Below are 57671 nucleotides of genomic sequence, written 5' to 3' on the forward strand. Positions count from 1 at the left end.
TNTGTATAAGAGACAGCCCCATGCCCCATGCCCAATGCCCCATGCCCAATGCCCATTGATTCATAAATAATACTGCCGCGATCGCTCATTTTATTTGGCGCGTTAACAACAGGTAACGCACCAAATCACACCAGAATTAAGCTGTAGCGCACCTAAATTGAACATCTTTTAGTTTAAATAGTCACGCATTCCAGAGTCCAGAGTCCAGATTAGCCTTGACACTTGACACTTGACACTTGACACTCTTCATGAGTGACTATGCAAATTTATTTGCGTAACAGCTTAATTAGGTAAAACCTGCCGCAATGCAGCTAAAAGTTGGTCAACACTTTCTTTGCGACTGTTAAAACCCATCAGTCCAACCCGCCAGACTTTACCAGCTAACTCACCAAGACCACCACCGATTTCAATACCATATTCATTCAGTAATTGCCGTGCAATTGCTTTACCATCTACTCCGGGTGGAATGCACACAGTAGTAAGCGTTGGTAGCCGGAACTCTTGCTCGACGTGCAAACTTAGTCCTAAATCTTCCAAACCTTCCCAAAGATAGTCTACATTCTTTTGATGACGCTGCCAGCAGTTTGCCAGCCCCTCCTCTGCAACCAAACGCAGTGCTTCCCGTAATGCATAATAAAGGTTAATAGGTGCTGTATGGTGATAGGTGCGTTCAGTACCCCAATATTTGCCCAGCAACGACATATCTAAATACCAATTCGCAACCTTTGTGCGGCGCTGCTGCAATTTCTCAACTGCACGCTGACTCATAGTAAAAGGCGAAGCACCGGGTGGACAACCCAAACCTTTTTGGCTACAGCTATAGGCCAAGTCAACTCCCCAAGCATCTAAAAACAAGGGGACACCACCCAAACTCGTCACCGTATCCACCAGTAGCAGAGTGCCAAATTCAGCACACACCTCAGCTACTCCTTCCAAGGGTTGACGTGCGCCAGTAGAGGTTTCAGCATGAACTAGAGCCAGAATAACCGGACGATGAGTTTCTACAGCAGTTCGGAGTTCTTCCAAGGTGAAGACTTGTCCCCAAGCTTTTGTAATAGTTCGTACATCGGCACCATATCGCCCAGCCATATCAACCAGGCGATTTCCAAAGTAACCAGCTACACCAATTAAAACCACATCACCAGGTTCTGTGACATTAGCAATTGTCGCCTCCATAGCAGCCGTTCCCGTCCCGCTGACTGCAATAGTCAATGGGTTTTCTGTCTGCCATACATAGCGTAGCAAGGATTGAATCTCATCCATCAGTGCCAGAAAAGCTGGATCAAGATGCCCAACAGGGGAAGTATTCATCGCCTGGAGAACTGTGGGATGGGCATTTGAGGGCCCTGGCCCCAGTAGCAGGCGGGATGGTATTTCTAAAGGCGCAAGTTGCAAGCGCTGACTGTCGTTAATTGCAATTGTTTGCGTCATAATTTATCCTTGTTAGATCATACTTACCGGATCATAGAGCGATCGCAGACTTGGTTGTGAAACTAACAGTCAATTGATTTGGTGTTAGTCCACCTCTGTGGACTTTGGTTGTGTAGTAGCAAATTATATTCGCTGAGGACTTTTCAAACAACCTATAAACCTATAATATGATGTACGATCGCTTCTGCTGTTGGAACATTAGTTGCAAGTAGAACTTGATTAATGTTACATATTCTCAGCAGCGCTTCTTCACTTTCTTGATTAGGCTGAGGTTGCAGAAAATCTCTCAAGAAAATAACTGCTAAAACATCTCCTGAGCTAACTAATGAAGCAATTGTTAGATATCCTCCAGATGTTGCTGCTGAAATTTCTTGACTGATAGTTATACCTGTCTGTTGATGTAAAACTTCACTAACAGATGGCCAAGTGATTGTGAAGCTCTGCGAGAAAAATTCTTGATACTGAGCAACAAATTCGGCAAGTTGTGATTTTTTACTTTCGTGAGCTATGAGCACTATATTTCTGTGAGTGACCATTTGAGGATAGTCACCAACATTTGCTGCTTCTGCAATCTCATCAGACAAAGCTTCCTCTGTTGTCTCTAAATGCAAATCAGTATATTCAAAGACTTTGCTTCCCTTTGCAGGAACAAAATTGACAGCTACCTCACCAAAGCCTACACTAACTTCTTCTCTGGGTGTAGTACTAAAATCAATATATTGATTGCTGAATACTTCCAAAACTTCTGGCTGAGCTTTAATTGTGTCATTGTGTGCAGTAAATACCTCAAAAACTTCGCTCACTTTCTTAGATATATCTAAATCTGTAGCTTCAGAGCTAATAACTTCTAGGACTGTACTTTCCTCTTCAGATGCTCGGCTCATCTCACGTGGTTGCACAAAGTCAGCTTCTGCTGCAAGTGCTGTCTCAAAAACCATAAGTTCATTGTTGATAGCTTCCAGAACTTCTAACTCGTCAACATCTATGGTGATTTCTTCTGCAACAGATGTACCTAAATCCCCAACTTCATCACCAACAGCTTCTGGAACTTTGCTTACCATCTCTGGTGGTTGAATTAGATCTTCAGGGGTAGTTATTGTCTCAGAAACTGGAATGACATCATCAGGCTGAGTAAAAGTAACTTTTGAGCTTTCGCTAATTTCTGAGGAAGCAGTATTGACTATTTCCGAAGTTTCTAATTCACCTATAGTTTGATTAAATACTTCAGCAGAATCATCATTAACTCCTGCTGTTGCTGGATTGGCAATATTGGAACTTTTGAAATTTTCAGTCGTTCCTGATGTAGAAAATAGAGAAGTATCTATAATTTCAGATACTGTTTCTGGCAATTGCTCAGACAAGGGATTGAGTGCTTCCACTACCAGAACATAATCTCCGATCTCGATAATATCCCCATTTTTCAAAATGTATGATTGATCTTCTTCTGCCTGTTTTCCGTTAACTATTGAGCCATTTCTACTGCCAAGATCACAAAAGTAGTAATTTCCACCTTCAATTAAGAATTTTCCATGTAACCGACTGACATCAGGGCTGTCTAGCACTACATCAGAATCAGGAGCGCGACCTATCACCCATTCTCCCTTTATTGTAGTTTCTAAAACCAGGTCAACTTCATTTACTTCATTTACAGTTGGTGAATAGCTAACTTTTATTTTCATATTAATTTGTGGTTAATTTTACTGATTTTATTCACCCAACACTGACGGTTACTGTATTCTAAATTCAAAATATCGTCTTGCGACCAGTAGAAATAATTAGCAATCAAGACTTGCACCACTCTCAGCCAATGCAGTCCGCAGATTTGTAAATACTTACTTAAACTGAGCTATAAAATCATCAATAGCGAGTTTACCACAACCCTGTTATATTGATAAATTTAATTCCTGCATTCATAAGCAAAATTCATCTGTTTAATCACTTACAACTGTCAGCACAATCTTATGCTGCATCTTACCAAAAATGTGACAGGCTATTTCTTTGCAATGTGAAAAGCAGAGATATATGAGAGATGAAGACTACCTTCAAAGTCATCTTCGATTCGATTCTTCAATTCCGAGAACAGGACTTCTTTACTATGTGGTTCTAACTTTATGTACGGCGAATAAGTGTTTAAAAGCATTAAATATTCATCGACAGTGTAGCTAACTTCTGACGTAACTTGACCGGATATTAAGTCTTTAAATTGCCCTGAATCGATGACCATTTTTCCTAAACCTCTCAAGATATTTTCTTGAGTTTTTTGGTCTTCATATCTGTTGAGAGTTGGAGCATATACTTGATATACTTCAGATAAGGATTGATACACTTCGTAGCAAGGTTGTAGTTCCTTGTTCCACAATAAAATCAAGTAACCATTCTCTTTTAGGGCATTTGCCGCTTTTGGATATCCAACTTCTGGTGATATCCAATGAAAAGAAGTTGCTGCTAAGACAATATCAAATTTTTCAACCTCTAGTGTCCACTCTTCAAAAGATGTGTTCTGAATTTCTACATTCGGATACAATTGACAATTTTGTTGAGCTAACTGAAAAAAATTTGGGTTGGGTTCTAAGCAGACCATTGAGCAACCCAATTGAGCAAAGGCTACCGTTGCAGTTGCAGGGCCACATCCAACTTCCAGAATTTTTGAGTCAGTGGAGAGTTGAGCAATCTCTACAACTTGGTGAATCAAATCTTCAGGATAGCGTGGTCTTGCTTTGTTGTAAGCTTCCGCAGCTGGAGAATACCAATTTTTGCGTTGTTCGAGGTCTCTGCTAGAGTAGCTGATTATTGTTTGTTTTAGATCTTCCATAATCTACTTACGAGTAGTGCATCATCAAGCAAGCATAAAACGCCTTTTTGAAGATTGGCAAATTAGAGAAAGATTTTTATTGGTGAACAACTAGCTTAATTCTTGGTTTTCTGAAATATCCGCCGCCTGCGCCCATTTTCAAACGAGGGTTTTCGTAACGGTACTACATCAGCTTCACTACTCTCGCGTGCAACCCTAATCAGTAATCCAGTAGCCACCAAGCTAGCAATCATAGAATTACCACCGTAACTAAACATAGGCAAAGGTAAGCCGGTGGTTGGTAGAGAACCTGTGGCAACACCAATATGCAGCAACGATTGCCCAACCATCAAAATTGTTACACCGATCGCCACTAGTTGATGCACTGGATTTTTAGCCTTCAGTGCCACAATTAATCCGAGTGTGGCGAATAAAGCTAAGAGTGTTAACAACACCATACTGCCAACAAAGCCAAACTCTTCGGCAAACACAGCAAAAATAAAATCAGTATCCTGAATTGGTAGATAAAACAGCTTTTGTTGAGAAAGACCATATCCAGCACCCCATGTTCTCCCAGAACCTACCGCTAGCAGACTTTGCACTAACTGGTAGCCATCCCCTGTAGCATCCGCCCAAGGATCGAGGAATGACATTACCCGCTTACGCTGATATTCTTTAACACTAATACTAAGTATTGCCAACATCACTCCACCGATTGCTGTTCCTCCTAAGTACTTGTAAGGCAATCCAGCTGCTAAGGCAATTAACCAAATAGTCATGCCGCAAAGTGCTGTTGTACTCAAGTTAGGCTGGGCAATAATTCCTAAAAGTACAAAACCAAAAATACCCAGCCAGGTAAAGCGAACCCGCCAACTTATTCGTTCCCATTGGCCAAAAAGCCGTGCGCTTTGCAGCACCAAAAAGGGTTTAATTAATTCCGAGGGTTGAATGGGAACTGGCCCGATGGCTATCCACCGGGCTGCATCAAAAGCTTTCTTTCCTAATCCTGGTATCAATGTGACGAAAATTAATGCCAAAAATAGCATCAAAAACCAATGGGATGACCCCAAAATTTTCTGCAAGGGGAGATTAACAATAATGTTGAATCCAACTAAGGACACTAAGACCCAAATGACTTGACGCTTGAAATAATACAATCCATCATCATGACGGGCGTCAGCGACAGGATAGGATGCTGAGAATAGCATGATTAAGCCGACAAACAGCCAAATCAATGTTAGCCAGCGCAACAACCGTGCTTCTAATGCCCAGGCGGAGACGGAATTACCAAAAATTGGAATTAGGCTACGTAGATTCACGAACAGTACAGGTAAAAAGTTAGGAATTATGAGTTAAGAGTTAGAAATAAAACTGATAAGTCATAACTTATAATACGATGCACCGCTGACATTGAAAAAGGATGCTATGGAGTTTGCTCGCGCGAACTCCGTTTGTGTAATCACGACGTACTGCTTTTTCTACCAGAGCTTTGGCTACTATCGTCTAGGGCTTCAGTTAGAAGGTATCCTGTAGATGTTATATTCTGGTGACTAAACTTGATCTCAAGATATTTATTTAACAAAACTCAATGATGTAACGCGATTCACTGCTTGGCCATCTATAGGTGAGGGAATTTCAACCCAGAACTCAGTTCCCTGTCCAGGTTTTGATACACATCTCAGTGTTCCCCCGTGTTTTTCAACTACAATTTGATAGCTAATTGATAAACCCAATCCTGTACCCTTACCTACAGGCTTAGTTGTGAAAAATGGATCAAACAGTCGTTCCTTAACGGCTTCTGTCATTCCTGAACCGTTATCAGCAATTCGGATAACAACACACTTTTTTTCTATGACTTCTGTAGTAATTGTAATTGTATTAGGATTAGCATGAATTTCTGCGATCGCGCGTTGAGTGTTATAGTTTTCGAGCGCATCAATAGCATTACTAATAATATTCATAAATACTTGATTTAATTGACCAGCATAGCAATCTACTAAAGGCAAATTTCCATAATTTTTAACTATTTTGATGCCTGGATGATCAACGCTATTCTTGAACCTATTTTGTAGAATCAGCAAAGTACTATCGAGTCCTTGGTGGATATCAACCTTTTTCATTTCCGCTTCATCAAGACGAGAGAAGTTCCGAAGGGATAACACAATTTCCGCGATACGTTCGGCTCCTACTTGCATTGAATGTAGGATTTTTGGTAAATCTTCTAGTAAAAAACCTAAATCAATCGCCTCGATGTAATCTTGAATTTCTGACACAGGATTGACATAAAACTGTTGGTAAAGATGCATAAGCTTCAACAGACATTGCGTATAATCTTTTGCATATTTTAAATTCCCGTAAATAAAGTTAACAGGGTTGTTAATTTCGTGAGCTACTCCCGCAACTAATTGCCCCAGACTGGACATTTTCTCGGCTTGAACTAATTGGGCTTGAGTTTGCTGTAGCTCCCTGAGGGATTTTTCCAATTTTTTAGCCTGTGCCTCAGCAATTTCTGCTAAATTCTCCTTGATTTGCAGAGCACTTTGTAATTGTGACCTTTGCTGTTTCAGTTCTTTCGTTAACTTTTTGGCATCAGTCAAAGCAGTATTCTGAGCTTGCAGTAGAAAAAGGAAATCAACAATTGGGTCGTGAATCGCAAAGTCCTTGAGTTTGATACCTAAGGGAGCGAGGCTATTCGTATCTGTAATCCAGGGAGAACCTAAAAAAAATGTTACGTCCTGCTCTGGTACATACATCATCTGACCCTTTAACTGCATTCCATTGTTTAGAAACTCCAATATAAACAGAGCACGGGACTGTTTATTAATTACATCAAAATCGATCGGAATTTTTGGACGATTTATTTGAAAATGCTGCTCAATCAGTCTACCAACTAATGGTTCAGGACTAATGCGTCCTAAAACATCACCAGCTTGTAAAATTTCCCGATTACGGCTAAATGCAAAGTGGAACGGAAAAGCTTTCGCCAGCAACTCTGGCGAAAGAGTAAGGTGAGGAAGAGCCATGCTACTGCGCTCAATTTGATTTATAAAGCACTAAAAATTCATCATGTTCAGCACCCTCATCCCGACTCTGGATTTGGGTAACATGGACTTCAGTATTAAACCTTGTTCCCAATCCCTTAACTAACCCAAGAATCATTGGTGTCAGTCCTTCTCTACTAGAGCGATAGTGTAAATTCAGAGAATCTTCCTCCATCTCAGTACACTCAAATGATGGAGGTTCGAGTTTAGGAAAGCTAACTCCCACACGAGCATGAAGATTGTCAAGATTTTCTAAAAACTCAGGTAGTGTATCCCCACTCATATCCATCATTTCGCCATAGCCTTCTTGGGCTGTGTATTGAACCCAAAATTCTCCAAAGGCTTGCATAATTTCTGAAGGAGATAAACTCAGCACCACACTAGCAGCTTTTACCAGCCTGTGGGTGATGTTATCAGGATAGCCTTCCATACTCAGGAAGACATCTACGTTTACTTCTGCTTTGTGCTTAATTTCTTTCCAAATCTCTTCGCCAAAGTGACTGCACACCATGTCTTGAATCGCCTTGTTCACTAGTCCGTACATGGAAACCTCCTTTTATTGCACCTAACTTTTTTGTCCAAAGAATTTGAATTTAATAACCAATATCCTAAAAAGGTTATTTAAATTACAAGTGTTTCTGTAATCGAGCCTTAATACGTCTTATTTAGAGCTTTAAAAACTGGAAAAAATAGAGTAACATCCCTGGATTCTAGTGCTACAAGCTAGCCTAAATGCATCCGTATTTATACTAAGTATGAACAAGAAGCGATGAATTAGGAGACAAGCTAGATTTAGAGATTTGACGCTGAATTCCATTAAAGAATTGGACACGAGCATCCATTGCTTCAACAATGGCCAACTTCACCTTGATATCCTCCTCGCTCATGCTGATACGAGGTTCAATTACGGCTGCTAGCTTTGCTGCATGACTATCATCCACATTAATATGGACTTCAAAAAAGATTAAGGATTCTTTGGGCAAGGGAGTAGCACCTACAATTCCTTTGTATAGTTGCGTATACAAGGAGCTAACAATTCCTTCGGAAGCATAACAGACAGCACCCAGTGCAGCTAAATACCCGTACTGATGTGGAATCCTTAAGTAAGTCTCAATTAGAGCAAGAGTTTCAGGTGCAGTGGACAGTGCTGTTAAAGTTTTATCGTCAATACCAAGTGCGCGGGTAAACCGACGAAATAACTCTGGATGGGACTGATTTACATCTCCCTGTCCCATTTCGTCAAATAGGTTCTCCAAAATGACTAATTGAGTAGTTTCATCTTGGCAGCACGACAAGATACTAGCTAGGATACGATTAAATTCTTTGGAGAATTTATACATCTGAACAGCTAATAGTTGTACGTCTGGTAGAAATAAATTTCCAGTACGACAGCGGGTTAGGAACTCATGATTCCATAGAGGATGATTATCTGTTATTTCACGGAAAGAATTTTTAACAAGAGAAGATATCTGTGTCATCGTGATACTTGTATGGCTAAATGAAGAGGTTGGTCAAGTAAAGAGCTAAAGAATGATTCATCTATAGCGATATGTTCTGGTGTCACACGCAGTTCCTGTAGAATTGGCATCGTATTAAAGCCAGCATTCTTAAGGGCATTAAAGTAATCCTCAAGAGTTTTGTGAATCAATTGAACATTTAGCCAAGAACCGTCTCGTTTCCAAATACGACCAGGAAACTGTTGGTCTCGCTTGCTGAAGTAGCCTGTACCCTCAACTTGAAAATAAAACGGATATGCAGCTTCTCGCATATATGGAAAAGATGGGTGGGGAACGCTGAATACAAATCGACCGCCGGGACGAAGAATGCGCGCAACTTCCGCCATGCATTCTTCGGTCTGAGCAATTGTCAAATAGTTAAATAGAAAAACTGCAACAACTATGTCAATTTCGCCATCATCAAACTGCTTGAGGTCGGTAGCACATCCTACTTCGTAGCTAATACCTAGGGTATCTTCTGCTTCTTGTAAGCTTGCTGCTGCAATCATGCTTTGGGAAAGGTCTACTCCATGCACTCGTGCAGCGCCTCGTCGGCGTAATTCTCGACTGCAATAACCTTCACCACAACCTATATCTAGTACTTGCAATCCAGCAACAGGCTCACAAAGCTCTAGTACAAAAGGGCGTGCCGTAAAGTCTGAAAGGGAACTAGGCTCTCCTCTAATCCACTCTGATGCCGTACGATTATATAGATTTCTAGTTGAGTTTTTATGGTTCAAAATTGACATTTTTAATTATTTTTTTGACATTTTGCTTGTAATTATCTGAGCACCTATAGGATTCCTATTTAATTTTTGAAAAAACTGCATACACCTCTAACTCCTTTTTTCCTATTCCCTATTCCCTATTCCCTATCCCCCATTCCCTGTCTCTACGAGTCAGTTCACGAATCAAATCGGATTACTATAGATGTACTGTAATCCTATTGAAGTTGTGGATAAAGATTACCTGCTATAAAAAATCATCGAGACTAAATTTGTTTGTGTTCTATTTAGTAACACTGTACAAAGAGTCAATACAATATCAAAGTTGATTAATTGAACTATTTAGGTTTTAACATCTGCTGGTTTTGTTGCTAATGTTAAATTTACCGATTTTTGTCTAACTGCTAACTTTGCAGCTAGAAAGCAGTCTTTTAAAAGAAATGATTAACCTGTATATGATGATGCTGTTAATTTCTTAAAGTAAAAACGATTAAATATAATTTTTCTTCATAAATTCTTGTTTTATAAAAAATCATTTACTTCACATTTTGTTTGTTTAATTTCAGAAATTAAATTACACTTTATCTTAATTTTACTTAAATTAAAAATGCTCACTTTATTTTCAAAAAAAGAAGAGTACAAAGCAGTATATTTTACGATTTATATAGATAAAAAAGTTGTTAACTTGTAATAACATAATTCGTTTTTAAAACGAACTATTTTGAATGCATAAGTTACTTCGCTAATTTAGAAAAACTTTTAAAAGAGATGATGTTAGAAAAAAGGTTACTAGAATATCCAGTGTGCGATCGCTTACAATATGAGCGCGCGATCGCATTCTCTCAGCTTGGCGATCAACTCTTTGATGAGCTTGCTAATAGGGTCGCCACAAGGCAGCAGTATCGACTGCTGTTTGAACACACATTAAGGCCTGAGTTATTCCAGCAAATTCGCGTTGCTGCTGCGGGTTATATATGTGCTTGTCTGAATAGTCCGATCATTCTATCAGAAGCTCAAATGCTTCAACGACTACTAGAAGCAAGAAATTCTTTGCCCAACTATACTGGTACTGGTCTTTTGATGCCCAAGCGAGAACACGCTTTGGCATTTAACCTCTTTCAAAAGAGTGTTGCCGAAGCTTTCTACCAACTAGGAGCAAATGACCTAATCGATGCAGTGGATTTACCAGTAAATCTCCGCATGGTTTATGGTAAGACTGACGCAACTAGGTTGCGTTTACCCTTTGCTAGTTCCAAATGCCATAGCGATGTGTGGGCAGGTGTTGCTGCTGACGCTACTGTGGTGGTTCTACCACTGTTTGGCGACATCGATAATATAACCATCGAAGCGGGTGAAATGCCACGAGAAATGGAACTACAGGCTATGCGGGTAATGTCTGACTTCGATGAAGGTCGAGATATTCCAATGGTTGTCTCTTACACCGATGCACAACTACAACACGGTACGATGTACTTTAATGATGCTCGTGGATTACATCAAACAGTGAGACGGAAGACTGAGGGTTTGAGAATTTCACTAGATTTCCGGTTTCGTAGGAAATTCAATGAAGCCTACCGGGCAATGGTAGCGCCTAGTATTGGTGGTGTTGAAGAAGATATGAGTGTGCCCTATGAAGACTGGCTAAAAGTTGGTAAAGAAACGCTAATTGTCTTTGATGAAACTGTTGAACAGAGTAAGAATAAGCAGAATACGGGCGCTCCAGTTCCGCTTTATACTCGCGGGTATCGCCTTGTAAAGTTGTTTGACTTTTGACTTTCAAAAACACGCCCAACAAAAAAGAGGTCTTTCTCGACCTCTTAATAATTCCTTATAATTTCGATATAAAACTATTACAGCAATCCAGCATTAGCGCCTTGCTTGCCAGTTGCCAATTCCACCTTGATTATTTTGCCGCCTGCTTTTTGAATACGTTGTTGTTCACGAAACCAGTTTTCATAAGGAACCAGTTTGGTAAAGTAGGTATTTTGTAGTTCGCGTTGGGTACGAATTCGGCTTTGGCTAGGAACAAGAGCAGTAATTTTAAACAAACGGGACATGATCTAAGAATCTCCTGTGGTGTTTATGGAAACTTTTTTTATCTCAAAATCTTGAGTGCAAATCTTTAATTAATTATTCCAAGGCTGGAAATCAAGCATCAATACTAGACCGCTAACACTCATCACTGATAATTTAACAAGATAAGCAATAAAACGCTCTAGCACTCACGATTGATTTCCAGACCTTAATAAAGCCGCACCTAAATTCTTAAGCGCAAACTAACTAGCTCTTAGCTCAAGCCAGAGGAGATATAGTCTAAGTAAACGCCCATTTCTTTACCGGCATCAGAACCTACTAAGCTGGCAGTTACTTCTTTGATTGCTTGGATAGCTTGTACGGTAGCACCGACAGGAACACCCAAGGAGTTGTAAGTTTCCTTCAAGCCATTTAGCACGCGCTCGTCCAAGATGGAAGGATCGCCAGCTAACATGGCATAGGTAGCATAGCGGAGGTAGTAGTCCAAATCGCGAATGCAAGCAGCATAGCGACGAGTGGTGTACATATTGCCGCCTGGACGGGTGATATCAGAGTATAGCAAAGACTTTGCTACAGCTTCTTTGACGATCGCCGCAGCGTTAGCGCTGATGGTGCTAGCAGCACGTACCCGCAGTTCGCCAGTGGAGAAGTAGCCTTTCAGCTTCTCTAAAGCTGATGTATCAAGATATTTACCTTGAACGTCCGAAGAGTTAATGACAGCGGTAATTGCGTCTTGCATGTTGTTAATTCCTTATTTCCAACCGTATTGCAATTCTTCTGTTTCTTGCCGAGGAAACAGCTTCACCCTACAGTAGGGCGCCAACTAGGTAATCGAAGTAGTTCCCAGCTTCAGCAGCGTCTTCACCAGACAGCAGTGTAGCGGATACATTCTTCAGACCACGGATACCTTCAGCAACACCTTCAATAGGAGTTCCCAAGGATTTGTACATTTCGCGGACACCCACAACACCGATTTCTTCGATGGGGGTAACGTCACCAGAAACAATACCGTAGGTGACAAGGCGGAGGTAGTAATCGAGGTCACGCAGACAAGTAGCGGTCAATTCTTGACCGTAGGCGTTACCACCAGGAGAAACAACATCAGGACGCTTTTGAAACAGTTGGTCGCCAGCTTGCTTAACCAGCCGCTCGCGATTTTCTGTCAAAACTTGAGCAATCCGCAGACGGCGCTCACCACCTGCAACAAAGGACTTGATCCGATCCAGTTCACCAGGGCTGAGATAGCGGGCTTCTGCATCAGCATTCACGATGGACTTCGTGACGATACTCATTAATGGATTCCTCCAATACTAATGAAACCAGGATTTGATTAAACTGGTACGACTTTAAATTTGGTAGACAGAGGTTCTGTTGTCTCGTTTTTTTAGATACAACAGTTAAATAACTGCTATTGCTAATACATTACGAGTTTGCTTGAGTTAATACAAGTACACAACCTTCTAAACTCAGCTACCTTCCGCAAAATATTTTCCGGCATTCTGTTGAGCATTTATGACTGCTCTTAACAGTTTGTAATATTAATTTTCAGATTTACTGTCCTCGCTGCAATCTGAAAGCGTTATTACGAAAGGTTGCAAAGGGAAGACTAGGTACTTAGGGATTGGGGATTGGGAAAAGTTTTCCCCAGTCTCCAATCCTGGCACGTAGTGCTTTAGCGATCGCCTTGACGACCCGATTGTTTCACCAGGTCAGCAGCCGCTTGTACGCTACCGAGGTAGTTTGCTGGCAAGGATGGGAAGCGGTTATAAGGCACCACGTCTTCGCCAAAGAAGCAAGAATATTCTGGGCTATCCACTATTGCTTCTACAGTAGCTTGCAAACCGCTATCAGCTAGCAGCTTGTTATACTGGCTAATTTCTTCTTGAGTTGCGGGTGTACGCCCCAACAGGTGGCGCAATAGAAACTCAATCACCTTGGTGTGGGGATAAGGCATGTAAAAGCGCTGGCGATAAATTTCCGAACTTGCGAGTTCACGCACAAACTCCCGCACGGAAATTTCGCCATTCTGGAGCTTGCTGTCTAGGTGAGCCAGGCGGAAATCATTAGGTACTTGAGAGCTAAATACATCCAACACCTGACAGTAAATAGCATTAATTACCTGTTGCATTTCTGCTTGGTTTATGCATTCACTCAGACGGTAAATACGTGCTTTACCATAGCTTGTACTTACACCCACTTTTGCAGACTGTCCAGGACTATCGTTGTAGGAACGACCTAGTTCAGTAAACGAGGGCTTGCCATTTTCGGTAGCCTTTGTTTGCGCTGCTATGTGTGCGATCGCTCGCGTCAAAAGCGGTGTGTTAGCAGATTCTTTGCTGGGTTGCACTGGCTCAAAGCTAGGCACAACCACGTCATCATTTTGCTTGGTTAGCTGGTTGTAAAGCTTCTCGGTATTCGGGAAGTTTGCAGCTGGTAGGGTCGGGAAGCGACGGTAAGGCACCGTATCTTCACCAAACACCTGATTATATTCCACACTATCCAGTAGGGCACTGATGAAGGCACGAATACCTTGAGTAGCCAAAATCTGGTTATACTTGCGGATTTCTGCCTGGTTTAGTGGTGCGCGTCCTAGGAAATGCTTGGTTCCTAACTCAATCACCTTAGTGTTGGGGTAGGGTGTGTAAAATTCTTTGAGATAGAGGTTGGAGTAACCCAAACCTTCAATAAATTCTTTCACACTGATTTCGCCATTCCCTAGCTTGCTTTCCCACGCTGTGAATTCGTTTTTGGCGATGTAGGGTGCAATATCGCGCTCAAAAATCTGGCGGTACGCAGCGCTGATCAAAGTTTTTACTGCAACTTTATCACTGGTATTCGCTACCAACTTAAAGATTTTTGTTTGTTCTCGCTGCTTGCTGACACCTTGGTTAATGCGGAACTGAATATCTGGTTCTGTCCGATTTTCTGTGACTGTACCCAGTTTCACAAAGTTTTGCGTTTCTTCCTTCTTAACTCTTGTGCCGACATCTTCACGAATGCTACCAACCCGCAGCTGTCGTAGTGCCACACCACCAGGAGTCAGATACCGTTCGTAGGGAACTGTATCTTCACCAAATGCCTCAGTGTACTCTAGGCTATCAATGATGGCGTCAACCACCGCATAAAAGCCCTTTTTCGAGGCAATGTCAAAGTACTTGTTGAGTTCTTGACGACCGTAGGTCGGACGACCCAATAAGCGACGATGGATGTACTCTATCGCCTTACAAACATACAGCGATGTCCAGTAAAGGTTACGGAATATATCTGACTTAGCCAAAGCACGGACAAACTCCCGCACGGAAATGTTGCCGTTTTCCAGCTTGATTTCCAATACCTTCTGGCGCTGACCTTCGTAGACATCACGTCCGAAAACTTGTAGGTAAGCAGCTCTAATCACTGCTTGTGTTGAGCTTTCAGAGAATTTTACACTTGCACCTTTGGTAGCCTTCTTACCAATGGTGCCAGGAAGTTGATCCAGCTTGAACACCTTAGGCCCAAGAGTACCGGGAGCCTCGCCTCGCGCCTTGGGATTACTATTTTGGTTATTAATGCCTGCCCCTTGGTGGATCAGGATGCGTTTGGTATCCTTGCCAAAAGGAGCCGGACTGGTGCTAGGATTACGAGTTTCTTTCGGAAAAATTGCCCCAAACTGGATTTCCAAGGGGTCATTACCAGAACCGTAGGGATGTTGATCTGGTAGTGGTTGTTCGTAAGCAGCAAATGTGGTGATGAACTGAGGTATTTTGCGGAAAGGCGCACTGTAGTTAAACAGGTCTTGTTGCGGCCCCCAGTTGCGACATTCTTGTGCCTCTTGACCCAAACCACGAAGGTAGGGTACTGTTTCTTCGCCAAAGTAGTCGCTGTATTCTTCAGAATCTACTAAAGCATCTACTAAGGCTGCTAGACCGCCTTGGGAGATAATCGCAAAGTATTTTTGTACCTCTTCGCGGCTACTTGGTCCCCGTCCCAGAATGTGACGGAAAGCCAGTTCGATAACTCGGCTGTTAATAAAAGGCTGGTAAAACTGTTTTTGGTAAAGGGGAGATTTTGCTAAACGGCGAACAAACTCTTTCATCGAGATGTCGCCATTTTTCACCTTGGATTCTAGGTCAGATATCGACAAGCTATAAGCACGGGTAATGTCGCGCTCAAAGATTTGCCGATACGCTGCTTTGATTACCTCATTTTTCTCGCTAGTTGACAACCCAGACTTCATCACAAACTTGGGTCGCCGCTCTGCCGCAATAAAGTAAATTTGTGGCAGTTGTAACCCTTGCTGATCACCTGAAGGACGTTGGCGTAGTTTATTTGAGGGTGTGGCTGCTTTGAATTCTGTCAGCAAAACATCCATGTACTGAGACACAATCTCTGTAGCCTCAGCATCCCTGCGGAAATATGAAAGTGCCGCAGCTGAGATTTCCTGCAAAGCCACCAATGTTGCTTCACCGGAGCAGGCATTTTCAATTATTTCCCTTAGACCCCGTGTATTCACCGCTATGATGTTGGGGTCGCCAGCGACGATCGCGTATGTAGCATAGCGCAAGAACCAGGATAAGTCCCGTAAACTCTTCGCCATGTTGCTCGGGCCATAACGAGCAACGTTGATTGGTCTGAAACCTGGAGGTGTCGGGCCACTGGGGGATGAGTTAAATATTGAGCGTAAATTTTCTAGGAACCCACCACGACTTTCAACGTAGGTGACATTCCCCAGTCTCATCCCGTCTTGAACATTAGTACTACTAGCAACAGCCATTGCCAATTCTGGTTCCCTCGGCTTTTCTAAAAAAGCCATTGGCGAACCACCGACAAAAATCCGGTTGGCAGCTCGAGATACGATAATCTCAGAATTTTCTGTGAGCGTCTGGGCAATTTCTAGACGCTTTGCACCAGATGCAAAATAGCTTGCCAGTTCATTGAGTTCACCGGTTCCCAAGAAGCGGTCTTGTTGTTCCGCTTGGGAAATTGTCGCCACTGCTAGGGTTTGATATAGTTGCGGACGCGCAACTGAGCTTCCACCACTCGCCTTAACACTCATCGGATTTGTAAAACTCCCATCATAATCATTTATGTGTTAAGTCTGGGTTGCTTTGAGGCTTGACACATCGGTATGTTTATGCCTTAAGAGCTTTAGAGTGCCGCCTTCAAAACTGCCAGTAAATTAACCCAGTCAGCTTTTAGATTAGAACGTTTTGCGTTCTCAGGACTGGTTTATTAAGAAGTGTGTACAACCTTGAGCTTGGTGTATCAAGTTTCCAAAATGAAAACTCTTACTTGCTAGATACAAAAACTTGGCTTTGTATCTAACAAGTTACAAAACACTACAAAAACATTTTACCCAGATTTTGAACACTTAATTTTATTCGACAAAGCAAAATCTACTGAAGTCTACACCCGTTTGGGACTTACGTACTGAAAAGCTCAAACGACAAGCTGCTACCCGTTTACTCCTGTCTTAATATTTAACAGCAATAAAATTCAGGCAACTATTTCTCCAAACCTTCCGTAAACAACCAATATAAATTAATACATTTTTTTGTTTAGCAATATTTAAGGAATAGATCTGTGTATCTTTTATAAAAACCCAATAATTACCGAAGCAGAAATATCTTGGCGTGAGTTAAGCTGTTGCCGTCAGTATTCATACACAGGACTTACGCAACTGGCATATTATTTTAAGTTCGTAGTAAGGACTTTAGTCCTCACTACAAACAAAAAATTGAGATTTTTGTGACACTTGCGTAAGTCCTGATACATTAAAAAATTATTATGCTTAAGAGTAATAAATTTAAATGGTTATACTTTGCTGCTTTGTCTACCCTAGTTGTAACCTTTGCTTTTGCTCCTGCAAACGCCTTACCAGGACAGAATATTAACACTGTCTTGAAGTGGGTAAAAACCAAACCTCAATTACCAACTCTGACATATAGCAGCGAAACGTTAACTTATTACGGCACAAGGGATAATCTGAGCTTTCATGTGAGTGTTGATCAACAGAAAGTGCGTAGCGAGAGTATATCTGTAAACGGTGACTCCAAGCTCAGATTCACTCAGAAAAATGCCAAAGCGGTGAAATTCCTTCAAGACATTTATGGTTCTAATATTGCCAATGATTTCAAAAATGCTCGCTATGTCACCAAAATTTCTGACATCCACTTTTATCGCGGGCAAAAATTTGCTTACACTGTTTTTGAATTCGAGGGTGGAACTGATTTACCTGGTTCTTCAGGATTTGAGATCATTCCCTTAAATAAGTTGCAGCAGGATATAGATAATACAAAATATTGCCAGACCAATCAATGTGACATTTAATTAACGCTGTACTATGGAATTTACATAAGCATTTACTGATCGTAAATCATTTCACTTTGATGTTTTTTTAGATTTCTTGTGCAATGGATATCTTACATCCGTTCCACAATAGATTATCAGATGTACCCTAAGTGCCCAGCATTCGCTAAACTCAGAGTTGCTGCGATTTTCCCCACCATGTCAGATTCTCAAACTGTTAGTGCTGCTGTTGCTAAACTCTACAACACATATCCCTTTCCGCCGGAAGCTCTATTAGATGAACCACCTCCCGGCTACAACTGGCGCTGGAATTGGCTAGCCGCCCATAGCTTCTGTACTGGTCAAAAACCCCAAAAGCAGGATATCCGTATTTTAGATGCTGGTTGCGGTACAGGAGTAGGTACAGAGTACCTTGTTCACCTTAATCCCCAAGCTTCTGTTGTAGGAATTGACCTCAGTACTGGCGCTTTGGCTGTGGCAAAAGAGCGTTGTCAACGTTCAGGGGCTAACCGCGTTGAGTTTCACCACCTGAGCTTGTATGATGTGGAACAATTGTCAGGTGAGTTTGATTTAATTAACTGTGTCGGCGTTTTACACCATACCCCCGATCCAATTCGCGGCATTCAAGCTTTGGCGAAGAAGTTAGCTCCAGGCGGCTTAATGCACATTTTTGTGTACGGGGAATTGGGACGCTGGGAAATTCAACTTATGCAACAAGCGATCGCTCTCCTCCAAGGCGACAAACGGGGTGACTACCGCGATGGTGTGCAAGTTGGGCGGCAAATATTCGCCTCTCTACCAGAAAATAATCGAATTGTCAAATCCGATAAGCAGCGTTGGTCATTAGAAAACCACAAGGATGAATACTTTGCCGATATGTATGTTCATCCCCAGGAGATTGATTACAACATTGAGACGCTGTTTGAATTAATTGATGCTTCCGGCTTGGAGTTTATTGGCTTTTCAAATCCTAGTTTTTGGCAGTTAGAAAGACTTTTGGGCAAAGCACCAGAGTTGATGGAACGGGCACAGGGATTAGGCGATCGCCAGCGTCATCGCTTGATAGAATTACTCGATCCAGAAGTTACTCATTACGAGTTTTTCCTCGGTCGTCCTACTGTGATCAAAGCTGATTGGTCAGAGGATGATGTCTTATTAACGGCAATACCTGAACTCAATCCTTGTATTGAAGGATTTCCCAGCCAATGTTTTTTTAATTACGATTACCAGATTGTTAACTTATCAGTAGCAGAGTTTGAGTTTCTGCAAAAATGCGATGGTAATTCAACGGTGACAGAGATTTTAGCAGGTGTACAGATGGGACTTGATGAAGTTAGAACGCTTCTCAAGCAACAGTTGATTTTGTTAACACCAGTTTAATACGGCAGTTTCCTTTGGAACTTGTCCCTCAAACCTACAAGACATGAACGCCGATAAACTATTTGTGTTCTACGAACTTCTGAGCGCCGACTTGCGGCGCTCAGAAGTTCTCTGTGTGTTTATTTGTCAGAACTTACGCAAAATTGCCAAAAAGCTTAATTTATCGAACCGCCAACGCGCAGCGTCTCGCAGAGAAGACGCCTTCTTTACAAGACACAGGGCATTATTTTTACACAATGTAACTTTTCGCAACATGAACTTGTAAAAGTAATTTATACTTCGTGCTCAAGAGCGATCGCTCATCATGCTTTTTGCTGACAAGAAGTTAATTGTTTTTTTCTAAAGTATTGTTACCGGAGCGTGATATGATTCAGCTGACTGAATGTACAGTCATCAATAGTTAGCTGTACTGGTTTCAAGTCCCGTGAGCTTGTCAGAAGAATCAATTGCACCCACTCCGACAACACAACAAGATGCTCAATCTGGTTCTGAGGATACAGAATCAGGGAACTCTATGCAAGAGTTCTATCAACTCTTCCGGCAACTGTTGACAATCACGCTTGTCTTGACGGGGGTTATTTTTATCTCTGTGTGGATTTTTTATTCCTTAAACATTGCCCTGAATTATTTGATTGGGGCGTGTACAGGTGTGGTTTACTTAAAAATGCTGGCTAAAGATGTTGAGCGGCTCGATAATCAGAAAACCAGTTTGAGCAAAAATCGTTTGGCTTTGTTTATTGGGTTGATTGTATTGGCAACTCAATGGCAAGAGCTACATGTTCTGCCCATATTTTTAGGGTTTCTAACTTACAAAGCCACGCTCATCGTCTATACGGTGCAAACTGCGTTCATACCTGATTCTTAAAAAGTCAGGCTCACAAAGACAATACTCCCTATCCTCGCTCGTTGGGGAAAATTCTTGCTTGAAGAATGCAAATGCTTAGTGTCTTAAACGCCTTTAATTCTTTTCCCCTCGCCGAATTAGAAGTAGGTCAACATTTCTACTGGCAATTGGGCAATCTTAAAATTCATGGGCAAGTTTTTCTCACCTCGTGGTTTGTGATTAGCATTCTAGTAGTGGCTTCGCTAGCTGCGACTCGCAACATCCAGAGAATTCCCAGCGGCATCCAGAATTTAATGGAATATGCCCTAGAGTTTATTCGGGATCTAGCAAAAAACCAACTTGGTGAAAAAGAGTACCGTCCTTGGGTGCCTTTTATTGGCACATTGTTTTTGTTTATCTTCGTATCGAACTGGTCAGGTGCTCTAATTCCCTGGAAGCTAATCAAGCTGCCATCGGGTGAATTGGCAGCTCCCACCAATGACATCAATACGACTGTAGCATTGGCATTGCTGACATCTTTAGCGTACTTTTACGCGGGTTTTAGCAAGCGAGGTTTGGGCTACTTTAAGAAATATATTGAGCCAACACCTGTTCTATTGCCGATCGCAATCCTAGAAGATTTCACCAAGCCCCTCTCCCTTAGCTTCCGTCTTTTTGGCAATATATTAGCGGATGAATTAGTGGTAGCGGTGCTGGTTCTGCTGGTTCCTCTATTTGTACCTCTGCCCGTGATGGCTTTAGGTTTGTTTACCAGTGCCATCCAAGCCCTGGTTTTTGCCACCCTAGCCGGAGCATATATTCATGAGGCGATGGAGGGACATGGTGGAGATGAGCATGAGGAGCATTAGGCTTCTCAGTTGATAGCACAGTTCCGACGAGCATCTTCGCTCAAAACATCGCCAAGCGCGATTATGAGAACTCGGTGCAGCGTGAAAAACACGTTTCTAGTCGTTAACGTACTTTTGTTAGTTCTGTATTCAAAGTAAGGAAAATCAACATGGATCCATTAGTTTCTGCTGCTTCAGTTCTGGCTGCTGCTCTAGCAATTGGTTTAGCTGCAATTGGCCCTGGTATTGGTCAAGGAAATGCTGCTGGACAAGCAGTAGAAGGTATCGCACGTCAACCTGAAGCAGAAGGAAAAATTCGGGGTACTCTGCTATTAACCTTGGCTTTCATGGAATCCTTGACTATTTATGGTCTAGTGATTGCCCTGGTACTGTTGTTTGCTAACCCCTTCGCGGGATAAGAGCTACAAAGCTTTCCTTAGTGTAGAGGCGTGATGGTTCACGTCTCTACAACGGAAATTTTTTGAGCATTTAGTCGTTCTGATGTAGTTGACCCTTGTTGGCTATGGGTCTCTAAAATATTAAAGGTTGGATGATCTTGCTAGCCATGAAAACTGCTACTCCAGCCAAAGAGGAGAGAAATGTTTGATTTCAATGCTACTTTGCCCTTAATGGCATTGCAATTCCTACTGTTGGCAGCTTTGTTGAATGCAATTTTCTACAAGCCACTGACTAAGGTACTAGACGATCGCGATAGTTACATCCGAACGAATACCCTTGAGGCGCGGGAACGCTTGGCTAAAGCTGAGCGCTTAGCCACAGAATATGAGCAGCAGCTCGCAGAAGCTCGCAGGCAATCGCAAGCTACTGTAGAAGCAGCTCAGACTGAAGCTAAGAAAATTACTGCCCAGAAAATCGCTGAGGCGCAACAGGAAGCTCAGGCACAACGAGAACAGGCTGCTGTTGAAATAGAGCAACAAAAGCAAGAAGCTATGCGTACCTTAGAGCAACGGGTTGATGCTCTCAGCAGGCAGATTCTAGAAAAACTTTTGGGAGCAACTCTAGTTAGCTAAGCTGACAAGACTGCTTCTGTAAAAGCATACGCGCGTCTGGGCGCTAGTCCCAGATCGCTAAGTTTAAGTGTCAAAAAAAGGCACTTTTTCCCTTCAGGAAAATACAATTTATTTCCCTTTGGGAAAATACAATACTATTAGCAAGCGAGCAGCGCACTTGTAGATGGGTATCATGGGCACATTCTTATTACTTGCCGCAGAAGCGAACGCTGTTCATTCTGAATTGGCAGAAGGCGCAGCAGAAGGTGGTTTCGGTCTAAACATAGACATTTTTGAAACCAATCTCATTAACCTAGCGATTCTAGTTGGCATATTATTCTACTTCGGACGGAAAGTTTTAAGCAATATCCTGAATGAGCGAAAGTCAAATATTGCAACCTTGATTCAGGAAGCAGAAGGGCGCTTAAAAGAAGCACAGACTGCTCTATCCAAGGCGCAAGAGCAGTTGATCCAAGCTCAGGCAGAAGCACAACGGATCCGCAAATCTGCCCAAGAAAACGCCCAGGCATCAAAAGAAGCCTTGTTGGAGCGGGCAGTGCAAGACGTAGAACGCTTGAAACAAACAGCAGCAGCGGATTTAAACAGCGAAACAGAGCGAGCGATCGCCCAACTGCGTCAGCGAGTAGCTACTCTGGCATTGCAAAAAGTCGAGTCACAACTCAAAAGCGGCATTGCCGACGATGCTCAACAAATGTTAATTGACCGTAGCATCGCTCAACTGGGAGGCAATGTATGACAAGTAAAGTAGCAACAGCCGAAGTAGCCCAGCCTTATGCACAGGCACTTTTGTCAATAGCGCAATCGAAAAACTTGACAGAAGAATTTGGGGAAGATGCGCGTACTTTCCTGAGCCTACTCTCAGAAAACAGAGAGCTACAGAACTTCTTTGGTAATCCGTTTATTCAGTCTGAGAAAAAAAAAGCTCTGATCAGACAAATACTCGGCGAAAGCGCTAACCCTTACTTACGCAATTTTTTGCTGGTATTGGTAGATAAACGGCGCATTGCGTTCTTGGAACCAATTTTACAGCAGTATCTGGCGCTGTTGCGGCAGTTGAATCAAACCGTATTAGCGGAAGTGACTTCAGCCGTTCCCCTCACCGAAGCTCAACAGCAGGCAATCATCGAAAAAGTGATTGCCATCAGTAAAGCTCGCCAGGTAGAACTAGAAACTAAGATAGATAGCGAGTTAATTGGTGGTGTGATCATCAAAGTAGGCTCGCAGGTAATTGACGCTAGTTTACGAGGTCAGTTGCGTCGCCTTTCCTTACGCTTAACCAATAGCTAGAAGATTAGAGTTAGGAGTGAGAAGTTAGGAGTTAGGAGTTAAATAAAAAGTAATTTATTTGAACTTTTAACTTTTAATTTTTGGATTTTTAACTCATCATTCCTAACTCTTACCTCCTAACTAATGACTTTTTCCGTCTCGAAAGCAAACAAAATAAACACATGAGTATTTCAATTAGACCTGACGAAATCAGCAGCATTATCCAACAACAAATCGAGCAATACGACCAAGAAGTCAAAGTTGCTAATGTTGGTACAGTCCTGCAAGTTGGTGATGGTATTGCCCGGATCTATGGACTAGACCAGGCTATGGCTGGAGAACTTCTAGAATTTGAAGACGGTACAATTGGTATCGCTCAGAACTTAGAAGAAGACAACGTGGGCGCAGTGCTCATGGGTGAAGGGATAGAAATTCAAGAAGGTAGCTCCGTCACCGCCACTGGCAGAATTGCCCAGGTAGGGGTGGGTGAAGCCTTAATTGGACGAGTTGTAGACGCTTTGGGTCGCCCCATCGATGGTAAGGGAGATATCAAGTCTTCAGAGAGCCGTTTGATTGAATCTCCAGCACCCGGCATCATTGCGCGTCGGTCGGTACACGAACCCATGCAAACGGGTATCACAGCTATTGACTCAATGATTCCCATCGGCCGTGGTCAGCGGGAGTTGATTATTGGTGACCGTCAAACCGGCAAAACTGCGATCGCTATTGACACGATCATCAATCAAAAAGAAGAAGATGTAGTCTGTGTCTACGTTGCCATCGGTCAAAAAGCTTCCACTGTTGCTAACGTGGTGCAGACATTGCAAGAAAAAGGCGCGATGGATTACACCGTCGTCGTCGCCGCTAGTGCCAGTGAACCAGCAACCCTACAATATTTAGCTCCCTACACTGGAGCAACTATTGCTGAGTACTTTATGTACAAGGGCAAAGCCACCCTGGTGATTTATGATGACCTCTCCAAGCAAGCCCAAGCTTATCGACAAATGTCCCTATTATTGCGTCGTCCACCCGGACGCGAAGCTTATCCTGGAGATGTTTTCTACATCCACTCCCGCTTGTTAGAAAGAGCAGCAAAGCTGAGTGATGAATTGGGTAAAGGTAGCATGACTGCCCTACCAATTATCGAAACCCAAGCAGGTGACGTTTCAGCATACATCCCCACAAATGTGATTTCTATTACCGATGGTCAGATATTCCTGTCTTCTGATCTATTTAACTCCGGTATCCGTCCTGCTGTAAACCCCGGTATTTCCGTATCCCGCGTGGGTTCTGCGGCTCAAACCAAGGCAATGAAAAAAGTTGCCGGCAAGATTAAATTAGAACTGGCGCAATTTGACGACCTACAAGCCTTCGCACAATTTGCTTCCGACTTAGATAAAGCCACTCAAGACCAGTTGGCACGGGGTCAACGCTTACGAGAACTGCTCAAGCAGCCACAAAATTCCCCGCTTTCAGTGTCTGAGCAAGTAGCCATTCTCTATGCTGGTATTAATGGCTATTTAGATGATGTACCAGTCAATCAAGTAACAACCTTTACTAAAGGTCTGCGGGAGTACTTAAAAACTGGCAAACCTCAGTACACGCAATCAGTGCAAAGCAAAAAAGTACTGGGTGATGAAGAAGAAGCAGCCTTGAAGGAAGCGCTAACCGAGTACAAGAAAACCTTCAAAGCAACAGCTTAATTAGTCATTGGTCATTGGTCATTGGTCATTGGTAAAGAACTAATCACTAATGACTAATGAAAAAGGACAAATGACTAACGACGACTAAGGAAAAAATTATGGCCAATCTCAAATCGATACGCGATCGCATTCAGTCGGTCAAAAACACTAAAAAAATCACAGAAGCCATGCGTCTAGTGGCTGCGGCTAGAGTGCGTCGCGCGCAAGAACAAGTGCTGTTGACTCGACCCTTTGCCGACCGCTTAGCACAAGTATTGTATGGTTTGCAAACCCGTCTACGGTTTGAAGAAGCAAACTTACCACTGCTAAAAAAACGACAAGTTAAGTCCGTAGGACTGTTGGTTATTTCTGGCGATCGCGGTTTGTGTGGCGGCTACAATACTAACGTCATCCGTCGTGCAGAAAACCGCGCCAAAGAAATCAAGGCAGAAGGTCTAGACTATACATTTGTGCTTGTTGGACGCAAAGCTACACAATATTTTCAACGCCGCAGTCAGCCTATTGATGCTACCTACACCGGTTTAGAACAAATTCCCACCGCACCGGAAGCTACTCAAATTGCCGACCAACTGCTTTCCTTATTTCTTTCGGAAAAAGTAGACCGCATTGAGTTAATCTATACCAGATTTGTCTCCTTGGTTAGCTCACGTCCTGTGGTGCAAACCTTGCTTCCCCTTGATCTTCAAGGTCTAGAAGCAGCTGATGACGAAATCTTCCGCCTGACAACCCGTGGCGGTCAATTTCAAGTTGAACGAGAGAAAGTCACTACCCAAGTCCGCCCGTTAGCTCGTGACATGATTTTCGAGCAAGATCCAGTGCAGATTCTTGATTCTCTGTTACCTCTTTATTTGAGTAATCAGCTATTGCGAGCGCTGCAAGAATCAGCTGCTAGCGAACTAGCAGCACGGATGACAGCCATGAGTAACGCTAGCGAGAATGCTGGTGAGTTGATTAACACCCTAACGTTGTCTTATAACAAAGCCCGACAAGCCGCAATTACCCAAGAACTCCTTGAGGTTGTTGGTGGTGCAGAAGCACTAACTTAGAGAATTACTCATTGGTAGTTGTAATAAATAGCTAATTGCTAGTTGTCTTATTAGCAATTGGCTATTTTTAGTATTTGGGACTTTTTAATTAGATGACATTGACTGCATACGGGCCCTTGTGTACCGAAGTTTATGACATCACCAAGCCCATTGGTGGAGAATACCCCGATGTGCCCTACTACATCAGCCACCTTTCCCGAATCGGTGGCAGAATTCTTGAGGCAATGGTTGGGACGGGACGATTACTCATACCACTGTTAGAAGCTGGTATCAACGTTGAGGGTATCGATACTTCACTAGATATGCTGGCTGTTTGTCGAAAGCACTGTGTGGAACGGAAGCTAAATCCTGTTCTTCATCACGGTAGAATAGAGAATCTTGACATTCCTGGTAAGTTTAGTGCGATCGCTGTTTCTTTTGGCTCGTTCATGCTGTTAGAAAAGCGAGGTGCTGTGGCTGCGTTGCAAGCTTTTGCTCGACTTCATTGTCTTACAACACATTTCAAAAACAATACACTATAATAATAAATATGAGACATGGGTCCGTCACGGTTTCGACAGGTTGGCGAACGCTGCTCTGTGATTCAGGTCGAGAGTGAGTCGTCTCTCGAAAATCAAAGGCTCGAAAAAAAAGTAAATGCGAATAACATCGTTAAATTTGCTCGTAAGGACGCTCTAGTAGCTGCCTAAACACCTCTTATAGGTTCGAGCGTCTTTAGTTTGACTCCGTTAAGGACTGAAGACCAAACCCCAACGGATGCTCTAGCAAGCGTTCTCTGGTTGGCTTGCTAGCTAAGATTAAATCAGAGCATCCTACGTTCGGGATAATGAACGATTCCCGCCTTGAGGGTCAGAAAGGCTAAACCTGTGAATGAGCGGGGGGTCAATACCCAATTTGGACAGCAGTTCGACTCTGCTCGGATCCACTAACGCATAATTAACAAATCCACCTGACACTTTTGATGTGTAGGTGGATTTTGTTTTATGGATAGAAGGTAATGTGTAATTTCGCTGACGACTTTCATACAGCGAGTTTTTATGAATAAACCACAGTAGGGTGTGCATTACAATGCCCACCCTACTATTAAGGAACTATAGCGATTCTCATTTGAATGAGGTACACGCGTAGGGACACGCCAATGCCGTGCCCTGTGGTTAATTATTTTTTTGTACCTTACCCATGCGGGAACCGCTATATTTGCTGTAGTTTACTCAATTGAAATGAAAATTGTTGTAAGGATTCTCAAATTATGAATTACATCAATAGTTTGATACATAGGAAGCACAGGGAGAGGGGAAGATAAGGGAGCAAGCAGAGGAGGCAGGCGAAACTAGGGAAGCGAGTAATTAATGACTCCTATCTCCTGTCTTCCAACTACTAAACATTAAAAGTCAAAACAATTAATCCTTCGCAATCAGCTAATCGTTTTGTTTATGGTGTTGTGTAGGTGTGTTTCCAAACCTTTTTCCCCTTTTTTTTAGTACCCGTCGCAGTCGGTCGGCGCTCAAGTTTACTTGGCGCTCAGAAGCCAGTTTTTTTGCTAGTTGTTTAGAGTTATAAGTCTGTGGCTCTTGAGCTAAGCAATTTTCCAGGTAAACCAAGTCTGATTCCGAATATCGGGGTTTTCCCCCTCGACCAGGAGCATCCCATAGTCCTACTAACCCCATCTTGTCCCAGCGATGAAGGGTTTGACGTACCGTTGAAATTGCCCAGTTCAAGCCTTGAGCAATCTGCTCGTTTTTTAAGCCACGAGCATTCAGTAGTAAAACTTGAGCGCGATCTTTAGTACGTTGAGGAACCTCTTTGGCTTTCCTTAACTCTTCCAAAGTCTGCTTTTCCTCTTCTGTTAAAAAAATTCTCAATCGGCATCCCATAAGCGGTAGTCTTTCACACAGTCAGTTTTTTCAATTGTTGTGTCAATGCAAGCCTATATACTTACTTACACACAGTATTTAATAACACACTAAAATAACTGAACTACATGTTTAAGGATGCCGGAGTCTAGCCTGAAGGCATGTTATGTGAGAAGTACTAGCTTGAAAAACACTTGTTAAAGTCTGGAGTTGATCATCAAGTAATGATTTACGCACAAAATTAGGCAAACAATAGCTTTAGCCTTTACAGGGTGCTTTGTCGGGTAGCAAGAAGCCAGAGCTAATCGCTATAACAATAATAATGTATTAGCGTCGTCCTAACTAATATCTAAAATCCACACTAACTAAAGTGTAGCATTAAAATTTAGTTGATTATTCGTATTTTTACTGCTAGTTTATCGAAACTTTAAAAATGATTTTTATAAAAATTTGCATTTGGATGAGTAGAAAAAGATGTAAAAGCCTAGACTTTTTTATTAAACTGGTTTTAGCTAATTTGCTTTGATTATCTCTGTAAAATTGCTGTTTTCTTTACTTTACAGAAAATTTACACTTTACGTGACGAAAAATTTATCAAGATAGTGGCATGTAGAATGTTCATTAAAAAACATATTAACAACAGCATATTTGATGCTTGTTAAAAACTTCTAAAGAATTCACCCTACTTTTCCTACTTATTATCTCAGTAAGTACTTGAAAGAATGAACTTTTCTAGCTTAATGTTTGATATTTAATTGCAAGTAAAATTACGAGATACCAATTTTGCGATCGCTTAATACTTTAGACTGCAATTGCGGGCTAGTGTGTACCAGCAATTTCTGGCAACTTTAAATAAAGCTTTAGTTGCCACTAAGCAATATTACTTAAATATTTGACAATTAACTATTTCAAGTTAACTGCATAGTTCACTGTAGAAATTAAACTGGCTATTAAACCCCGTCTATTTTGAAACCTGGAGTTTTTAAGGAGAGTGTATTATTCTCTTGTGGCTTGAGTTCTGAGCTTTACTCTAATTCCAAAAAACTATGGTTTTCAAGGTAGACGCGGTTTAATTGCATAATTTATGCTTTTCATCACAACTTCGTGGTCAAAAGAGGATGATATATATGATAGTTTTGAATTAGCAAGTAGCAAGAATATTCAGCATTGCTAATTACCAAATATATATAGTATTCCTCTTTGATTTTTGAAAAGTAAAAAAAAACTGTGTACACCTATAACTCCCTATTCCCATTCCCTGTCTCTACGAGTCAGATCACGAATCAAATCGGATTAGTATATGTATTTAATTTTAATTTAATATATATTTTGAGTAAAAAAGATTGCTAATAAATAGAAACAATTGATACAAGTTAAATTTTCAAAAATATCATCTTCATTACAACTTCCAAAAAAAAATATTGGGACAATGGGGACAGAATAAAAACCTGATGATTTGCGCTCGGAGACGAATAATGGTAGCGATCGCACAGAATATTCAACATCGGCTAACTATACAAACTGTAGAAATTGCCCCTAACACAACAGCGATTCGCTCTCTTGATTGGGATCGCGATCGCTTCGATATCGAATTCGGACTGCAAAATGGTACAACCTACAATTCATATCTAATTAGGGGTGAGCAAACAGTTTTGGTTGATACTTCTCACCAGAAGTTTCGCCAGTTGTATTTAGACACCCTTAAAGGTCTTGTTAACCCCAAAACAATTGATTACATAATTGTCAGCCACACAGAGCCAGACCATAGCGGCTTAGTGGAAGATGTCCTCCAGTTAGCACCAAGAGCCACAGTTTTAGCCTCAAAAGTTGCGCTCCAGTTTCTAGAAGGCTTGGTACATGATCCTTTTTCCAAGCGGATAGTCAAAAGTGGCGATCGCATAGATATCGGTAAAGGACATGAAATCGAATTTGTGAGTGCGCCTAACCTGCACTGGCCAGACACAATCTTCAGCTATGACCGCAAAACCCAAACCCTCTACACTTGTGACGCCTTTGGGATGCACTTTTGTGACGATCGCACCTTCGACGAAGACTTAGAAGCGATCGAAGCTGACTTTAGATTTTACTACGACTGCTTGATGGGCCCCAACGCTCGTTCTCTGCTGAATGCCATGAAGAGAATGGGCGAACTTGGGAAGATTAATATTATCGCTAACGGTCACGGGCCCTTACTATATCACCATTTAGATGTTTTGACCGGGTGCTACGAAAATTGGAGCCAAAAACAAGCTAAAGCAGAAACTACAGTTGGCTTGTTTTATGTCTCAGATTACGGGTATAGCGATCGCCTAGCTCATGCAATTGGTGACGGGCTACAGAAAACTGGGGTTGGGGTAGAAGTACTGGATCTGAGTTCTGCTGAGAGCCAAGAAATCCAAGAACTAGCTGGTAGAGCCGCTGGGATTATTATTGGTATGCCACCAACTACCGCCGCAGCTGCTCAGGCTAGTATCAGTTCGCTGCTAGCCGTAGCTAAGAACAAGCAAGTGGTTGGGCTATTTGAATGTTATGGCGGGGATGATGAACCCATTGATACACTGCGGAGAAAATTTATCGACTCCGGTATAAAAGAAGCCTTCCCAGCCATTCGGATCAAAGAAGCTCCAACAGCATCAACATTCCAGTTGTGTGAAGAAGCGGGTACAGACTTGGGACAATTGGTGGTGCGCGATCGCAACATCAAGCAAATTAAGTCTCTCGACGTCAATATGGAAAAAGCGTTGGGTCGGATTAGCAGCGGACTATATATTGTCACCACCAAAAAAGGCAATGTGTCAAGTGCAATGCTTGCATCCTGGGTAACACAAGCAAGTTTACAACCCCTAGGATTCACAATTGCCGTTGCTAAAGACCGCGCCATTGATTCCTTAATGCAAGTAGGCGATCGCTTCGTTCTCAACGTCCTAGAAGAAGGAAATTATCAAGAACTCAAGAAGCACTTTCTCAAGCGCTTACATCCCGGTGCTGACCGATTCGCTGGAGTAAAAACTCAAACGGCTAAAAACGGTTCCCCGATTCTGACTGATGCTCTGGCATACATGGAATGTGAAGTGCAAACCAGCATGGAGTGCAGCGACCATTGGATTTTATACTGCACCGTCCAAGAAGGTCGTGTCTCCAAAGCCGATGGACTGACAGCCGTTCGTCATCGCAAAGTAGGCAATTACTACTAAAGGAGTCAAGGGTCAAGGGTCAAAAGGCAGAAGGGCACAAAGGAAAGACTTGCTCTCACTCCCCCACTCCCCCTACTACTTTCTTAAGCGCGTTAAAAACTGGGCAAAAGTTGCCTGGTTTTTCCAAATTTTCCCCAACCTCACCAAACAGCTATGACCGACTCCAAACCACGCGACGTACAAGTTTTACCAATTGCTACCAATACTAAGGTTCTCAGAGCACGTAGTTGGTCACGTCTACGGTTTGAAATTGAATACGCACTTGAAAGAGGTACCACCTCCAATTGTTATTTAATTGAAGCCGATCAAACTGCACTTATTGACCCACCGCCAGAAACCTTCACCGAAGTTTATTTGGAGGCATTGCGACAAACTTTAGACTTGAAACGTTTGGATTATGTAATCCTGGGTCATTTTAATCCAAACCGAGTTGCAACACTCAAGGCAATTTTAGAGCTCGCACCCCAAGTAACTTTTGTTTGTTCTCTTCCTGGTGCAGGAAATTTGCGTGCTGCTTTCTTAGACCATGATTTGAAAGTCTTGGTGATGCGGGGGAAAGAGACTCTAGATTTAGGCAAGGGTCACGTTTTAAAATTCTTCCCCACTCCTAGTCCACGTTGGCCCGAAGGACTTTGCTCCTACGACCAGCAAACCCAAATTCTCTACACAGATAAGCTATTTGCAACTCATCTCTGTGGGGATGAAGTGTTTGATGATAATTGGGAAGCACTTAAGGAAGACCAGCGTTACTACTTTAACTGCCTGATGGCTCCTCAAGCTCCTCATGTGGAGGCAGCTTTGGAGAAAATATCTGATTTGCAGGTGAGAATGTATGGTGTAGGTCATGGCCCCTTGGTACGCACTGGCTTAATCGAACTTACCAAAGCTTATGGAGAATGGAGCCATTCTCACAACGATCGCGAGATCTCCGTCGCCCTACTCTACGCCTCAGCTTACGGAAATACGGCGACTTTAGCACAGGCGATCGCTTTGGGATTGACTAAAGGTGGAGTCGCAGTCAGATCAATCAACTGCGAATTTGCCACCCCTGATGAAATCCGCATCAACCTAGAACAGTCGGATGGTTTTATCATCGGTTCTCCTACCATTGGTGGTCATGCACCAACTCCTATTCATACTGCTTTAGGTATTGTGCTATCGAGTAGTGACAACAGCAAACTTGCTGGGGTGTTTGGTTCCTACGGCTGGAGTGGCGAAGCCTTTGACTTAATTGAAGGTAAACTCCGCGATGCTGGATATCGCTTTGGTTTTGACACCCTGAAGGTCAAGTTTAAACCTGATGATGTCACTCTCAAATTCTGTGAAGAAATAGGTACAGATTTTGCCCAAACCTTGAAAAAGGCTAAGAAAGTGCGTGTGCCACAACAAACAGCTACCCCAGTGGAACAGGCTGTTGGTCGGATTGTTGGTTCAGTTTGCGTAATTACAGCCAAGCAAGGAGAAGTATCTACTGGAATGCTAGGCGCTTGGGTTTCTCAAGCCACCTTTAACCCACCTGGTCTTACCATTGCTATTGCCAAAGAACGAGCGATCGAATCCCTGATGTATCCAGGTGGTAAGTTTGCCCTGAACATCTTACCTGAAGGTAATCATCAAGACTACACGAAGCATTTTCGTAAATCTTTTGCACCAGGAGAAGACCGATTTGCAAATTTTAAAACAGGAGTTGCAGATAACGGTTGTACAGTCCTCAATGAGGCCTTAGCTTATCTGGAATGTTCAGTCAACCAACGCCTAGAATGTGGCGATCACTGGGTTGTGTATGCAACTGTGGACGATGGTAAATTACTCAAGCCTGATGCCGTCACTGCCATCAACCATCGTAAAACAGGCACTCATTATTAAACTCAAAGGAGTCAAAGCGCAAAGCGCGAGATTAGGACAACTCCAATGCAGCAATCTATTTAGTATATTCCACCCTTCACTCTGATGTATGGGTGGATTTATTTTTTTGGCAACAACAAAGTTTTGAAGTATTAGCCAGTTTTGCTGATCAGAGATGAGTTTTACAAATAGGACTTACGCAACTGGCACGCAAGGCTTCTGGTATAAGAGTCAAGGGTCAAGGGTCAAGAATCAAGGTTTTTTGGACTTTTGACCTTTGACTCTGGACAACCTCTGGCGTTAAAAATATGACACTTGCGTAAGTCCTGACAAACTCTTGCGTAAGTGTAATTGTATTAGTTGATTTTTGATGACTTTACAGTATATTTACGTGATAATACTGAAACTTTATACTGAGTTTATTAATTTTTTGACAAGACCAAAATATATTTAACAATAGGTTATGAAAACATTAAAACTCAGAATGAGCCAGTAATATCATCATTAAATAACCTTAAATGGCAATAAATAGATTGCTATATAACCATTGACAATAAGGAAACACTATTGATCAGCAAAATAGAGGAAAAAGAATTTCAGTTTAAGCCACTTGGGATGTACTTAGTTGAAGCTGAACTAATTACCCAAAATGCATTAGACACAGCACTCACAGCACAAAAGTTGAATGGAAAGCAGTTGGGAGAAATTTTGGCAATGCATGGTTTGGTTAAGCAGCAAACCATTGAGTATTTCATGGAGAACATTGTATTGCCAGAGCGACAAAAGATCCTGAAACAACTTTCTAGTTCAGATACCAGCGATAGCAAATATATACTTAGAGTCGAGCCAACAAATCCTATCAAGACAGAAGATGCGATCGCAGCATTGCAGTCATCGCATAAGTTAGAAATATACCTTTCTGCCAACAAAACCCTTAAATTCCTGCTTGGCGTGGTAATATGCCTAGCTCTTGTCAGTCTTTTGGCGAATTTCAATCTATACTATCTGCCTGAATTCGATGGGAGGAATAGCTTTAGATATACATTCGACCTTAACACCGAAGGAAATATTCCTTCACTGTATTCTACGGCAGCCTTACTATTTTGTTCTATTCTGCTGGTGATTATCGCCCAAGCTCAGAAGTTAGCTAGGAATAGCAATTTTTGGTCATGGAGAGGATTATCAATAGTCTTTGCTGGTTTGTCCTTAGACGAATTCATCGGCCTTCATGAAAAACTCATCAAGCCAGTGCGAAATACATTTAATACCAGTGGGTTGCTTTATTACGCTTGGGTGATTCCTGGTGCTATCTTCGTTCTTATATTTTTATTGGTGTTTGCGCGATTTCTCGCTACTCTTCCTGCAAAAACACGACAATTATTTTTCATTGCTGGGACAATTTATGTAGCAGGTGCAATTGGTACTGAACTAGTGGGTGGATATTATGCAGATTACTACACAGAAAATGATATGATTTACAATATCATAACGACTGTGAAAGAAGTACTAGAGATGCTAGGCATCATTGTATTTATCTACTCGCTGTTATCATACATGAGTTGCTATATAAAACGTGTAGATATAAGAGTCGACATTCTTAATATTAAGAAGAAACGCCGAAGCTCTTGAGGGTATCTACGTCACGCTAACTTAGCTTGCTTCAAGGGTACGCCTGGGGTGAATAAGCCTCACGAGTTTTACCCAAAGGGCTTCCTCCGTTGGAGCAAGCGACATGGTTCTGAATAAGGCGACTAGCGAAAGGTTTTCCCGACTTTAGTAAAATTCAAAATTTTCCGCAATTGCCACAAGGACAATGATAAAACTGCGGTGTAATCTTTAACTATAAAAACAGTATCTGGCAATTATTAATACATAAATGCCAATTACTACCACAACGCTTTTATAGTATTTATTGTTCTTATGGCTCCAAAACACACAAAAATTAAATTTCCTCTTTGGCAGTATCTTAACCAGCCCTTATTTAGTCATGATACTAAATTGATATTGAATCCTCATCGCTTCGCATCTATGTGGCGACTTCAACTACTAGAACGCTGCTGGTTTAAAGAATGTGACGCTAAAGGGCCTCAACAGCATTAGATACTTGAAAACTGCTGCACTGAACTAAATGGTAAATTCCGCCTCGTCCACAGAACGTGGCTTTTTGCCATCAAGTAAAGCACTAACAGTCATATCTCCCATTACATTAATTGCAGTGCGGCAGCGATCTAAAAACCAGTCTACAGTTACAAGCAAAGCGATATACTGCGTAGGTAAGCCAACAGAAGTAAACACCAGTGTCATTGTTACTAGTCCAGCGTTGGGAATATTCGCCGCACCTACCGATGCAAAAATTGATGTAAGAACGACAATTAACTGTTGTCCCAAACTCAGATGTTGCCCAATTAGCTGGGAAATATATAACGCAGACATCGCTTCATAGAGGGCAGTGCCATCATTGTTGAAATTTGCTCCCACTAACGCCCCCAAGGCAGCAGAAGATTCCCTTAAACCGATTTTTGTTTGCAGAGCCTCAAACGTTATCGGCATTGCAGCAGCAGAGGAAGAAGTCGAGAAAGCTGTCAAAAACGCATCAGAACCGCCACTTAGAAATTTTAGTGGGTGTACCCAAGATCCCAATTTTACTCTGGTGAGGTAGTAGCAAGCTTGCAATACCAGCGCTACCAGCACCGCCACGATGAACCCAGCCAAAGATTGAAAAGGGGCAAAGCCTTCTTTAGCTACTGTTTTAGCGACAATTCCAAACACTGCGAAAGGTACTAAGGCAATTACCCAGTTGAGAACGCCGATTACCGTCTCAAACAAAATCCCGATCACATTCTCAATTGACTGGTATCCGTTTTTTGCTTGGGCTATTTGTTCGGATTTTAATCCTCGCAGGACGATACCAAAGCTCAAAGCAATAACAATCAGTTGGATGACATTATTATCAACCAGAGGCTTAAGGACAGCTTCCGGTACAGCATCTCTGAGTAATCCCCAAGGGTCAAGACTTTGAGCAGCTATGTCCGTAGTTTTTGAGGTAGCTACACTGCCCCAAGTCCCTGGACGCAGAACGTTCGCCACTAAAAGTCCTATGAAGATAGCTACGGTTGTGTTTGTTAAAAGTAACCCTACTAGCCGTCGTCCGGCTGTACCAGGAATATTTGTAGTCATTAAAGTATGCAGTACCGCTACCAGAATTAGCGGTGTAGCCAAGGCACGGAGAGCCTTTAGCACCAATTCAGCAGGAATTGCTAAGTTGTTAATTAATGTGGCGTTGGTTGGATTGGGATTCCCTGCACCAAGTGCAATTCCGAGACTGACAGCAGCTACTAAGGCGATAAGAATTTGTAGTGTCAGAGGGATACGCTGCCACCAAGGGCGGACTTTGGTTTCAGGCGGATTAGTGCTCTGTGTTTGGCTCATTATCTAGATGCTAGTGAACTGATGTAACTATTAAAACTTCACTTTCGGAAGTGAAAATTTCGTAAACGAGTTAATCTAAGATCCCGTTGCTTTACTTTCATCCTGCTCGAAGGAGTGTGTATGGGGATACTCCTAGAGAAATTATTGGCTTGTAGTTGGAGACATATATGTCCTTTGTCCCTTTACATATTCACAGTGACTACAGTCTGCTCGATGGGGCAAGTCAGCTACCAGAGTTAGTGGAGCGAGCGATCGCACTGGGAATGAAAGCGATCGCTCTTACCGATCATGGTGTGATGTACGGGGCGATCGAACTGATCAAAATCTGCCGTAGTCAAAATGTTAAGCCAATTATTGGCAACGAAATGTATATAATTAACGGCGATATTGAAAAACAAGAACGCCGTCCTAAATATCATCAAGTCGTTTTAGCTAAAAATACAAAAGGGTACAAAAATTTAGTCAAATTAACCACAATTTCTCACCTCAAGGGTGTCCAGGGTAAAGGAATTTTTTCTCGTCCTTGTGTTAATAAAGAATTACTAAAAGAATATCATGAAGGCTTGATTGTCACCAGTGCTTGTTTAGGTGGAGAAGTTCCCCAAGCAATTCTTAGTGGTAGACCGGACGCAGCTCGGAAAGTTGCCCAATGGTACAAAGATGTATTTGGTGATGATTATTATCTAGAAATTCAAGATCACGGCTCTCAAGAAGACCGGATTGTTAACGTTGAAATTGTTAAAATTGCCCGGGAACTTAATATTAAAATTATTGCTACCAATGACTCGCATTTTATTTCTTGTTTTGACGTTGAAGCACATGATGCTTTGCTATGTATTCAAACTGGCAAGCTAATTGTTGAAGATAAACGGATGCGTTATAGCGGTACAGAGTATCTCAAATCTGGTGAAGAGATGCAGCAGCTATTTCGTGACCATTTGCCGGATGATGTCATTGCCGAAGCAGTAGCCACTACTGAAGAAGTTGCCGATAAAGTCGAGCCTTACCAAATTATGGGTGAGCCTCAAATTCCTACGCCCCCGATTCCTTCTGGTCATACTGCTGATACTTACGCAGAAGAAGTTGCTTGGCAAGGACTTTTAGAACGGTTAAATCGTAAATCCCGCACCGAAGTCGATTCCATCTATAGAGAAAGATTGGAATACGAACTGAAAATGATTCAACAGATGGGTTTCTCTAAATACTTTTTAGTGGTGTGGGATTACATCAAATTTGCTAGAGATAATAATATTCCCGTCGGCCCGGGTCGGGGTTCGGCGGCTGGTTCGTTAGTTGCATACTCGATGCGAATCACTAACATTGACCCTGTGCATCATGGACTACTGTTCGAGCGCTTTTTGAACCCAGAACGCAAATCCATGCCTGATATTGATACGGATTTCTGTATTGAACAACGGGATAAAGTTATTGACTATGTAACTGAAAAATACGGTGCAGATAGAGTTGCTCAAATTATTACCTTTAACCGCCTAACTTCTAAAGCTGTCTTGAAAGATGTTGCCAGAGTATTGAATATTCCCTATGGCGAAGCCGACAAAATGGCGAAATTAATTCCTGTGGTGCGGGGTAAACCAACTAAACTTAAGGTGATGATTTCTAATCAAACCCCAGAACCAGAGTTTAAAGAAAAATATGATCATGATCCGAAAGTTCGCCATTGGCTTGATATGGCAATGCGAATTGAAGGAACTAACAAAACTTTTGGTGTTCATGCAGCAGGTGTAGTGATTTCTGCCGACCCACTTGATGAAATTGTACCGCTCCAGCGAAATAATGACGGTTCTGTGATTACCCAGTATTTCATGGAAGACCTAGAATCAATGGGTTTGTTAAAAATGGATTTTCTGGGTTTGCGTAACTTAACGCTGATTCAAAAGACTATTGATTTAATTCAAGAAACTAGAGGATATTCTGTTGACCCTGATGAAATTACTCATCAGGAAAGAAAAGCACAAAAGATATTAGCTAAAGGGGAACATAGTACCCTACCAAAAGATGTACAGCAAACTTATGCACTATTAGAAGCAGGTGAATTAGAAGGAATATTTCAATTAGAATCTTCAGGAATGCGTCAAATAGTGCGGGATTTGAAACCTTCTAATATAGAAGATATTTCTTCCATTTTGGCACTTTATCGACCAGGCCCATTAGATGCGGGACTAATTCCTAAGTTTATTAACCGCAAACATGGTCGAGAAAATATCGATTATCAACACACTATTCTGGAACCAATACTAGATGAAACGTATGGAATTATGGTCTATCAAGAGCAAATCATGAAAATTGCTCAAGATATGGCCGGATATTCCCTAGGACAAGCTGACTTGTTGCGCCGGGCGATGGGTAAGAAGAAAGTTTCTGAGATGCAAAAGCAGCGAGAAAAATTTGTAGATGGCGCGGCGAAAAATGGCGTGCAGAAAAAAGTTGCAGATGAATTATTTGAGCAAATGTTGAAGTTTGCTGAATATTGCTTGAGCTATGACACGGAAGTATTAACTGTAGAATATGGTTTTATTCCCATTGGCAGGATTGTAGAAAAAGGCATTGAATGCACAGTATACAGTGTTGATAGTAATGGGAATGTTTACACACAACCTGTAGCACAGTGGCATAATCGCGGACAACAAGAAGTCTTCGAGTATTGCTTGGAAGATGGTTCAGTGATTCGGGCAACCAAAGACCATAAATTCATGACTGTTAGTGGTGAAATGTTGCCGATAGATGAAATATTTGAACGGGAATTAGATTTGTTGCAAGTTCAGGGGTTACTGGAATAAGCTTCAAGCTTGCCGCAGAGTGTCTCGATAAGCTTTGACAGCTTGAGTTTGGCTAGGCAATTTCACATACTGAGCTAAAACAGATAAATCTAATTTTGGCAGGAATTCACTGCGGCTAATTAACTCATAGCCTTCTTGACGCAAGCGATATACGGTAAATTGATTATTTCGCCAAAACCAAACTTCTGGTACTTTTAATCCCTGATAGACAGATAGTTTATCAATGCCACCACTAGAGAGAACAACTTCTATGGCAATATCGGGAACTTCTTTTAACTGAGCAAAACAATAGCATTCATCCGGTTCTAAACCCCTGGCTTTGGCTTGTTTGCGAAAAGTAGTGGAACCGTAACCAGTCAAGTCAATATCCATCTCTAAAGCATAAATTTCAATTAAACGAGCAATAGCTTTTTTGTCTACTTCATGTTCTGGCGATGGACTCATGATTTCGAGGGTTCCTTCAAGATAAGTCATCCGCAAACCTGGGACATCATCTAAAGTAGTTCGCACGGTTTCGTATTGTTGCCAACTGACATTATTCAGTATCAGGCGCTGTTCCCCAGCGCTTTGACTGTTTGGTTGCTGTACAAGATTGCTTATCATAGCTGTAACCCATTTGCGTAGAGATGTTGGCAGGGGATAATTCTATTTTCTCGTGCTTACGCTTAAAATATTCCACTTCAAATAACATTTGAATACTCGTTCACGAGGCTCAAAGACTCAATAAAACGATACTATTCCTCCCATCAATAATCCCAGTATGATGGCTAGGAGATATTAATTTCTCAAGAGTTCTGTATGAGTAAACTTTTCTATTGGTCTGAACAACTACTTCAGTATCTACGTATTTGGCTAGGAATAGGTCTATTGTGTTTAGTTTTAAGCTGGTCATTTTCTGCACAAGCCGCTAGCCGTATCACTCCCCAACTGGAGGAGCAGGTGTTACAAATTCTTCGGGAACATCCAGATGTACTTATTGAATCTGTTCAAGCATACCAGCGACAACAGCAACAAAAAATAAAGCAAGTACAGCAAGCATTTTTACAGGATTTAAAAACAAATCCCCAAGCAGTGATTGGTGAGTCTCCCACTACGGGATCGGCTCAATCAAAAACTGTACTGATAGAATTCTCAGACTTTCAATGTCCCTACTGTGCTGAGGCGAATAAAACTCTGAAACAGTTGTTAGCACATCAGGACAATGTAAAATTAATTTACAAGAATTTGCCTTTGACTGCAATTCATAGTAACTCATTGCCAGCAGCAACAGCAGCTTGGGCAGCAAATCAGCAGGGTAAATTTTGGGAATATCATGATGCATTGTTTACTAATCAAAAGCAACTAGGTGAGGCGTTGTATTTGGATATTGCCAAAAATCTGGATCTAGATTTAGCGAAATTTCAACGCGATCGCATTCTTGCTGCTCCCGCGATTGGAAAAGATATCCAGCTAGCTGAGAAATTAGGAGTTTCTGGCACACCTTTCTTTATAATGAATAGTCCTGCGTTCTCAGGGGTGGTACAGCTATCAGATATTGAGAGCATATTAGCTAATGCTAAGTAGATTGTATTAACTACACAAACCAAGTCCCTTCGGGTTCGCAGTCGCCTGGATCGGGCTAACCCTCCCGCAGCGCTGTCTCACCACCTCCGTGGACTAACACCAAATCAAGGGTTTGTTAACCTGCAAAGACAAGTTTGGTCTGGTGTAGCCAAGCCACTGCGTTGGTGTTAGCGTTCGCGCAGCGTCTCGTAGAGAAGCGGTAGCGAGTCTTCTCCCAAGGGGAGATGCCAAGGGCGAACGAGCCTCAAGGATTCCCCGACTTGTAGCAAGTGGCACGCGATTTCTAATCGCCAGGATACATGAAAATGGACTTTTCAAACAACCTCTAAAGATATACTCAATTATCTAACTAGAATGTGCGTCTTTAGTTAGAGGTTTATTGCATTAGTTAACTGGTGTACTTAAAGCAAGTGTAAGGAGTAGCTAATGAGGAGTGAAGAGGAGAAATTTTCCTCACTCCTCATGTTCTTAAATAGATCAGGAATTAAATAGGCGATCGCCTCCCAAAAATCAGCTTAATTAGCAAGGCAAAATCTCTAATATTTTTATTTATTCTATCAATAATGATGCTTTTTTCAGTTAAAAAGTAATCAAGTAATTTTTCTAAAAATTGTGAATTTTTTAAGCTTAATTTATTTAATTTTTCTATTTATTCATCAATTTTGAAATTGAGTCAGCAAACTCTGTCTGATGCGGAAGTTGTTAAGATAGAGTCAATATAATTAGTACATAATTTTACAACTTCGTAACGCTACTGAATGGCCAAAAACTTGATCAAAGCGTCTACAGACTTTCCCCTATATTTTTACGCAAGGCTGTACTTAGTTAACTTTAGCTAAGAATGGCTATTTACGTTACTATGTTAATAATGTTACAATAAACACTACGTGATATTTTTGCAACACTCCAGGAACAAAGAGGATCACAGAGTTATCTAGACTCAAGGCGCGTTACTCTGCGCTTTCCTTGGCGAATCCACCAAAATGCACATCGGCGCTCCAAGTTACAAACTCAAAAAGCCGGTGCTCAGATTTCTCTGTGCGTTTAAAGTTGCTATTTCTTCAACCCTGCGGTGCATTTAAATCACTAAATTAAACCTTAGAAAATATTGTGAGTTTATTAATGCGTCACATTAGATTTTGGGTGCTTTTACCAGTAATCCTGATATTCGGCTGCTCAGATAAACTGTTTCAATCTAGTCCATCTGTAGCAAAATCTACTCCGCCTGTAGTTCAACAAGCTAATCCAACTTTGTTGGTAAAAGCGAGTTACCTTTCACCGTTGGAACAACAGGTAATAAACGAAATGAACAAAGTTCGGACAAATCCTAAGGCGTATGTTCCAATTATTGAAAACTATAGAAAGCGCTTTCAAGATAACAGAGTCCAAATTTCTAATAATACCTATTTGGTAACTCAAGAAGGTGTAAAAGCAGTGGATGAGGCGATCGCTTTTCTCAAGTCAGTTCGTCCTGTGGGGGCGTTGAGTGCATCTAAGGGGATGTCTCTAGGTGCTAGAGATCACGTCAAAGACCAAGGGACAAAAGGCGTTACAGGTCACTCTGGTAGCGATGGTAGCAACCCCTTCACTCGGATTAATCGCTATGGTACATGGCAAAGAACCGCAGGCGAAAATATCAGCTATGGCCCAAACACTGCCCAAGATATCGTTATGCAATTAATTATTGATGATGGTGTGCGCGATCGCGGTCATAGAACAAACATCTTTAATGGCGATTTTAAAGTGACTGGCGTTGCTTATGGGACTCACAAATCATATAAAACAATATGTGTGATTAACTACGCGGGTGGCTATAAAGACAAGTAGGTTTAATGGGATTGGGGATTGGGGATTGGGCATTGGGCATTGGGGATTGGGGATTGGGGATTGGGCATTGGGCATTGGGCATTGGGCATTGGGCATTGGGCATTGGGCATTGGGGTAGTGGTATTCAAACAGGACTTACGCAAAAGTTGCCAAAAAGCTTAATTTATCGAAATTTTGGACAAACCGTGCATCATTGCCCCATCTATTTCGCTGTGTCTGATGCGGTAGCGATCGCCTGACTCATCCACGTGACACAATTGAAAGAATAATATACAAGAGAACGCGGAGTATGGGCGATCGCCATAGTCATACCACTACTGGTGCTGCACATCTCAATGTCTACGTCCAAGGTCAAGGATTCCCTATTCTTGGCTTACACGGTCATCCTGGTTCTGGTCGTAGTCTTTCTGTCTTCACTGATCATTTATCAAAACGCTGTCGAACTTTTGCTCCTGATTTACGTGGATACGGCAAAAGTCGCTTTAACGGCAGTTTTAATATGCGCGACCATTTGACCGACTTGGAAGCGCTGCTAGACCGCTTTGAGATTGAAAAGTGTCTAGTATTGGGGTGGTCACTTGGGGGAATTTTAGGAATGGAACTGGCATTACATCTGCCAGAACGCGTTAGTGGGCTGATTTTAGTGGCAACAGCAGCTAGACCGCGTGGAAGTCATCCCCCCATTACTTGGCAAGATAATTTATATACTGGTGTTGCTGCGCTATTGAATTATATAAAACCAAGTTGGCAGTGGAATATTGAAACTTTTGGCAAGCGATCGCTTTTCCGCTATCTAATTCAACAACATACACCCACTGCTTATAACTACATCGCCCAAGAAGCAGTACCAGCCTATTTACAAACTTCACCTGCTGCTACTCGTGCCCTCTACAGTGCAATTCAATCTGGGTATAATCGACTTCTAGACTTACAGGAAATTAAGTGTCCCAGTCTGCTACTTGCTGGTGAGCAAGACCGCCACATCACAGTTGATTCAAGTCTAGAAACTGCTCAACACATCAAAAATTGTCAGTGTCAGTTATATGCCAATACTGCCCATCTTTTCCCGTGGGAAGTTCCCCAGCAGGTACTCAGAGATATTGACCGTTGGCTGGAAGAACATCCACAGGTAATTAGTAGTCAATAGTCAAGAGTCCATAGTCAAAAGTCCATAGTCCAAGAGTTTTTCACCCTTGACTCTTAACCTTTAACCTTTGACCCTTGACTTTTGACTTTTGACTTTTGCCTAACTTAAATTTGACCGCCAAAGGCAGGCTGTACTTTGCGGTCAAATCTTTCCCCCAAGTCTTCAGCAATCGTTAAATTATTAGGTTTACAGCGCTTGACATTTACAACTATTCCTTGCGCTCCTTCAAATTCTAAATCTTCTATGTAGCCTTTGCTTGCAAATGCTGCATCCGCAGAATTTAGAAATGGCCCGAAGTAGTATGTACAACGGGGGTTGTGTGTCACTATCTCTACCCACCAAGCTAAGCCCAATTTGTCGAATGCGTTAATTAAGCCTTCCTTGAGGTTATGCCAAATTTTTTTCATGGTTTTCGCTCATTTATAAATGTCGTACAGGGTGTTGAACGATATGCTAATTTTTTCTTTTACATTTCTTTATACTCTTTTACGCTTCTTTTTTCAAAGATATTTTTTGTAGTTTATCTAGGTACAACGTATGTGATGACCTTTGGCGATAAATTTCATAAAGTGCCATACCTGCTGCTACTGAGGCATTGAGGCTAGGAGTCTTGCCTTGTAGGGGAATTGATACTAAGACATCACAGGAGCGTTGAGTTAACATACTCAGACCTTCGCCTTCAGAGCCAACTACTAAAACAATAGGGCCACTAAAATTTACTGTATGGAGGGGTTCGCTTCCGGTTGCAGCCGTACCATAAATCCAAAAGCCAGCCTCTTTTAATTCTTCTAAGGCGCGGCTAAGGTTGATAACTCTAGCGACAGAAAAGTTTTCTAAAGCACCTGCTGCTACTTTCACCACTGTGGACGTGATTCCAGATGCCCTCCTTTGGGGGATAACTAATCCCTGAGCACCTATTGCTTCGGCAGTACGAATAATTGCTCCCAAGTTGTGAGGGTCAGTAATCCCGTCAGCCACTACAATTACGGGATCGGTTAAAGATTTTGCCTGTTCAATCAGATCCGGCAATTCGACATAGTCGTAGGGAGCAGTTTGTGCTGCCACACCTTGGTGATTAGCCCCGTCGGTAATTTGGTCTAGGCGTTTAAGTTCTACTTCGTCAATGACTGTGCCATTTTCCTTTGCTTGGAGAAGCAAATGATGAAAGTTGGGATCGTAGCGCAGACGGGTGGTAATCCAGATGCGGTTGAGACAGCGTTGATTTTGCAACGCACTCAATACTGGATGGCGGCCGTAGATGAGATCGCTATCTTCTGTTGATTTTGTTGTGGATGGGGATGGATGTGAGAAGTTACGACGTGGGCGCGAACCGTTAGAGATGGCATTACCATCTCCATTTCTCGGATTGCGAATAGGACTGGCAACAACACGCTTGCCCTGAATTTTTAGGGGTTGCCCACGATTCGATTCGCTTGAAGTCTTCATTTTTCTTGGTTTACTCGCAATGTGAGTTTTGGATATAGCTTACGGGGGCTATCCCGATTACCTAAATTTACTGAATTTACTCTACTGAATTTGGCGATCGCAAGATTGAATTCTCACTGTTGCTCTAGGTGGAGTATTTGTAAAAGTTCGGTTAGGCGCTGGTAATCGGTGAGATATAGATAGCCAATTAAAGTTTCTAGACTAGTTGCCTGTTGATAAATTCCGGGATCAACTCTCTTAGGGCGTCCTGTGGCGGCGTTTCGACCACGTCGGACAATTTCTAATTCTGTTTGCCTCAGATGAGGAGTTAGCGATCGCAAATGTAGCGCTTGTGTTTCTGCTCTTACCTGTGCCACTACCAGACGATGGTAAGTCTCTGGCCGTTGTAGTGGCAGTAAGTAAGACATCCTAACATATAGTTCATAAATTGCATCCCCCAAATACGCAAGAGCTGCCGGAGAAATTTGTTGCAGTTGTGAGAGAGAAATTTGCTGGGGTGATGGCGCTGTGGTTGCCAAGAGTGCTTGAGTCCAAGATGAGTGCTGTTTGGAAGCTTCATCTTGTCCATCTAATAACTCTTCCTCCTTTGACTTCACAAGTGAATCATTCCTTGACGGGCGACATTTTGGAGCATTCCTCGCAAAGTGTTTATTCTTTATGAAGTATGCCATGCTAGTATACCTAGCATAATCAACACTATCAAAATTGCTTACTAATTTTATCTTTTTGATTAAAAATTAGCATCTTAGATCACCATGATGTAAATCCTGAGCAATTTACTTCGACCTGGCTCTTGTAGTGTGTGCCTCAGATAAGGTAATATTTTGACACTAGCACCACATCTGTTTTTCTACTTGACCAGATTGCCAAGTTTTCCTAGTAAGTAATTAACTCAAAGTATCAACTCAACCCTGTATGTAAATCAACTTACTAGCTTTATCACCCCTAAAGCTTTTTATAACTTCATGCTTTATCCAATATCATAGCCAACGGTTACACGGCCAGTTACTGGGTGTCTGCATCCTTCTGTTTGATTTCGTTAGCTTTATAAATAATAACTCAACTGGCTTTTTTCCTCTCCCACAAGGAGAGAGGTTTTCTTGCCAGAAGTTTTAAAAATTAAGCTGTCCAGATTAAGCATCGGATAGCTAAATTTAACTCTTGGATCAAGCAATTAAGACAACTTTGCGTTTTCTAGAGCCGCTTCAACTGTTGGTTGCAGGGAGAGAAACTTCTCTAAGCGAACAAGCTTGACCGTTTGAGTTACGCGAGCATTCGTGACAATTTGGAAGGTGCCATTGGTATTTTGAGCTTGCTTGGCTAGCTGTACCAGAGCACCCAAGCCAGAACTATCAACAAAGTCGATTTGTGAAAGATCCAAAATAATGTGCTTGGGGCCCTCGTCAATCTTGCCACCAAGTACCTTACGAAATGTCGGCTCAGAAAAGGCATCTAACAAACCTGTGAGGCGGAATAGCTGACAGTTATCCCGGACTTCACGAGTGCCTCTCAGGCTTACGGTTAGATTCAGTGGCTCAGCAATAATTCCCTCCTCATGAGTGAAAGTTAACGCTCAAGTATAGATGTTTTTTGTGCAAGTTGTCTACAATCTGCTGGAGTAGGGGCATTGGGCATTGGGCATTGGGCATTGGGCATTTGATTGCTGCTAGTTGTTTTTCCCTATTCCCTATTCACCGTGCCCCATTACCTATTTTTAACTCACTTTGACTGTTGCAGTTTCGCGTGCTGCTTGCATTGCTTGGACAAATTGCTCAAACAAGTAATCAGCATCGTGAGGGCCGGGACTGGCTTCTGGATGATACTGTACGGAGAACACAGGCAGAGATTTGTGACGTACTCCGGCAACAGTGCGATCATTTAAGTTCAGGTGGCTGATTTCCGCAACTGCTGCGGGTAGAGAGTCTGGATCAATAGCAAAACTGTGGTTTTGGCTGGTAATTTCTACCTTTTGTTGTAAACCCGCAGGCTGATTTAAACCACGATGACCAAATTTGAGTTTAAAAGTTTCCGCTCCCAAGGCATGACCCAAAATTTGGTGTCCCATACAAATGCCAAAAATGGGTTTTTGACTGAGCAGTAACTCCTTGGTAGTTTCAATCCCTTCAGTCACCGTAGCGGGATCACCAGGCCCATTAGAAAGAAAGATGCCATCTGGATTATAGTTGAGAATTTCCTCTGATGGAGTATTGGCGGGAACCACAATTACCTGGCAACCATAACTTGCCAAGCGACGTAAGATGTTGCGTTTGACACCAAAGTCCAGGGCAACAACAGTGAAGGGTTTTCCCCCATTGTCAATAGCCCGCGAGTTGAATTCCCATGCTGGGATTGTGGGATCTGACCATTCGTAGACTGTTGGGGTAGTGACTTCGCTAACTAGATTTAATCCTGCCATTTTGGGAGCAGCCTGTACTTGCTCTAGCAACTCCGCCTCATCAAGGATTGATGTGGAAATCCCACCATTCATGGCTCCGAACATCCGAATTTTGCGGGTGAGAGCGCGGGTATCAATACCATAGATACCTGGGATTTGGTTCTGTTTGAGGTAGTCGGGTAAGGATTGTGTTGATCGCCAGTTACTCGGTCGCTGACAAATATTTCGAGCGATCGCACCCCGCACTTGCGGTCGATCTGATTCCTCGTCTTCGGCATTAACGCCAGTGTTCCCCAATTCAGGATAGGTAAAAAGGACAATCTGACCACAATAACTAGGGTCGGTTAGCACTTCTTGATATCCAGTCATACCAGTGTTAAACACCACTTCCCCAATCGCGGTTCCCGTAGCACCGAAAGACCAACCGCGATAAGTTGTTCCATCTGCCAGGACAAGTAGAGCAGGTATTGCGTCAGTCAGAGGCATAAGCGATGAAGGCAAAATTTTCAGGAGTTAGGGTTGGAGATCGGGTATTGGGAAAAATTTAGTTCCCAGTTTTTAATACTGCAATTGTTAATTATCCCATGAGTTGGTCAATTAATTGGGGATTGGGCATTGATTCACCTTGTTCCCAGTCCCCAGTCCCCTAAAAATAAAAATATTTAATAGGGTAATCGGAAGTAGAAGTAGATTTGAAGAAGCTTGGGCAGTTAAGATTAAAATTAATTATGCTTCAGTCTTTTTTATCCCGTGCAGCCTTAATTTTCCTGTCAAGTGCCCTGGCGGTATTGAGTGTTGCCTGTAGTGAAGACAAACGGAATACCGCAACTGATGGCAATGAACAACCCGCGTCAATTGGGGGTTTAGCGGCGGTACAGCCAACTGTCGAATCAACAACACCAGCTAGCCCAGAAGCAAAGCCGCTAGAACCGTCTGAAATTGAACCAAGTTTTTTTGAACTTGGGCTAGATAAAGCCGCCAGCGCTTTAAGTATCAGCCAATCTGCTCAATCCTCAGAAGATTGGAATTTGGTGGCGAGTCAGTTTCAAGAGGCGATCGCGCTGATGCAAAACGTGGAGCCACAAAGTCAAGAATTTGGACTCGCCCAAACAAAAATCACTGAATACCAGCGCCGAATCAGATATGCTCAGCGCAAAGCTAATCCTAGCCCTCCACCGCCGCCAGTTGTTAAACCTCAGAGGATAATAGTTACGGTTCCTCAAACAGCAATTACACCAAAGTTTACTCCACCCCTGTCTGCTCCTGTACAAACAAGACCACTACCACCAAAGCCTGTTTTGCCTTCATCAGCAGTGCTCACCCAAGAGCAAGAAGTATTTACAGCCCCAATTAAAAGGCGAGTTGGTGGAACACCAATTATCGCAGTTACCTTCAATGGTCAAAAACAATTTGAAATGATTGTGGATACCGGAGCAAGTGGCACAGTAATTACCCAACAGATGGCCAATGCCTTGGGAGTAGTGCCAGTGGGGAAAGCTAGGGCAAATACTGCCAGTTCTAAAGCTGTAGAATTTCCTGTTGGTTATATTAATTCGATGCAAGTTGGTGGAGTAATCGTAAATAGAGTACCAGTGGCGATCGCAGGACTAGAACTAGAAACGGGACTTCTAGGACATGACTTTTTCGGCAACTACGATGTCACCATCAAACGTAATGTCGTGGAATTTCGTCCGCAATCACGCATTGAAATCAATCCCCCAGAAACTGGACTAACTGCTCCAACTTCGACCAAGCCGCACCAGTTTGAAGGATATCCTTAGCGATACTAATACCTTGGGCGTGGTCTAACAATGGTATGGCACTAGCTACTTGCAGCGCCAATGATGCGTTTAGAGCCACTGCATCCTGTTGTGCTTGAGTTCCCTTACCTTGCAGTACCGCTTTGAGAATTGATCCATTCTCTTGAACATCCCCACCCCGGAGCATACCTATGGAAGCAGGTGTTAGATCCAACTCCAAAGGATTCACTGTAGTTAACTGTACCTCCCCGTCCGATAATACCGCCAAGTCAGTTAAATCCCCTAACCCAGCCTCATCAAGTTTTTCTCGCCCATGCAGAACAATTGCCTTTTGCTTGCCTAACTTATCTAATGCTTGAGCAACAGTTGCCAAAAGCTTGGGAGTATATAGCCCTACTACCTGTCCAGTGGGACGCAAGGGATTCACTAATGGCCCAAGTAAATTAAACACTGTCCGCACCTTCAGAGTTCGCCGCAATTGAGCAACAGCCTTGAGTGCTGGATGCCAACCAGGGGCAAATAAGAAAGTGATCCCTACCTCTTGTAATGCCGCTTGCACTTTTTCGCTAGAAGCACTTAGATTTACACCCAAGGACTCCAAGACATCGGCACTTCCCGTAAGACTTGACGCCGAGCGATTGCCGTGCTTAGCAACAGGTACGCCAGATGCAGCGGCAACAAAAGCAACGGCTGTGGAAATATTAAAGGTTGATGATCCATCTCCGCCAGTGCCACAGGTATCAATTAGGGGAGTTGGTGATTGGGAATTAAGGATTGGAGATTGGGTAGATTCTTGCCCATTCCCCAGTTTTGATTGGGATTGTAATACTTCAGCCATCCCTGTTAACTCTTCAGCAGAAACACCTCTAAAGTTCAGCGCTGTTAAAATTGCTCCTGATAACTCTGGGGGAATGGCTTCATTTAACCACCCTTGCATCAATTCAGCAGCTTGAGTTTGGGATAATGATTGTCCGTCTATTAATTGTTGAAGCAGGATATACCAACTATTAGAGGGTTCTAGCGTAGGGATTGAGGAAGTTGTCATAGCTCAGGTTTGTGTGTTGTAGGGTATGGCTCAGTTGAGGTGCATGGGAGCTATCCTACCGAAAAATGGGAGAGTAGTAGCAAAGCTTACGTTGAAATATCAAGGCTTAACTGCAAAGCTGAATTAGCAAAATTCTTGTTTTTTGCTTTTTTCTCTAAATCATTAGAACAAGCCCTTTCAAGGTGGGTAAAAATATGGCTCCAAAAATCCCCTTTTTATTTCTTGCCTCTGTTTTCTCTGCGCCTCTGCGGTTAGATAAATTACTTTGAACCGCACAGACACAGCGAAAAGTCGGAGCGCCGGAAACCAGCGATCTGAACTTTTCAAGACACAGAGCGCTGAGAAAAAACAATCTTATTTTACGAATCACCTTGAAAGGGCTAGTCCTAATCATATTGAATTTCATATAGGATTCCTATTTGATTTTTGAAAGAACTGCGTACACCTCTAACTCCCTTTTTTCGCATTTCCCATTCCCTATCCCCTATCCCCCATTCGGTGTCTCTACAAGTCAGTTCACGAATCAAATCGGATTACTATAGTTAGTAATGAATAACTCTTTTCCCTTAGCAGCTCCATTCTGCTTGTAGTTATTCATGCCATACTGTAATTCCCATTCTGCAATCTTGACTGATTTAAAATTTTCTCGAATTTGCGGTGAGTTGTCGTAAGTGATTAGCCAGGGGTGCTGACATTGAATTAAAAGTTCAGCAAATATTTGATGGTTAAAAGATGTGTGCAAGTCACCATCTTTACCATATAACTTTGATTTAGCAGCACTATAATACGGCGGATCTAAAAATACAAATATATTTTTACCTTCTGCATTTAATAGATGACTGTAATCTAAATTAGTAATTTGAACATTTTCTGTTAGGATACACCCTAATTTTTCTAGCCGTTCTATTGAAGTATTAGTAAATCGTTTATGAAAGGCTTCGTGAGAAAAACCACCTGATTCTACAGTTCCAGAAAAAGTAATTCTATTCAGGATAAAAAAGCGAACTGCCCTTTCAAAATCAGATAAATTGTTTACATCTACAGTTGTTAATTCTGTGAATAGCAATTTGCCATTTGTATATTTATCTTTAATATGACGAATTTCTTTAACTAAATTAGCTATATCTGATTGAGCGAACTTCCAGAACAGGAATAGCTCGCGATTTAAATCATTAATCCAAAACTTTATGTCAGGAAACTTTTGTTTTAAATAAATAAATACAGAACCGCCACCCACAAAAGGCTCTCTGAACTCAGCAAAATTATCTGGCAAGTATTCAACAATTTGATTTATTGCTTTTGACTTACCACCAGGATACCGGAGCGGACTTTTAATCATAAAAATGAATACTTAATTGAGGGGCAAAATCAGACTGAGTTGTAAAGCTGGTTGCAACGCTTGTGCCATCTTTTATACTTTAAATTTTATAAAATATAGTTTTGTGCTGTTGATTTATATCAATAGCAATTACCGTGATGAGCGAAATAGTACACGACCTAGAGATTCTTCCTGATTAATTCGCGCATACACTCGAAGACAAGTCAAAACTTCCCCTGGAACTCCTCCACAATTTAGTTGCAGGTCATCTTTAGATAAAGCACAGATATCTGCATATAGTCCCGATAATTGACGAATCCGCACTTCATAACCTGCTGCATTTGCCTGATCAGCAACTTTTTTCAAAATACGTCGTGATTCTTGTTGTAGCTTACCCCACCAGGAATAACGCTCAGCAGGTGGTACAAATACTAGAGAATGTATTGCCTCATCCATGTCAATCCAGGCACGCAAAGTTAACAATGGCTCAGCATTTTCCTCCGCCTTTTGGGTGCGCTCGAAGCGATCGCCTAAAGCGTCAATGTATTGATTTCGCTGTTCTGGTTGGTAATGTAAGGAAATAACATCAAAACCAAAAACGCTCTTTAAGGCATGATGTAAATCTGGGTCTAGTTCGATAAACTTTATACAAACTAGTAGGAACCCAGCTAGTAAATACAAATTTCCAGATTCATTATTTTGGACAATTTCTGAATTTGACAGTGCTTTTTGAGATAAGCACAATCCCTTAGCTCTAACAGTACCTCTAAGTCCAGGGTAAATAATTTCATCTCGAAAAAAGGGCAGTTGATGGAGATCAGAATGATTCTCTATTGCACCAGCCTCTTGAGCCAGAGCTAAAGTACGCTGTCGCCAAGATGTAGCCAAATCCTCTGGAACTCGCAGCAATTTGTGATGAATTTCGTTCCACAAATCTGAGTCAGTTTGGCTTTTTAATGGAGAATTACCCAGATAGTAACTAAGTTCTGGGTCAGAGTCGAAAGCTTCTCGAAGGCGACTTAGTTTTAAATCATTTGACAGTGGTATATCTTCCCATCCAGAGTCTTGTTGTAGAGGTGCAATCACACTAGGTTGTAATAGGCTATGAAGTTCTTGCAGCACCTCATCACATATTTCAGATCCTGGATCTAGTGGAAATTGTGTGCGAGCCTGATTTAGAGTTGCTTCTAATCCGTACAGGCTAAACCGCAGTAACCGAGCTAACTCTGAGTTTTCTATTTCTAATAGCTGACGTAGATGCTGCATGAATATCACTTTTTCTTTTTATCTCACGCATCTTTCCGCAGGGTAGGCGCAAAGCGAAAGCGTTTCTGGTGGAGTGAACAGACCCGGCGGAAGCCGTCGCTCCGACTTCTCTCTACGTGAGGAAAGCTTTAATGTATGCCGCAAAACGGATCGCGTTCTTTATCGACTTCGTTGGGTTGCAACTCTAATTCAGTGTAAAAAACACATCCCTCTTGCTTGAGGCATTCTTGATTTTTCGATGTCCAGTAGGGCACTTCACCCGCGTGTATTCGCAGAATGCCTTGGTTATCGAGAGTCACACGATATTGGCAAGGATAATCTGTAGTAATATCTGGTTTACTGAGTGCGCCAATTCGGATCCATTTTTTGGTGTTGGTTTCGGCATCCGTTTGATAAACATAAAAAGTGTGCTGACCAGTTTGCGGAAAATGAGGCAATAAGTTACTAATTAACCCGCTTCCTGGTTGGGGTGTACCATCGCGCAGATAGTGAAATTCTTGAAGCGATTTACTATTATCATTCCCTACTTCAAATACTAAATGATAGGCATGTGGTTGATCAACGGTTGCTGATTCAATCACATTGATGGCGATATCACCATCATTCAAGTCTTTGTAGGGGCGTTCAACTGCAATGTTCCACTTCAATTTTCCATCAGCAAACAAGGCTGATGTTTCTTCTTTACCGAAAGCTGCCATTATTGCTGATCCCACATCAATACCAGGAACGTCAATCAAATAATGGGGATTTCCTTGACAAAGCAGTACACTAAACTGAAGCGTTTGATCAATCTCAAATTGGACTTTAATTTTTTTGAGAAACTCAGACTCATTTACTCCCAGTTGCTCCATGAGGTTTCTGCCGTCAAAACTACCCCAAAGTCTTAAATCTCCATCTTCGTAGTCCTGACGGTAAATGATGTTGGTCAATTGTATACCTTGCCAAGCAGTCCGAACTTTTGCTACCGTTTCCCAGGGTGCAAGTTGGTAAAGTTCTTGTCCAGCCTTGAATATTGACAGCAAATCGTTGGTTTGGGTTTTGCGTTTGAAGTTGCAAGGCAAATAATAAAAAAGATTTTTGACATCAATTTCAAGTTGATTAGCTCCCTTACGCAGTAATCCCTTAGATTCTTCGGGATCGAACCTCAGTCTTCGCAACTTCTCTGCATAGCAAGCACCAGCGGATGTGGCTAGCTTAGTAAATTCCAGCACAAAGGTAATGCGTTCTGGATTCCAGACAAAATATGGAGAGTTGCTAAATTCTTGGTAGATTTGGCGCTGTACTAAATCGAGATTGCAAGTTTTGCCAGACAGAATTAACCAATCAACTTTTTGGGAGTTTCTCAAATCTTTGGTAGTATCTTTATAACGTAAGCGACTTTCCATTAGTCCTTTGGCAATACCGATCGCTTCTTTAATTGCTGAAGAGGCGGCCCGTTCAAATTGCGAACTATCTAGAGTAACGCAGATATTATTTGGATCTTTAACCTGTAATTTAACACCATTTTGGGTGAGTAGTTCTGAAATTTGTTGCTCACAAAGAGTGAACGTCAACTGAGAATCATCTACGGTTGATTGCCCAAGTTTGAGCTTAGCTGCTTCCGCATAATCCCAGAGAGTATAAAAGGTTTGCAGGCGTTGGGGTGCTTGTTGCCAACGAGTTGGCAATACTTTTTCGGCAGTATCTAAGGCATCTTTATAAGCAACGTCACCTTCTGGATTCTCTCTGTCTAGACATTTTAAAAGACTACCACTTTGAAATTGACCTTGTTCTAAGAAGCGCTCGTTTAACTCTGAGTTAATTAAATCTTCTAGTGCATCACTTTCAATATCACCTGTTGTCACTGCTGTTAATAAAAAGTCAGCGATCGCTACTTTCAATAATCTCAAAATTCGTAGTGTAATTAACTCACCACCTAATTGTAAATGACCGGATGAACCTAATAGTTTCGGTGTCAGTTTATAATAGCGTCCCCCTAAACCTCGGTCTTCATAATCGGTAAAAGTAGGGGTTTTATCTTCCAAAGTAAGTTCAATCAAAGCTAAGTCTGTTGTTCCCCCACCGATATCCAAAACGAGAACATTTTGTGACCATTTGTTCCCTTCTTGACGACAACGGGTTTTGAATGACTCAATACCAATGTTGAGATTACCGCCAAATTCTCGCCACAAAAAGAATATCGCTACAGAAACGGCTTCGTCATAAGCAGTTTGCACATCGTCAATCCCCAACTGCTCAATCAATTCCTTAATTTCTTTACGAACAACTGGTGGGGCAACAGTTGGGTAGGTGACAACAGCTGTTAAAAAATCTCCCTCAGAAAATCTGCGTCGTGCTCGTTGGCGGTAGTCTTCAGTTAACTCGATGAGATGTCCCCAAGCTCCTTGGATTAGCTCGTTAACAGTAATTGTCTGTTCTGCACCATTTAAAATAACTGGAAAAGAACGCTCCTGTCCAAAATAGCGTTTGGGTGAGTGGTGAAATCTGCTGATAATTTCTTTAATTGAGCTGCTTGTGCTTTGAGCGATCGCTTTTTTTCTATTGTCTCTGGCTTCTCTACCCATCCGCAGTTTTAAGTCCGCTAACTTAAAAATTTCCAACTCGCTGGGAATTTCTGTGTCGCGGCGATCAATATCCAAAACAACTGGGATGAGATTTTGGGACTCTAGGGTAGGGACACGGAACACTTCATGATATATCTGGTAAAGTTTTTTGCTGACAGCACGGCGGAACCGCTCGCTGTTACCCAAACACAGTTCTATTTGGCGAATTGTTTCCAAAAATCGCTCTTTGTTATCACTTTCAAAAACTTCACTCAAGCAACTGGGTTCTATCTCCAGGTTTTTGCTAATATCAGCGATAAACTTTTCCCATTCACTATCACTAACATCTGGTAAAGCCAGAGAGGCTGGAGAACTCAGCCATTGAGCTAAGCGATCGCGCAACCGGATTTCTTGTTCTTTGGGTAAAATTTCTGCGATCGGTACTTCAATCGGATCGAAAAGTGTGACTGTAGAATTCGAGGTTCCAAAATCTAAAGCAAACCATCCCGGAAACCTTTTTTTTTGCTGCTCGCTTGGGTGTTGATCACTATGGTTGTTGAGTTTAAAAGGGTTCATTGCAGTATCCGTAAGCGCAGAATTCATTAAGTGCTATGGGAAGATAAGGAAAGTATTACTTGATGATTTGAGCCATAGATAAACACGAATTAATTATTGGTCTGTGTGCATCTGTGGATTAAGCTCAAAGCATCTACTTTTATCAGATATTTATTAACAGTTTTTATCCAACCTATAAAATTTGCACCTACATAGAAATATCTGAGTAAGAAATAGTGACAATTTCTGAGAGAATCTGCAACCAAGTAGGAATTGATATTTCATCTGGAGAGTTACCCGCTGCCAAATACCTCAACAAGGATTCTTCTTTTGATAGATTTTGCAAACTGGGAATAATTTGATCCAAAATACCTTCTAATTCTAAATTAACTTGCTGATTAACTTCACTAACATACTGCACAAGGTGGAGACTAGCGCTAGCAGTAATCTCGTCTCGTAGCCGTAGCACTAAAAGTTGGTGGTTGTTAGCTCTGGATAAGCCTTGACTTCTTTCGGGTGCCCAATCGAAGATTTGACCAATGTTGTGTTTGTCGTTTTGACGCGCCAAGGGGAATATAATTTCGGATGCGATCGCTTGATCTTTGCTACTGATTTCGGAGATAATTGCTTCTTTCCATTGATTAGGATCGCAACCCAAAAACAACTTATAAAATAAATCGGCTGCTTCCAAACCAAATTTTTCTTCGATATCTTGTTCCATTTCTGGGTAGAGAATTGCATTTAAATAGTCGCGTTCTTGAGCTACATAATTTGATAATTTGTTCAACAAGTCTAAAACTGCTTGACGGATGCGATCGCGGGCAAAACCTTCTAGTTCTTTAACGGTTTTTTCAAATACCTGATAGAAATCATCACTCTTTGTAGGCAGAGAAGTATTGACTCGGTTTCCTCTGTCAAATAGTTTGCCGGCTGCACCTTTAGATTCTGTAAGAGCGATCGTGCCATTATTAGCTTTATTGAAGAGTAAAGTCCACTGATTCCAATTAAGTATTCTAAAAATTAACTCATCTTTGACGACATCGCTAACAACAATTCCACGTTGGTCTTTGAGCGGTTCTTTTCCTAAATCTTTTTGAAAGTTCCTGTAGATTTTATCCAAGCTTTCGACTACAACGGACAACTCAATAAAAGCTGGACTGTCTGCTGTTGGTATGCCTTGCTCGTGAATTTCTTCTATGATGTTTTTCAAGTTATCTTGTTGTTGTCGCACCTCATTAGCAGCTCTACAAGTATCTTCATACAGTTGCTTAAAACCGTGATTTGCTACGTGGTTTTGAATCAACTCTCGTAGCTTACTAATCCCACCGTCTTGAGCAAAGTAACCTAGTTGTCTGCCAAGATGGCTACGAGCATCAGATTTCAGCAGATGTTCGCTTAAACGTGCCCATTTTTGTTGTAACCGTTTAGACCGATCTAAGTAATCAGGATAGTCCAGGTTAGCCAAAAACTCTGGTGAGCCTGCTTTGACTGTACTAGAACGTTTTGCCAAATCAGCCAGTCCTAACAGTGGCGACAGGAGAACGATGCGGTCTTTTTGGGTTGTAAACGCACTTGCACCATCAATAATAGTTTGTAAAACTTTCAATTTTTGGAAAACAGTCTCTTCCTGCAAAGGATTATCGGCTAGGCTATCTTCAATCAGTTGATCTAGTTCTCGTTCACCACCCTCACTGTCTAAGGGTAGTTGATCAAAGCGACCTATACCAACCAGAATTAAATCTTTGAGGTCTTGTCCTGGTCGCTGCTGCTGCATCATGGTAAAA

The 57671-nt window shown here is 42.0% G+C and carries 50 protein-coding genes and 1 other RNA gene (1 of these 51 running past the window's edge); 24 read left to right on the forward strand and 27 right to left on the reverse strand.

Annotation, left to right across the window (positions count from 1 at the left end):
- Positions 1-282: 282 nt before the first annotated feature.
- The 9 genes from IQ246_RS03485 to IQ246_RS03520 form a co-directional block, all read right to left on the reverse strand.
- Entirely contained in the window at positions 283-1431 is a 1149-nt protein-coding gene (locus IQ246_RS03485; RefSeq protein WP_194000155.1) for an alanine--glyoxylate aminotransferase family protein, read from the reverse strand.
- 152 nt (positions 1432-1583) lie between these two features.
- Positions 1584-3110 carry an FHA domain-containing protein gene (locus IQ246_RS03490; protein ID WP_194000156.1) on the reverse strand — a complete coding sequence of 509 codons (1527 nt, stop codon included), beginning with the start codon at positions 3108-3110 and terminating at the stop codon, positions 1584-1586.
- Positions 3107-3229 (reverse strand): DUF6760 family protein, encoded by a 123-nt coding sequence (locus IQ246_RS31185; RefSeq protein WP_339379315.1) that lies wholly within the window; start codon positions 3227-3229, stop codon positions 3107-3109. The genes IQ246_RS03490 and IQ246_RS31185 overlap by 4 nt, the downstream gene beginning before the upstream one ends.
- A gap of 192 nt (positions 3230-3421) precedes the next feature.
- Positions 3422-4243 carry a class I SAM-dependent methyltransferase gene (locus IQ246_RS03495; RefSeq protein ID WP_194000157.1) on the reverse strand — a complete coding sequence of 274 codons (822 nt, stop codon included), beginning with the start codon at positions 4241-4243 and terminating at the stop codon, positions 3422-3424.
- 95 nt (positions 4244-4338) lie between these two features.
- Positions 4339-5541 (reverse strand): FtsW/RodA/SpoVE family cell cycle protein, encoded by a 1203-nt coding sequence (locus tag IQ246_RS03500; RefSeq protein WP_194000158.1) that lies wholly within the window; start codon positions 5539-5541, stop codon positions 4339-4341.
- A 252-nt stretch (positions 5542-5793) separates the two neighbouring features.
- The gene (locus IQ246_RS03505) at positions 5794-7245 is read right to left on the reverse strand and encodes an ATP-binding protein (RefSeq protein ID WP_194000159.1); all 1452 of its coding nucleotides are present in this window, start codon (positions 7243-7245) and stop codon (positions 5794-5796) included.
- A gap of 10 nt (positions 7246-7255) precedes the next feature.
- Positions 7256-7807, reverse strand: coding sequence for a heme NO-binding domain-containing protein (locus IQ246_RS03510; RefSeq protein WP_194000160.1), 552 nt, complete (start codon positions 7805-7807; stop codon positions 7256-7258).
- Positions 7808-8012: 205 nt separating this feature from the next.
- The gene (locus IQ246_RS03515; RefSeq protein ID WP_194000161.1) at positions 8013-8741 is read right to left on the reverse strand and encodes a TenA family transcriptional regulator; all 729 of its coding nucleotides are present in this window, start codon (positions 8739-8741) and stop codon (positions 8013-8015) included.
- The gene (locus IQ246_RS03520; protein ID WP_194000162.1) at positions 8738-9508 is read right to left on the reverse strand and encodes a class I SAM-dependent methyltransferase; all 771 of its coding nucleotides are present in this window, start codon (positions 9506-9508) and stop codon (positions 8738-8740) included. Before IQ246_RS03520 ends, IQ246_RS03515 begins: the two co-directional genes overlap by 4 nt.
- A gap of 744 nt (positions 9509-10252) precedes the next feature.
- Between IQ246_RS03520 and IQ246_RS03525 the strand changes: the two genes are divergently transcribed.
- On the forward strand, positions 10253-11257 hold the full coding sequence (locus IQ246_RS03525; RefSeq protein WP_194000163.1) for a hypothetical protein: 1005 nt from the start codon (positions 10253-10255) through the stop codon (positions 11255-11257).
- A gap of 77 nt (positions 11258-11334) precedes the next feature.
- Here the strand turns inward: IQ246_RS03525 and IQ246_RS03530 are convergent, their stop codons facing one another.
- The 4 genes from IQ246_RS03530 to IQ246_RS03545 form a co-directional block, all read right to left on the reverse strand.
- Positions 11335-11541 carry a phycobilisome linker polypeptide gene (locus tag IQ246_RS03530; RefSeq protein ID WP_162399880.1) on the reverse strand — a complete coding sequence of 69 codons (207 nt, stop codon included), beginning with the start codon at positions 11539-11541 and terminating at the stop codon, positions 11335-11337.
- A gap of 230 nt (positions 11542-11771) precedes the next feature.
- The gene (gene apcB / locus IQ246_RS03535; RefSeq protein WP_162399879.1) at positions 11772-12257 is read right to left on the reverse strand and encodes an allophycocyanin subunit beta; all 486 of its coding nucleotides are present in this window, start codon (positions 12255-12257) and stop codon (positions 11772-11774) included.
- Positions 12258-12324: 67 nt separating this feature from the next.
- The gene (gene apcA / locus IQ246_RS03540) at positions 12325-12810 is read right to left on the reverse strand and encodes an allophycocyanin subunit alpha (RefSeq protein ID WP_162399878.1); all 486 of its coding nucleotides are present in this window, start codon (positions 12808-12810) and stop codon (positions 12325-12327) included.
- A gap of 380 nt (positions 12811-13190) precedes the next feature.
- Positions 13191-16553, reverse strand: a complete 3363-nt coding sequence (locus tag IQ246_RS03545; protein WP_194000164.1) for a phycobilisome rod-core linker polypeptide — start codon at positions 16551-16553, stop codon at positions 13191-13193.
- Positions 16554-17284: 731 nt separating this feature from the next.
- Here IQ246_RS03545 and IQ246_RS03550 point away from each other — a divergent pair.
- The 13 genes from IQ246_RS03550 to ssrA all read left to right on the forward strand — a co-directional run bounded on the left by IQ246_RS03550 (position 17285) and on the right by ssrA (position 26831).
- Positions 17285-17827: a hypothetical protein gene (locus IQ246_RS03550; RefSeq protein WP_194000165.1), complete on the forward strand. Its 543-nt coding sequence runs from the start codon at positions 17285-17287 to the stop codon at positions 17825-17827.
- A gap of 177 nt (positions 17828-18004) precedes the next feature.
- Positions 18005-19186 carry a bifunctional 2-polyprenyl-6-hydroxyphenol methylase/3-demethylubiquinol 3-O-methyltransferase UbiG gene (locus IQ246_RS03555; protein WP_194000166.1) on the forward strand — a complete coding sequence of 394 codons (1182 nt, stop codon included), beginning with the start codon at positions 18005-18007 and terminating at the stop codon, positions 19184-19186.
- Between the two features lie 43 nt (positions 19187-19229).
- Entirely contained in the window at positions 19230-19451 is a 222-nt protein-coding gene (locus IQ246_RS03560; RefSeq protein WP_194000167.1) for a hypothetical protein, read from the forward strand.
- 159 nt (positions 19452-19610) lie between these two features.
- The gene (locus IQ246_RS03565) at positions 19611-20051 is read left to right on the forward strand and encodes an ATP synthase subunit I (protein WP_194000168.1); all 441 of its coding nucleotides are present in this window, start codon (positions 19611-19613) and stop codon (positions 20049-20051) included.
- Between the two features lie 65 nt (positions 20052-20116).
- Positions 20117-20878, forward strand: coding sequence for a F0F1 ATP synthase subunit A (gene atpB, locus IQ246_RS03570; RefSeq protein ID WP_191759626.1), 762 nt, complete (start codon positions 20117-20119; stop codon positions 20876-20878).
- Between the two features lie 149 nt (positions 20879-21027).
- The gene (gene atpE / locus IQ246_RS03575; RefSeq protein ID WP_073640718.1) at positions 21028-21276 is read left to right on the forward strand and encodes an ATP synthase F0 subunit C; all 249 of its coding nucleotides are present in this window, start codon (positions 21028-21030) and stop codon (positions 21274-21276) included.
- Between the two features lie 180 nt (positions 21277-21456).
- Positions 21457-21888 carry a F0F1 ATP synthase subunit B' gene (locus tag IQ246_RS03580; RefSeq protein WP_194000169.1) on the forward strand — a complete coding sequence of 144 codons (432 nt, stop codon included), beginning with the start codon at positions 21457-21459 and terminating at the stop codon, positions 21886-21888.
- 163 nt (positions 21889-22051) lie between these two features.
- Complete coding sequence (locus IQ246_RS03585) at positions 22052-22624, forward strand: F0F1 ATP synthase subunit B (RefSeq protein ID WP_194000170.1); 573 nt, start codon at positions 22052-22054, stop codon at positions 22622-22624.
- Entirely contained in the window at positions 22621-23175 is a 555-nt protein-coding gene (atpH, locus tag IQ246_RS03590; RefSeq protein WP_194000171.1) for an ATP synthase F1 subunit delta, read from the forward strand. Before IQ246_RS03585 ends, atpH begins: the two co-directional genes overlap by 4 nt.
- Before the next feature lie 161 nt (positions 23176-23336).
- Entirely contained in the window at positions 23337-24857 is a 1521-nt protein-coding gene (atpA, locus tag IQ246_RS03595; protein WP_194000172.1) for a F0F1 ATP synthase subunit alpha, read from the forward strand.
- A 98-nt stretch (positions 24858-24955) separates the two neighbouring features.
- On the forward strand, positions 24956-25903 hold the full coding sequence (locus IQ246_RS03600; RefSeq protein WP_194000173.1) for a F0F1 ATP synthase subunit gamma: 948 nt from the start codon (positions 24956-24958) through the stop codon (positions 25901-25903).
- Positions 25904-25995: 92 nt separating this feature from the next.
- Positions 25996-26424 (forward strand): class I SAM-dependent methyltransferase, encoded by a 429-nt coding sequence (locus tag IQ246_RS03605; RefSeq protein ID WP_194000174.1) that lies wholly within the window; start codon positions 25996-25998, stop codon positions 26422-26424.
- A 17-nt stretch (positions 26425-26441) separates the two neighbouring features.
- Positions 26442-26831: a transfer-messenger RNA gene (ssrA, locus tag IQ246_RS03610) on the forward strand.
- Between the two features lie 490 nt (positions 26832-27321).
- Here ssrA and IQ246_RS03615 read toward each other — a convergent pair.
- Positions 27322-27765 carry a helix-turn-helix domain-containing protein gene (locus IQ246_RS03615; RefSeq protein WP_194000176.1) on the reverse strand — a complete coding sequence of 148 codons (444 nt, stop codon included), beginning with the start codon at positions 27763-27765 and terminating at the stop codon, positions 27322-27324.
- A 1466-nt stretch (positions 27766-29231) separates the two neighbouring features.
- Between IQ246_RS03615 and IQ246_RS03620 the strand changes: the two genes are divergently transcribed.
- The 3 genes from IQ246_RS03620 (at position 29232) to IQ246_RS03630 (ending at position 34424) form a co-directional block, all read left to right on the forward strand.
- On the forward strand, positions 29232-30950 hold the full coding sequence (locus IQ246_RS03620) for a diflavin flavoprotein (protein WP_194000229.1): 1719 nt from the start codon (positions 29232-29234) through the stop codon (positions 30948-30950).
- 153 nt (positions 30951-31103) lie between these two features.
- On the forward strand, positions 31104-32816 hold the full coding sequence (locus IQ246_RS03625; RefSeq protein WP_194000178.1) for a diflavin flavoprotein: 1713 nt from the start codon (positions 31104-31106) through the stop codon (positions 32814-32816).
- Positions 32817-33362: 546 nt separating this feature from the next.
- Positions 33363-34424 (forward strand): hypothetical protein, encoded by a 1062-nt coding sequence (locus IQ246_RS03630; RefSeq protein ID WP_194000180.1) that lies wholly within the window; start codon positions 33363-33365, stop codon positions 34422-34424.
- 495 nt (positions 34425-34919) lie between these two features.
- Here IQ246_RS03630 and IQ246_RS03635 read toward each other — a convergent pair whose 3' ends face one another.
- Complete coding sequence (locus IQ246_RS03635; RefSeq protein WP_194000182.1) at positions 34920-36224, reverse strand: dicarboxylate/amino acid:cation symporter; 1305 nt, start codon at positions 36222-36224, stop codon at positions 34920-34922.
- Positions 36225-36391: 167 nt separating this feature from the next.
- Here IQ246_RS03635 and IQ246_RS03640 point away from each other — a divergent pair, with 167 nt between their 5' ends.
- On the forward strand, positions 36392-39022 hold the full coding sequence (locus IQ246_RS03640; protein ID WP_194000184.1) for a DNA polymerase III subunit alpha: 2631 nt from the start codon (positions 36392-36394) through the stop codon (positions 39020-39022).
- 3 nt (positions 39023-39025) lie between these two features.
- On the opposite strand, the gene IQ246_RS03645 is transcribed toward IQ246_RS03640, so the two are convergent.
- A complete protein-coding gene (locus IQ246_RS03645; RefSeq protein WP_194000187.1) occupies positions 39026-39625 on the reverse strand; it encodes a Uma2 family endonuclease in 600 nt (199 codons plus the stop codon).
- Between the two features lie 195 nt (positions 39626-39820).
- Between IQ246_RS03645 and IQ246_RS03650 the strand changes: the two genes are divergently transcribed.
- Entirely contained in the window at positions 39821-40585 is a 765-nt protein-coding gene (locus IQ246_RS03650) for a thioredoxin domain-containing protein (protein WP_194000188.1), read from the forward strand.
- Positions 40586-40678: 93 nt separating this feature from the next.
- On the opposite strand, the gene IQ246_RS03655 is transcribed toward IQ246_RS03650, so the two are convergent.
- Positions 40679-40903 carry a hypothetical protein gene (locus IQ246_RS03655; protein WP_194000190.1) on the reverse strand — a complete coding sequence of 75 codons (225 nt, stop codon included), beginning with the start codon at positions 40901-40903 and terminating at the stop codon, positions 40679-40681.
- Positions 40904-41707: 804 nt separating this feature from the next.
- Between IQ246_RS03655 and IQ246_RS03660 the strand changes: the two genes are divergently transcribed.
- Genes IQ246_RS03660 through IQ246_RS03670 form a run of 3 tightly spaced genes read left to right on the forward strand, consistent with a single transcriptional unit; the run spans position 41708 to position 43559 of the window.
- On the forward strand, positions 41708-42412 hold the full coding sequence (locus tag IQ246_RS03660) for a CAP domain-containing protein (RefSeq protein WP_194000231.1): 705 nt from the start codon (positions 41708-41710) through the stop codon (positions 42410-42412).
- An 11-nt stretch (positions 42413-42423) separates the two neighbouring features.
- Entirely contained in the window at positions 42424-42651 is a 228-nt protein-coding gene (locus IQ246_RS03665; RefSeq protein WP_194000237.1) for a hypothetical protein, read from the forward strand.
- Between the two features lie 50 nt (positions 42652-42701).
- Positions 42702-43559: an alpha/beta fold hydrolase gene (locus IQ246_RS03670; RefSeq protein WP_194000192.1), complete on the forward strand. Its 858-nt coding sequence runs from the start codon at positions 42702-42704 to the stop codon at positions 43557-43559.
- 104 nt (positions 43560-43663) lie between these two features.
- Here the strand turns inward: IQ246_RS03670 and IQ246_RS03675 are convergent, their stop codons facing one another.
- The 4 genes from IQ246_RS03675 to IQ246_RS03690 all read right to left on the reverse strand — a co-directional run bounded on the left by IQ246_RS03675 (position 43664) and on the right by IQ246_RS03690 (position 46551).
- A complete protein-coding gene (locus IQ246_RS03675) occupies positions 43664-43966 on the reverse strand; it encodes a DUF1816 domain-containing protein (RefSeq protein WP_194000194.1) in 303 nt (100 codons plus the stop codon).
- A gap of 79 nt (positions 43967-44045) precedes the next feature.
- A complete protein-coding gene (rlmB, locus tag IQ246_RS03680) occupies positions 44046-45026 on the reverse strand; it encodes a 23S rRNA (guanosine(2251)-2'-O)-methyltransferase RlmB (protein ID WP_194000233.1) in 981 nt (326 codons plus the stop codon).
- 92 nt (positions 45027-45118) lie between these two features.
- Positions 45119-45601: a ribonuclease III domain-containing protein gene (locus tag IQ246_RS03685; protein WP_194000197.1), complete on the reverse strand. Its 483-nt coding sequence runs from the start codon at positions 45599-45601 to the stop codon at positions 45119-45121.
- 578 nt (positions 45602-46179) lie between these two features.
- Positions 46180-46551, reverse strand: a complete 372-nt coding sequence (locus tag IQ246_RS03690) for an STAS domain-containing protein (protein WP_194000235.1) — start codon at positions 46549-46551, stop codon at positions 46180-46182.
- A gap of 53 nt (positions 46552-46604) precedes the next feature.
- Between IQ246_RS03690 and IQ246_RS30760 the strand changes: the two genes are divergently transcribed.
- Complete coding sequence (locus IQ246_RS30760; protein ID WP_255515434.1) at positions 46605-46733, forward strand: hypothetical protein; 129 nt, start codon at positions 46605-46607, stop codon at positions 46731-46733.
- Here IQ246_RS30760 and carA read toward each other — a convergent pair.
- A complete protein-coding gene (carA, locus tag IQ246_RS03695) occupies positions 46720-47886 on the reverse strand; it encodes a glutamine-hydrolyzing carbamoyl-phosphate synthase small subunit (RefSeq protein WP_194000198.1) in 1167 nt (388 codons plus the stop codon). The genes IQ246_RS30760 and carA overlap by 14 nt on opposite strands.
- A 242-nt stretch (positions 47887-48128) precedes the next feature.
- Between carA and IQ246_RS03700 the strand changes: the two genes are divergently transcribed.
- The gene (locus IQ246_RS03700) at positions 48129-49181 is read left to right on the forward strand and encodes a TIGR02281 family clan AA aspartic protease (RefSeq protein ID WP_194000200.1); all 1053 of its coding nucleotides are present in this window, start codon (positions 48129-48131) and stop codon (positions 49179-49181) included.
- Here the strand turns inward: IQ246_RS03700 and trpD are convergent.
- From trpD to IQ246_RS03725, 5 genes are all read right to left on the reverse strand, one after another.
- The gene (gene trpD, locus IQ246_RS03705; protein ID WP_194000202.1) at positions 49111-50205 is read right to left on the reverse strand and encodes an anthranilate phosphoribosyltransferase; all 1095 of its coding nucleotides are present in this window, start codon (positions 50203-50205) and stop codon (positions 49111-49113) included. The genes IQ246_RS03700 and trpD overlap by 71 nt on opposite strands.
- Before the next feature lie 523 nt (positions 50206-50728).
- A complete protein-coding gene (locus IQ246_RS03710; RefSeq protein ID WP_194000204.1) occupies positions 50729-51544 on the reverse strand; it encodes a DNA adenine methylase in 816 nt (271 codons plus the stop codon).
- Positions 51545-51673: 129 nt separating this feature from the next.
- A complete protein-coding gene (locus IQ246_RS03715) occupies positions 51674-52789 on the reverse strand; it encodes a hypothetical protein (protein ID WP_194000206.1) in 1116 nt (371 codons plus the stop codon).
- 128 nt (positions 52790-52917) lie between these two features.
- Entirely contained in the window at positions 52918-55908 is a 2991-nt protein-coding gene (locus IQ246_RS03720) for a virulence factor SrfB (RefSeq protein ID WP_194000208.1), read from the reverse strand.
- A gap of 187 nt (positions 55909-56095) precedes the next feature.
- Positions 56096-57671, reverse strand: partial view of a proteasome protein gene (locus tag IQ246_RS03725; protein WP_194000210.1) — the 3' portion only. 977 nt of this gene lie beyond the right edge of the window; only the last 1576 of its 2553 coding nucleotides appear in the window; the start codon falls outside the window, past its right edge; its stop codon occupies positions 56096-56098.

Origin of the sequence: aff. Roholtiella sp. LEGE 12411, from assembly GCF_015206995.1 — a bacterium.
Taxonomy (GTDB): Bacteria; Cyanobacteriota; Cyanobacteriia; order Cyanobacteriales; family Nostocaceae; genus Komarekiella.

Coding starts and splice junctions, on each gene's coding strand:
- IQ246_RS03600 (WP_194000173.1), top strand. CDS start 24,956: ATGGCCAATCTCAAATCGATACGCGATCGCATTCAGTCGGTCAAAAAC.
- atpE (WP_073640718.1), top strand. CDS start 21,028: ATGGATCCATTAGTTTCTGCTGCTTCAGTTCTGGCTGCTGCTCTAGCA.
- IQ246_RS03555 (WP_194000166.1), top strand. CDS start 18,005: ATGTCAGATTCTCAAACTGTTAGTGCTGCTGTTGCTAAACTCTACAAC.
- atpA (WP_194000172.1), top strand. CDS start 23,337: ATGAGTATTTCAATTAGACCTGACGAAATCAGCAGCATTATCCAACAA.
- IQ246_RS03560 (WP_194000167.1), top strand. CDS start 19,230: ATGAACGCCGATAAACTATTTGTGTTCTACGAACTTCTGAGCGCCGAC.
- IQ246_RS03585 (WP_194000170.1), top strand. CDS start 22,052: ATGGGTATCATGGGCACATTCTTATTACTTGCCGCAGAAGCGAACGCT.
- IQ246_RS03550 (WP_194000165.1), top strand. CDS start 17,285: ATGCTTAAGAGTAATAAATTTAAATGGTTATACTTTGCTGCTTTGTCT.
- trpD (WP_194000202.1), bottom strand. CDS start 50,205: ATGACAACTTCCTCAATCCCTACGCTAGAACCCTCTAATAGTTGGTAT.
- IQ246_RS03510 (WP_194000160.1), bottom strand. CDS start 7,807: ATGTACGGACTAGTGAACAAGGCGATTCAAGACATGGTGTGCAGTCAC.
- IQ246_RS03720 (WP_194000208.1), bottom strand. CDS start 55,908: ATGAACCCTTTTAAACTCAACAACCATAGTGATCAACACCCAAGCGAG.
- IQ246_RS03710 (WP_194000204.1), bottom strand. CDS start 51,544: ATGATTAAAAGTCCGCTCCGGTATCCTGGTGGTAAGTCAAAAGCAATA.
- IQ246_RS03525 (WP_194000163.1), top strand. CDS start 10,253: ATGATGTTAGAAAAAAGGTTACTAGAATATCCAGTGTGCGATCGCTTA.
- IQ246_RS03505 (WP_194000159.1), bottom strand. CDS start 7,245: ATGGCTCTTCCTCACCTTACTCTTTCGCCAGAGTTGCTGGCGAAAGCT.
- IQ246_RS03495 (WP_194000157.1), bottom strand. CDS start 4,243: ATGGAAGATCTAAAACAAACAATAATCAGCTACTCTAGCAGAGACCTC.
- IQ246_RS03640 (WP_194000184.1), top strand. CDS start 36,392: ATGTCCTTTGTCCCTTTACATATTCACAGTGACTACAGTCTGCTCGAT.
- IQ246_RS03650 (WP_194000188.1), top strand. CDS start 39,821: ATGAGTAAACTTTTCTATTGGTCTGAACAACTACTTCAGTATCTACGT.
- atpH (WP_194000171.1), top strand. CDS start 22,621: ATGACAAGTAAAGTAGCAACAGCCGAAGTAGCCCAGCCTTATGCACAG.
- IQ246_RS03545 (WP_194000164.1), bottom strand. CDS start 16,553: ATGAGTGTTAAGGCGAGTGGTGGAAGCTCAGTTGCGCGTCCGCAACTA.
- IQ246_RS03715 (WP_194000206.1), bottom strand. CDS start 52,789: ATGCAGCATCTACGTCAGCTATTAGAAATAGAAAACTCAGAGTTAGCT.
- IQ246_RS03580 (WP_194000169.1), top strand. CDS start 21,457: ATGTTTGATTTCAATGCTACTTTGCCCTTAATGGCATTGCAATTCCTA.
- IQ246_RS03635 (WP_194000182.1), bottom strand. CDS start 36,224: ATGAGCCAAACACAGAGCACTAATCCGCCTGAAACCAAAGTCCGCCCT.
- IQ246_RS03660 (WP_194000231.1), top strand. CDS start 41,708: ATGCGTCACATTAGATTTTGGGTGCTTTTACCAGTAATCCTGATATTC.
- IQ246_RS03645 (WP_194000187.1), bottom strand. CDS start 39,625: ATGATAAGCAATCTTGTACAGCAACCAAACAGTCAAAGCGCTGGGGAA.
- IQ246_RS03625 (WP_194000178.1), top strand. CDS start 31,104: ATGACCGACTCCAAACCACGCGACGTACAAGTTTTACCAATTGCTACC.
- IQ246_RS03620 (WP_194000229.1), top strand. CDS start 29,232: ATGGTAGCGATCGCACAGAATATTCAACATCGGCTAACTATACAAACT.
- apcA (WP_162399878.1), bottom strand. CDS start 12,810: ATGAGTATCGTCACGAAGTCCATCGTGAATGCTGATGCAGAAGCCCGC.
- IQ246_RS03515 (WP_194000161.1), bottom strand. CDS start 8,741: ATGACACAGATATCTTCTCTTGTTAAAAATTCTTTCCGTGAAATAACA.
- IQ246_RS03485 (WP_194000155.1), bottom strand. CDS start 1,431: ATGACGCAAACAATTGCAATTAACGACAGTCAGCGCTTGCAACTTGCG.
- IQ246_RS03530 (WP_162399880.1), bottom strand. CDS start 11,541: ATGTCCCGTTTGTTTAAAATTACTGCTCTTGTTCCTAGCCAAAGCCGA.
- IQ246_RS03700 (WP_194000200.1), top strand. CDS start 48,129: ATGCTTCAGTCTTTTTTATCCCGTGCAGCCTTAATTTTCCTGTCAAGT.
- IQ246_RS03490 (WP_194000156.1), bottom strand. CDS start 3,110: ATGAAAATAAAAGTTAGCTATTCACCAACTGTAAATGAAGTAAATGAA.
- IQ246_RS03675 (WP_194000194.1), bottom strand. CDS start 43,966: ATGAAAAAAATTTGGCATAACCTCAAGGAAGGCTTAATTAACGCATTC.
- carA (WP_194000198.1), bottom strand. CDS start 47,886: ATGCCTCTGACTGACGCAATACCTGCTCTACTTGTCCTGGCAGATGGA.
- IQ246_RS03670 (WP_194000192.1), top strand. CDS start 42,702: ATGGGCGATCGCCATAGTCATACCACTACTGGTGCTGCACATCTCAAT.
- atpB (WP_191759626.1), top strand. CDS start 20,117: ATGCAAATGCTTAGTGTCTTAAACGCCTTTAATTCTTTTCCCCTCGCC.
- apcB (WP_162399879.1), bottom strand. CDS start 12,257: ATGCAAGACGCAATTACCGCTGTCATTAACTCTTCGGACGTTCAAGGT.
- IQ246_RS03605 (WP_194000174.1), top strand. CDS start 25,996: ATGACATTGACTGCATACGGGCCCTTGTGTACCGAAGTTTATGACATC.
- IQ246_RS03520 (WP_194000162.1), bottom strand. CDS start 9,508: ATGTCAATTTTGAACCATAAAAACTCAACTAGAAATCTATATAATCGT.